51 protein-coding genes and 1 pseudogene (2 of these 52 only partly in view) are annotated in these 57,051 nt (G+C 70.5%); 33 read left to right on the top strand and 19 right to left on the bottom strand.

The features are described 5' to 3' along the window. Positions 1-182 carry the start of a hypothetical protein gene (locus ACH4SP_RS04770; RefSeq protein WP_398409214.1) on the bottom strand. The gene continues 2,455 nt to the left of window position 1, outside the view, so 182 of the gene's 2,637 nt are visible here — the first part of the coding sequence; it begins with the start codon at positions 180-182; the stop codon falls past the left edge of the window. Positions 183-403: 221 nt separating this feature from the next. Between ACH4SP_RS04770 and ACH4SP_RS04765 the strand changes: the two genes are divergently transcribed. After that, entirely contained in the window at positions 404-820 is a 417-nt protein-coding gene (locus ACH4SP_RS04765) for a hypothetical protein (RefSeq protein ID WP_398409212.1), read from the top strand. Then, complete coding sequence (locus tag ACH4SP_RS04760; protein ID WP_398409211.1) at positions 817-4,593, top strand: hypothetical protein; 3,777 nt, start codon at positions 817-819, stop codon at positions 4,591-4,593. Before ACH4SP_RS04765 ends, ACH4SP_RS04760 begins: the two co-directional genes overlap by 4 nt. 43 nt (positions 4,594-4,636) lie before the next feature. Here ACH4SP_RS04760 and ACH4SP_RS04755 read toward each other — a convergent pair whose 3' ends face one another. Beyond that, on the bottom strand, positions 4,637-4,846 hold the full coding sequence (locus ACH4SP_RS04755) for a DUF397 domain-containing protein (protein ID WP_398409209.1): 210 nt from the start codon (positions 4,844-4,846) through the stop codon (positions 4,637-4,639). Further along, complete coding sequence (locus tag ACH4SP_RS04750; RefSeq protein WP_398409206.1) at positions 4,843-5,670, bottom strand: Scr1 family TA system antitoxin-like transcriptional regulator; 828 nt, start codon at positions 5,668-5,670, stop codon at positions 4,843-4,845. The genes ACH4SP_RS04755 and ACH4SP_RS04750 overlap by 4 nt, the downstream gene beginning before the upstream one ends. A 193-nt stretch (positions 5,671-5,863) precedes the next feature. Here ACH4SP_RS04750 and ACH4SP_RS04745 point away from each other — a divergent pair, with 193 nt between their 5' ends. The 3 genes from ACH4SP_RS04745 (at position 5,864) to ACH4SP_RS04735 (ending at position 7,115) form a co-directional block, all read left to right on the top strand. After that, positions 5,864-6,259, top strand: a complete 396-nt coding sequence (locus tag ACH4SP_RS04745) for a hypothetical protein (protein WP_398409204.1) — start codon at positions 5,864-5,866, stop codon at positions 6,257-6,259. A gap of 218 nt (positions 6,260-6,477) precedes the next feature. Beyond that, positions 6,478-6,690, top strand: a complete 213-nt coding sequence (locus ACH4SP_RS04740) for a hypothetical protein (protein ID WP_398409202.1) — start codon at positions 6,478-6,480, stop codon at positions 6,688-6,690. Between the two features lie 5 nt (positions 6,691-6,695). Beyond that, positions 6,696-7,115, top strand: a complete 420-nt coding sequence (locus ACH4SP_RS04735) for a hypothetical protein (RefSeq protein WP_398409200.1) — start codon at positions 6,696-6,698, stop codon at positions 7,113-7,115. Between the two features lie 102 nt (positions 7,116-7,217). Here ACH4SP_RS04735 and ACH4SP_RS04730 read toward each other — a convergent pair whose 3' ends face one another. Next, complete coding sequence (locus ACH4SP_RS04730) at positions 7,218-7,781, bottom strand: DinB family protein (RefSeq protein ID WP_398409198.1); 564 nt, start codon at positions 7,779-7,781, stop codon at positions 7,218-7,220. A gap of 279 nt (positions 7,782-8,060) precedes the next feature. On the opposite strand from ACH4SP_RS04730, the gene ACH4SP_RS04725 reads away from it, so the two are divergent. After that, positions 8,061-8,195, top strand: coding sequence for a hypothetical protein (locus ACH4SP_RS04725; protein WP_398409196.1), 135 nt, complete (start codon positions 8,061-8,063; stop codon positions 8,193-8,195). Between the two features lie 242 nt (positions 8,196-8,437). On the opposite strand, the gene ACH4SP_RS04720 is transcribed toward ACH4SP_RS04725, so the two are convergent. After that, positions 8,438-8,776 carry a transposase gene (locus ACH4SP_RS04720; protein WP_398409194.1) on the bottom strand — a complete coding sequence of 113 codons (339 nt, stop codon included), beginning with the start codon at positions 8,774-8,776 and terminating at the stop codon, positions 8,438-8,440. 129 nt (positions 8,777-8,905) lie between these two features. Here ACH4SP_RS04720 and ACH4SP_RS04715 point away from each other — a divergent pair, with 129 nt between their 5' ends. Beyond that, entirely contained in the window at positions 8,906-9,778 is an 873-nt protein-coding gene (locus tag ACH4SP_RS04715; RefSeq protein WP_398409192.1) for an SDR family oxidoreductase, read from the top strand. A 460-nt stretch (positions 9,779-10,238) separates the two neighbouring features. Further along, positions 10,239-11,735 (top strand): MFS transporter, encoded by a 1,497-nt coding sequence (locus ACH4SP_RS04710; protein WP_398409190.1) that lies wholly within the window; start codon positions 10,239-10,241, stop codon positions 11,733-11,735. 78 nt (positions 11,736-11,813) lie between these two features. Here the strand turns inward: ACH4SP_RS04710 and ACH4SP_RS04705 are convergent, their stop codons facing one another. Further along, on the bottom strand, positions 11,814-12,704 hold the full coding sequence (locus ACH4SP_RS04705; RefSeq protein WP_398409188.1) for a MurR/RpiR family transcriptional regulator: 891 nt from the start codon (positions 12,702-12,704) through the stop codon (positions 11,814-11,816). Between the two features lie 141 nt (positions 12,705-12,845). Between ACH4SP_RS04705 and ACH4SP_RS04700 the strand changes: the two genes are divergently transcribed. Genes ACH4SP_RS04700 through ACH4SP_RS04675 form a run of 6 tightly spaced genes read left to right on the top strand, consistent with a single transcriptional unit; the run spans position 12,846 to position 19,415 of the window. Next, positions 12,846-14,081 (top strand): C45 family autoproteolytic acyltransferase/hydolase, encoded by a 1,236-nt coding sequence (locus tag ACH4SP_RS04700; RefSeq protein WP_398409185.1) that lies wholly within the window; start codon positions 12,846-12,848, stop codon positions 14,079-14,081. A 13-nt stretch (positions 14,082-14,094) separates the two neighbouring features. Next, the gene (locus ACH4SP_RS04695) at positions 14,095-15,744 is read left to right on the top strand and encodes an ABC transporter substrate-binding protein (RefSeq protein WP_398409183.1); all 1,650 of its coding nucleotides are present in this window, start codon (positions 14,095-14,097) and stop codon (positions 15,742-15,744) included. 6 nt (positions 15,745-15,750) lie between these two features. Further along, the gene (locus tag ACH4SP_RS04690; protein WP_398409181.1) at positions 15,751-16,698 is read left to right on the top strand and encodes an ABC transporter permease; all 948 of its coding nucleotides are present in this window, start codon (positions 15,751-15,753) and stop codon (positions 16,696-16,698) included. Then, on the top strand, positions 16,695-17,543 hold the full coding sequence (locus tag ACH4SP_RS04685) for an ABC transporter permease (RefSeq protein WP_398409180.1): 849 nt from the start codon (positions 16,695-16,697) through the stop codon (positions 17,541-17,543). Before ACH4SP_RS04690 ends, ACH4SP_RS04685 begins: the two co-directional genes overlap by 4 nt. A gap of 4 nt (positions 17,544-17,547) precedes the next feature. Next, complete coding sequence (locus ACH4SP_RS04680) at positions 17,548-18,573, top strand: ABC transporter ATP-binding protein (protein ID WP_398409178.1); 1,026 nt, start codon at positions 17,548-17,550, stop codon at positions 18,571-18,573. Continuing rightward, on the top strand, positions 18,573-19,415 hold the full coding sequence (locus ACH4SP_RS04675; RefSeq protein ID WP_398409177.1) for an ABC transporter ATP-binding protein: 843 nt from the start codon (positions 18,573-18,575) through the stop codon (positions 19,413-19,415). The genes ACH4SP_RS04680 and ACH4SP_RS04675 overlap by 1 nt, the downstream gene beginning before the upstream one ends. A 136-nt stretch (positions 19,416-19,551) precedes the next feature. On the opposite strand, the gene ACH4SP_RS04670 is transcribed toward ACH4SP_RS04675, so the two are convergent. Both ACH4SP_RS04670 and ACH4SP_RS04665 read right to left on the bottom strand, forming a co-directional pair. Continuing rightward, positions 19,552-20,103, bottom strand: coding sequence for a sugar O-acetyltransferase (locus ACH4SP_RS04670; protein WP_398409540.1), 552 nt, complete (start codon positions 20,101-20,103; stop codon positions 19,552-19,554). 212 nt (positions 20,104-20,315) lie between these two features. Further along, positions 20,316-20,948, bottom strand: a complete 633-nt coding sequence (locus tag ACH4SP_RS04665) for a TetR family transcriptional regulator (RefSeq protein WP_398409175.1) — start codon at positions 20,946-20,948, stop codon at positions 20,316-20,318. A gap of 108 nt (positions 20,949-21,056) precedes the next feature. Here ACH4SP_RS04665 and ACH4SP_RS04660 point away from each other — a divergent pair, with 108 nt between their 5' ends. Then, the gene (locus ACH4SP_RS04660; RefSeq protein WP_398409174.1) at positions 21,057-21,833 is read left to right on the top strand and encodes an SDR family oxidoreductase; all 777 of its coding nucleotides are present in this window, start codon (positions 21,057-21,059) and stop codon (positions 21,831-21,833) included. A gap of 71 nt (positions 21,834-21,904) precedes the next feature. Then, complete coding sequence (locus ACH4SP_RS04655) at positions 21,905-22,342, top strand: SRPBCC family protein (protein WP_398409172.1); 438 nt, start codon at positions 21,905-21,907, stop codon at positions 22,340-22,342. A 106-nt stretch (positions 22,343-22,448) separates the two neighbouring features. On the opposite strand, the gene ACH4SP_RS04650 is transcribed toward ACH4SP_RS04655, so the two are convergent. The 3 genes from ACH4SP_RS04650 to ACH4SP_RS04640 all read right to left on the bottom strand — a co-directional run bounded on the left by ACH4SP_RS04650 (position 22,449) and on the right by ACH4SP_RS04640 (position 26,640). After that, positions 22,449-23,051: a peptidase inhibitor family I36 protein gene (locus ACH4SP_RS04650; protein WP_398409170.1), complete on the bottom strand. Its 603-nt coding sequence runs from the start codon at positions 23,049-23,051 to the stop codon at positions 22,449-22,451. A 104-nt stretch (positions 23,052-23,155) separates the two neighbouring features. Further along, positions 23,156-26,122, bottom strand: a complete 2,967-nt coding sequence (locus ACH4SP_RS04645; protein ID WP_398409168.1) for a BTAD domain-containing putative transcriptional regulator — start codon at positions 26,120-26,122, stop codon at positions 23,156-23,158. Further along, entirely contained in the window at positions 26,119-26,640 is a 522-nt protein-coding gene (locus ACH4SP_RS04640; protein WP_398409166.1) for a hypothetical protein, read from the bottom strand. The genes ACH4SP_RS04645 and ACH4SP_RS04640 overlap by 4 nt, the downstream gene beginning before the upstream one ends. Positions 26,641-27,100: 460 nt before the next feature. Here ACH4SP_RS04640 and ACH4SP_RS04635 point away from each other — a divergent pair, with 460 nt between their 5' ends. The 6 genes from ACH4SP_RS04635 (at position 27,101) to ACH4SP_RS04610 (ending at position 39,430) form a co-directional block, all read left to right on the top strand. Then, a complete protein-coding gene (locus ACH4SP_RS04635) occupies positions 27,101-27,874 on the top strand; it encodes a hypothetical protein (protein ID WP_398409164.1) in 774 nt (257 codons plus the stop codon). Between the two features lie 212 nt (positions 27,875-28,086). Further along, positions 28,087-28,497, top strand: a complete 411-nt coding sequence (locus ACH4SP_RS04630) for a VOC family protein (protein WP_398409162.1) — start codon at positions 28,087-28,089, stop codon at positions 28,495-28,497. A 333-nt stretch (positions 28,498-28,830) separates the two neighbouring features. Beyond that, on the top strand, positions 28,831-28,956 hold the full coding sequence (locus ACH4SP_RS04625; RefSeq protein WP_398409158.1) for a hypothetical protein: 126 nt from the start codon (positions 28,831-28,833) through the stop codon (positions 28,954-28,956). A gap of 267 nt (positions 28,957-29,223) precedes the next feature. Beyond that, positions 29,224-35,952: an SDR family NAD(P)-dependent oxidoreductase gene (locus ACH4SP_RS04620; protein WP_398409157.1), complete on the top strand. Its 6,729-nt coding sequence runs from the start codon at positions 29,224-29,226 to the stop codon at positions 35,950-35,952. Beyond that, entirely contained in the window at positions 35,949-38,273 is a 2,325-nt protein-coding gene (locus tag ACH4SP_RS04615; RefSeq protein WP_398409155.1) for a TIGR03617 family F420-dependent LLM class oxidoreductase, read from the top strand. The genes ACH4SP_RS04620 and ACH4SP_RS04615 overlap by 4 nt, the downstream gene beginning before the upstream one ends. Continuing rightward, positions 38,270-39,430, top strand: coding sequence for an acyl-CoA dehydrogenase family protein (locus tag ACH4SP_RS04610; RefSeq protein ID WP_398409154.1), 1,161 nt, complete (start codon positions 38,270-38,272; stop codon positions 39,428-39,430). Before ACH4SP_RS04615 ends, ACH4SP_RS04610 begins: the two co-directional genes overlap by 4 nt. An 89-nt stretch (positions 39,431-39,519) precedes the next feature. On the opposite strand, the gene ACH4SP_RS04605 is transcribed toward ACH4SP_RS04610, so the two are convergent. Both ACH4SP_RS04605 and ACH4SP_RS04600 read right to left on the bottom strand, forming a co-directional pair. After that, entirely contained in the window at positions 39,520-40,464 is a 945-nt protein-coding gene (locus ACH4SP_RS04605; RefSeq protein ID WP_398409153.1) for an esterase/lipase family protein, read from the bottom strand. 177 nt (positions 40,465-40,641) lie between these two features. Further along, positions 40,642-41,517: a glycoside hydrolase family 19 protein gene (locus ACH4SP_RS04600; protein ID WP_398409537.1), complete on the bottom strand. Its 876-nt coding sequence runs from the start codon at positions 41,515-41,517 to the stop codon at positions 40,642-40,644. A gap of 629 nt (positions 41,518-42,146) precedes the next feature. Between ACH4SP_RS04600 and ACH4SP_RS04595 the strand changes: the two are divergent. Further along, positions 42,147-42,275: pseudogene (locus ACH4SP_RS04595) on the top strand (IS5/IS1182 family transposase); the annotation flags it as partial. 64 nt (positions 42,276-42,339) lie between these two features. On the opposite strand, the gene ACH4SP_RS04590 reads toward ACH4SP_RS04595, so the two are convergent. Next, entirely contained in the window at positions 42,340-43,149 is an 810-nt protein-coding gene (locus ACH4SP_RS04590; RefSeq protein WP_398409152.1) for a class I SAM-dependent methyltransferase, read from the bottom strand. Continuing rightward, the gene (locus ACH4SP_RS04585) at positions 43,146-43,574 is read right to left on the bottom strand and encodes a GbsR/MarR family transcriptional regulator (RefSeq protein WP_398409151.1); all 429 of its coding nucleotides are present in this window, start codon (positions 43,572-43,574) and stop codon (positions 43,146-43,148) included. The genes ACH4SP_RS04590 and ACH4SP_RS04585 overlap by 4 nt, the downstream gene beginning before the upstream one ends. A gap of 224 nt (positions 43,575-43,798) precedes the next feature. On the opposite strand from ACH4SP_RS04585, the gene ACH4SP_RS04580 reads away from it, so the two are divergent. Then, entirely contained in the window at positions 43,799-43,921 is a 123-nt protein-coding gene (locus ACH4SP_RS04580; RefSeq protein WP_398409150.1) for a hypothetical protein, read from the top strand. A gap of 639 nt (positions 43,922-44,560) precedes the next feature. On the opposite strand, the gene ACH4SP_RS04575 is transcribed toward ACH4SP_RS04580, so the two are convergent. The 4 genes from ACH4SP_RS04575 to ACH4SP_RS04560 form a co-directional block, all read right to left on the bottom strand. Further along, the gene (locus tag ACH4SP_RS04575) at positions 44,561-45,910 is read right to left on the bottom strand and encodes an RICIN domain-containing protein (RefSeq protein ID WP_398409149.1); all 1,350 of its coding nucleotides are present in this window, start codon (positions 45,908-45,910) and stop codon (positions 44,561-44,563) included. Positions 45,911-46,098: 188 nt separating this feature from the next. Further along, positions 46,099-46,839 carry an MSMEG_1061 family FMN-dependent PPOX-type flavoprotein gene (locus ACH4SP_RS04570; RefSeq protein WP_398409148.1) on the bottom strand — a complete coding sequence of 247 codons (741 nt, stop codon included), beginning with the start codon at positions 46,837-46,839 and terminating at the stop codon, positions 46,099-46,101. Positions 46,840-46,887: 48 nt separating this feature from the next. Continuing rightward, complete coding sequence (locus tag ACH4SP_RS04565) at positions 46,888-47,826, bottom strand: PDR/VanB family oxidoreductase (RefSeq protein WP_398409147.1); 939 nt, start codon at positions 47,824-47,826, stop codon at positions 46,888-46,890. A gap of 46 nt (positions 47,827-47,872) precedes the next feature. Continuing rightward, positions 47,873-48,652 carry an alpha/beta hydrolase fold domain-containing protein gene (locus ACH4SP_RS04560; protein ID WP_398409146.1) on the bottom strand — a complete coding sequence of 260 codons (780 nt, stop codon included), beginning with the start codon at positions 48,650-48,652 and terminating at the stop codon, positions 47,873-47,875. A 108-nt stretch (positions 48,653-48,760) separates the two neighbouring features. Here ACH4SP_RS04560 and ACH4SP_RS04555 point away from each other — a divergent pair, with 108 nt between their 5' ends. The 9 genes from ACH4SP_RS04555 to ACH4SP_RS04515 all read left to right on the top strand — a co-directional run. Continuing rightward, the gene (locus ACH4SP_RS04555; RefSeq protein WP_398409144.1) at positions 48,761-49,381 is read left to right on the top strand and encodes a TetR/AcrR family transcriptional regulator C-terminal domain-containing protein; all 621 of its coding nucleotides are present in this window, start codon (positions 48,761-48,763) and stop codon (positions 49,379-49,381) included. Positions 49,382-49,403: 22 nt separating this feature from the next. Continuing rightward, positions 49,404-49,919: a hypothetical protein gene (locus ACH4SP_RS04550; protein ID WP_398409142.1), complete on the top strand. Its 516-nt coding sequence runs from the start codon at positions 49,404-49,406 to the stop codon at positions 49,917-49,919. A 386-nt stretch (positions 49,920-50,305) separates the two neighbouring features. Further along, positions 50,306-51,148, top strand: coding sequence for an SAM-dependent methyltransferase (locus ACH4SP_RS04545; protein ID WP_398409141.1), 843 nt, complete (start codon positions 50,306-50,308; stop codon positions 51,146-51,148). A gap of 679 nt (positions 51,149-51,827) precedes the next feature. After that, positions 51,828-52,301: an NUDIX hydrolase gene (locus tag ACH4SP_RS04540; protein WP_398409139.1), complete on the top strand. Its 474-nt coding sequence runs from the start codon at positions 51,828-51,830 to the stop codon at positions 52,299-52,301. A 92-nt stretch (positions 52,302-52,393) separates the two neighbouring features. Then, positions 52,394-53,416, top strand: a complete 1,023-nt coding sequence (locus ACH4SP_RS04535; protein ID WP_398409137.1) for a Gfo/Idh/MocA family protein — start codon at positions 52,394-52,396, stop codon at positions 53,414-53,416. Positions 53,417-53,490: 74 nt separating this feature from the next. Next, positions 53,491-54,780 carry a DegT/DnrJ/EryC1/StrS family aminotransferase gene (locus tag ACH4SP_RS04530; protein ID WP_398409135.1) on the top strand — a complete coding sequence of 430 codons (1,290 nt, stop codon included), beginning with the start codon at positions 53,491-53,493 and terminating at the stop codon, positions 54,778-54,780. Next, the gene (locus ACH4SP_RS04525) at positions 54,777-55,499 is read left to right on the top strand and encodes a methyltransferase (RefSeq protein ID WP_398409133.1); all 723 of its coding nucleotides are present in this window, start codon (positions 54,777-54,779) and stop codon (positions 55,497-55,499) included. The genes ACH4SP_RS04530 and ACH4SP_RS04525 overlap by 4 nt, the downstream gene beginning before the upstream one ends. Positions 55,500-55,503: 4 nt before the next feature. After that, positions 55,504-56,310 (top strand): histidinol-phosphatase, encoded by an 807-nt coding sequence (gene hisN / locus ACH4SP_RS04520; protein WP_398409131.1) that lies wholly within the window; start codon positions 55,504-55,506, stop codon positions 56,308-56,310. 20 nt (positions 56,311-56,330) lie between these two features. Next, on the top strand, positions 56,331-57,051 hold the 5' portion of the coding sequence (locus ACH4SP_RS04515; RefSeq protein ID WP_398409129.1) for a carbamoyltransferase C-terminal domain-containing protein. It continues 845 nt past the right edge of the window; 721 of the gene's 1,566 nt are visible here — the first part of the coding sequence; its start codon is at positions 56,331-56,333; its stop codon lies off the right edge, out of view.

Here is a 57,051-nt window from a genome sequence, read left to right as displayed (position 1 = left end):
GCGAAGAAATCATAGGTGCTGACCGACGTCTTCTCCTCCAGCGCGAAAGGCTGAGGTTTGGCCTCGCTGACACTGCGTCTGAACACCTGGATCCTGAGCGGAAGATTACCGGTGAGCACACAATGCAGATCCAGATGCGGAAATACGGGAAGATCCACGGTAACGAACGTCGTACTGGCCATGATCGCTCCCACCGGTAGATCTTCCGGGCGGCGAAGGAGTCCGATCCTCCCACCGCCCCCAGATCAACTGAAGCGTGGAAACGGCACGGCCCGAAGAACACTACGGAAAGGCCGAAAACCGCCTTCGACATCTTGTCTTCGGGGCGGGTCGCAAAGGGACGCTGATTTGCTTGAACGGGCGTACTGTGAATGGCCCGGAGGCTGCGTGCAGGGGGTGCACCATGGATCCGATCGTGCTGGCGGCGGGTACTGCTCTCGTGGGGGCCATGGCCACCGAGGCGTGGCAGCAGGCGAGGCGGGCGACGGTTGCCCTGTGGCGCAGGGCGCGGCCGGAGCAGGCGGACGGCGTTGATACGTCTCTCGCCGACGCCCGTACGCAGGTCCTGGCGGCGAGGCAGGCACAGGACACCGACGTCGAAGAGGCTCTGGTGACGGACTGGCAGATCCGGCTGCAGTTGCTGTTGCGCGAAGACCCGGCGCTGGCCGACGAGTTGCGGCGACTGCTGGACGAGGAGCTCACTCCCCCGCTGCCTGCCGAGGAGCAGGACCGGATCGGATCCATCGTGCTGAAGGCCCGCGCCACCGGGCACGGGCGGGTGTACCAGGCGGCACGGGACCAGCACATCACCGAGCGATGAATCCGGCCGATCCGCCTCCCGGGGACCAGGGATCGGACCATCTGGAAGCCACGGCATCCGGACATGCCAGGATCTACCAGGCACGCCGGGATCTGTACGTCTCGGAGCACGATCTGCATGTGCACTATGTGGACGGAGTGCGCTCGGCACGCCGCGTGGTCCAGGGGGATGCCGGTCCGCAGGAGTGCCCGTATCCGGGGCTGGAGGCGTTCGGGCCCCAGCAGGCCCAGTGGTTCCGCGGGCGGGACACCTTGATCGCTGACCTGCTGGTACGAGTCGACGAGCGGCTGCGGGACGGCGGAGCGCTCGCCGTGGTCGCCCCGTCGGGTGCGGGAAAGTCCTCACTGCTGAAGGCGGGACTGCTGCCCGCGATCGCACGGGGCGCTCTTCCGGTGGCCGGATCGTCGCAGTGGCCACGGCTGGTGTTCACCCCTGGCTCCGATCCGCAGTCGGCACTGGCCACACATCTCGCACACGCGGTGGGGCTCGACCCGGCACACCTGAGGCGGATGGTGGCGGGCGACGAAGCCGGTGGGGTGCTGCTGCGCCGAGCCCTGGGCGGGCGACGGCTGGTGATGGTCATCGACCAACTGGAGGAGCTGTTCGCCCCCGGCATCGACGAACAGACCCGGCATCGCTTCCTCGACGTACTCGCCGCCCTGGCCGCACCGGGGCCGGCCGGGGAGCCTCCGCTCGCGCTGGTCGTCTACGGACTGCGCTCCGACTTCTATTCCCCGTGCGCCGGATATCCCCAGCTGCGTGCCGCGCTGCAGGGTGGCCAGTTGCTGGTGGGACCCATGTCCGAGGCCGAACTGCGCGAGGCGATCCTCTATCCGGCCAAGGACGTCCAGCTGGAGGTCGAGCCGGGGCTGATCGACGTCCTGCTGCGCGACCTCGGCGCCGGAGCGGACGGCACGTCCACGTACGAGGCGGGCCGACTGCCCCTGCTGGCTCACGCGTTGCGAGTCACTTGGCAGCAGAGGCAGGGCAGTTGGCTCACCACCGAGAGCTACGCGGCCACCCGAGGCATCGCCCATGCCATCGCCACCACCGCCGAGGACCTCTACACGGGCCTGGCCCCGCCCGCTCAGCAAGCGGCTCACACGATGTTCCTGCGCCTGGTTCGGATCGGGGACGGCGCCGACGACACTCGTAGGCGCGTACCGTACGGCGACTTGCTGGCCAAGGGGGACGACTCGGTGGCGGTGGTGGTCGAGAGGTTCACCGGCGGCCGCCTGCTGAGCAGGGAGCAGGACAACGTCGAGATCACCCATGAGGTGCTGCTGCGTGCCTGGCCACGCCTGCGCCGGTGGATCAAGGAGGACCGGGCCGAGAACCTCGTCCGCCAGGAGCTCGAAGAGGCCGCCGCCGGCTGGGAGCGGGGCCGCCGCGACGCGGGCATGCTGTACCGCGGCCAACGGCTGGAGACGGCCCGCGCATGGGCCCGCGCCTCCGACGCGGGCCGGGCCGGCCCTTCGGCCACCGAGTTCCTCACGGCCTCGGTGAGGCTGCGCAACCGCGCGGCCCGGGTTCGCCGCACGGTTCTCGCCGTGCTGTCGGTGCTGGCGTTGATCGCCTCCGGTGCCGCGGTGGTGGCGTTTCAGCAGCGCGCCACCGCGCGCAGCGAACGCGATTCCGCGATCTTCACCCGGCTCACCGCGCAGGCCGACAGCCTGCGGGACACTCAGACCTCGCTGGCGGCCCAACTCGACCTCGCGGCCCATCGCATGCGACCGACCCCGGAGCTCCGCACGCGCTTGATGGCCGATGCACACACCTCACTGTCCACCCCGTTGGCGCCTCGCGGTACCAGTGGCCTCGCCGTGGCGTTCCGGCGCGACGGGCGTGTACTGGCCGACGCCTGGTTCGACGGGACGGTGCGCCTGTGGAGCCTCTCGGACGCAGCCCGCCCCAGGCTCCTCACGAGCTTCCTGGTTGCTCCTGAGGCAGCCATCACTCACTTGGGTTTCAGTCCCGACGGGCGCGTTCTGGTGACGGCCGGGGACCGCGAGGTGCGGTTGTGGAGTGTCTCTGATCCGGCCCACCCTGCTGCCCTGAGCCAGCTTCCCAACGTCCGCGCCGGACCGGTCAAGTCACTGGCGCTGAGCGCGGACGGCCGTACGCTGGCCACCGGTTGGTTCGACGGAACAGTGCGCCTGTGGGACCTGAAGGACCCGGCTCGCCCCGGAGCGCTGGGGGGCCCGTTGGCCGGGCACGCCGACGCCCCCTCCGTGAACACGCTCGCGTTCAGCCCTGACGGCCGGACGCTGGCCGGCGGGAGGGGCAACGGCACGGTGCGGTTGTGGAGTCTCACCGATCCGGCGCACCCCCGGCTGCTGCGGTCGGTCCTGTCGGGCCATTCCCAGTCCGTCCGCTCAGTGGCGTTCCGTCCCGACGGCCGAGTTCTGGCCAGCGCGTCGAGCAGTAGCACGGTACTGCTGTGGAACCTCGACGATCCCGCGCGTCCCAAAGCCATGGGCCAGGCCCTGAACGGGCACACCAGCACGGTCTACGCGGTGGCGTTCAGCCCCGACGGCCGCACGCTGGTCAGTGCGGGGGCCGACAACACCGTACGTCTGTGGAATCTTGCAGACCCGAGTCGCCCCAGGGCGCTGGGCCGGCCCCTCACCGACCACACGGCTCCCGTCTACGCCGTGGCGTTCACTCCCGACGGCCGCACCGTGGCCAGCGCCTCCAACGACGGCACGGTGCGGCTGTGGAGCCTTCCGGGCTCCGTGACTTCCGGCCACAACCGCCAGGTCTATTCGGTGGCGTTCAGCCCTGACGGCCGTACGTTGGCCAGTGGCGGGGCCGATCGCGTGGTGCGGCTGTGGAACGTGGCCGATCCGGCCCACCCGAAGGCGCTGGCAGGGCCCCTGCCCCACACCAACGCTGTCTATTCGGTGGCGTTCAGCCCTGACGGTCGTACGTTGGCCAGTGGCGGGGCCGATCGCGTGGTGCGGCTGTGGAACGTGGCCGATCCGACCCACCCGAAGGCGCTGGCAGAGCCTCTGCCCCACACCAACGCTGTCGACTCCGTGGCGTTCAGTCCGCACGGGCACATGATGGCCTCCGGCGTTGCCGGGGGCACGGTGCGGTTGTGGAGTCTCGCCGATTCCGCGCACCCCACCCCGATCGGCCGTCCCTTCCGTGCCCACAACGGGGTCACCCGCTCCGTGGCGTTCAGCCCCGACGGACGGACGCTGGCCAGTGTCGGCGAAGACAATCACGTGATGCTGTGGAACATCACCGACCCGGCTCACCCCACGCTCCAACGCGTGCTCTTCACTCTGGGTGGTCGCGGCGACTCGGTGGTGTTCAGCCCTGACGGACGCACACTGGCCAGCGCCGGGGACGATCACACCGTGCACCTGTGGGACACGTCCGATCTCGCACGTCGCAAGCCAGCCGATCATCCGCTCACCCGCCACAGCAGCGAGATCTACTCCGTGGCGTTCAGTCCTGACGGGCGCACCCTGGCCAGCGCCGCGACGGACCACACCGTACGACTGTGGGTCGTCACCGATCCCTCGCACCCGACGCCCCTGGGAGATCCGCTCACCGACCCCACCAACTGGGTCTATTCGGTGGCGTTCAGCCCGGACGGGCGCCATCTGGCGGTAGGCGGAGAAGACCAGCGCGTCCAGCTGTGGCCCTTGAGGACGGATCAGGCAATCCGCCAGATCTGTGCCACCAGCGGCACCCTCACCCGCAATCAGTGGCAGCAGTACATCCCCGAACGCCCCTACGCCCCGCCTTGCACCGGAGCCTAGGGGGTGGCGGGGTCTCGGTACGCACGCTTGCTGCGCCGCAGCATCAGATGGGCCCGAGAGCACCTGACTTGACGCCTGCCACGAACGACGAGAAGGCGCCGGCGGGGAAATCCAGCACCGGGCCGCTTGGGATCTTGGAATCACGGACGGGAACCATGCCGGCAGAGTCGGCAAGGTTCGTGGCGACCTCGATGCACTGGCCGCCGTTGTCGCTGTACGAAGACTTGAACCAACGAGGGGTTTCGGTCGTCACGGGTTGCCCTTTCGTACCTGGTTGATCATGGCCACGGACTCCGCTTGGGAGAGCGACTCAGCCTGCAGTTGATGGTAGGCCGTCAGTACGGGCAGTACGAACACGCTTTCCCGTTCGAGATGGCCCCGTTGCGCCGACTCTGCGTACGACATGAGTGATCTGTCGGGCAGCGTCAGCACGGTCACCGGCAAGTTGAACGGTCGACGCGCGCCCATGGCGAACGGAGCGACCTGGAAGACCGTGTTCGGCAGTTCGGCGAACTCCACCAGCCGTGCCAACTGCGCCTCCATGACCGCGGGTTCACCGATGGGGCGTCGGATGCAGCTCTCGTCCAGCACCGTGAGCACCAGCGGCGGAGGGGTGCGGACCAGGGCAGTTTGTCGCTCGGCAACGAGCGAGACACGTTCGCGTGCCTGGTCAGGGGTGATTGCCCCGCGCTTCACCGCACTGTCCGCGAGGACCGTTGCGTACTCCGGAGTCTGGAGGAGACCGGGGATCACGCCGACTTCGTACAGCCGGATCTCAGCTGCGTTGCCTTCGAAGTCGACGAACTCGGGGAAGCCTTCCAGCAGTCCGAGGTGTCTCACCTTCCGGTAGGCACGCTCGAACTTGTCACCCGTCCCCAAGGCGGTATCGGCGCTTCGCGCGAGCCGCAAGGTTGGCAACTTGCGACCAGTTTCAACGGACGAAATATGCGTACTGGAATACCCCATCTTGTCCGCCAGCTCATCCTGCGTCAGGCCCTGCTCCTCACGCGACCTGCGTAGGCGGGCCCCGAAGGCGGCTTGCGGCGATGCGTCGGGGTCCAACTCCTTGCGATTCAAGGGGGTTTCACCAACCTTTCTTCCCTGTCTGACAGGTTGAAGGGTTCCCCACGGTAGGCCACGCTGCAAGCCCCTGGTAGTGGAATCGCTACGGAGAGGAGCGGACGGTGTACCGCAAACACACTCCCCCCAGTCGGACGCTCGGACACATTCCCCAAGTCGCAGGGCTGCCCACACATGTGGGGGCCGGCCGATGAGCACCGGCAGATGTCGCGAGCCGTTCCGTGTGCCCACGATGTTCGTTGAGCTTGCCGTGGCGTTGGCTGCCCGTGTGGCGAATGCGGGCAGTGTTGCCCTGGCCGTGCAGTGTGAGCGCGGCCCGCACGACGGGGGTGAGCACGCCGTCCATGTGCTGTACGTGGACGACGAGTCCGGGCGCGCGGCATGGGTGTTCTGGGATGCCGAAGAAGTACGCGTACAGCTCAAGGATCCCTGCCCCGAAGTGAACGCGGCGTCCGACGTCTGTCTGCTGTTCGCGGAACACTCCGGCGGTCATCTGTGGCCCGGGGGCCCGATGCCCGAGCCGTACAGTGACGGCCGGGCAGGGCGGCAGGATGCCGGGACGGGACCGGCGGGTGAGGCGAGGTGATGCGCCCCCGCTCACCCGTGTCGGCCGGCTCGTTCCGGTGCACCGTTACCGCGCACGGCTCGGTGAACGGTCAGCCGGTTGAAATCGCCCTTGGTGAACACCGGACGCCGTCGCCGGTTCTCGCCTGTCAGTGGCTCCGGGGGCGTGCCCGGTGGATCGCTGACCGGCTGGACCCCGACCCCGAGACGGGCCCGGTGCCTCCGGCGTCGATGTGCGTGGTGGCTCCTCACGTTCCGGACGCGCCCACGGCACTGCGCGAGTGGTGCCGGGACGTCACGCGGCAGGGGGCGGCCGTGCTCCGGCTCGACCAGGGGCAGCGCATCCGGTTCATGACACGCGACGACACCACCGTCTACGAGCTGTCCGCCGTACCGGTGTGCATTCCCTCGCCCGTGTCCTGGCGGCGGGTGGAAACGGTGGGTGCACGGTGACCGGCATGTGCCGGGCGACATCGACCCTGCCGCCGGTACTCGCGGCCCGCGCCCTTGAAATGGCTCCGAGCGGGACGGCGTCGGACCTGGACCCGCATCTGGTCTGCGTCCTCGGGGAGCACGCCGGGCCCGGTCACTGGGCCCACGCGTGCGAGATCGAGGGAGTACGCGACAGAGAGGTGTGGGCCCGGTGGACCGACGAGCGCGCCCCGTACACGGTCCTGGTCAGGCCGGACTGCCCCGGGGAAAGCCCGGACGGCGCCGAAGGCTGCGCCATGTTCGAGGGGCACCCCGGGCCCTGCACGTGGGAACTGGACGACCCCGAGGGCGACGCACTGCAGAAGCTGTTCGCCCTCGGCAGGGACACCGGGTCCGTCCTCGGTCTGATCCTCGCCCTGCACGAGCTCGACCCGCCCGCCCCCTAACGCTTCCGCCCCGGCCTGAGTCCTCGGCCCGGACTCACCCGTGACCGGACGGAGAACCGTCCGGCTGCCCCTGACCCGCCCGTGAAACCGGTCACCGGAAGGTCATATTCGGCGCGGTACGGCTCCGTCCTGCCAGCGGTAGAGGTCGCGCAGCAGGGAAATCTCGGCGCCGTGATGGATCAGCTCCTTGTTGACATGCAGGACGATGCCCTCCAGGGGAAACCGCTCGGGACCCACCGCGGGCGGATTGTCCAGGTCGGCGTCCGAGAGCCCGCGGACCCCCGCGTCCCATCTCCCGTACATCTCATCGAGCTGTTCGAGCGCCTCGTCAGCGGTCCCCGCGTAGGCGAATGTCTCGGAGTCAAAGTCCTGGCCGTCGAAGTGCCATCCGACCCGGTAGCCCAGGCAGGAGGCGATGATGTGCGCCAGCCGCCAGGCAATCGTGGTCACCGGCGCCGGTTCCGGGCCAGGGAACACGTAGTCCATCGTCCACTCCCCCGAGCCTTCCGACATCGTTGCGGGCGACGTACCACGTGGGCGGATACTCCAGCAGTCACGCACCGGCTCCCAGAAGTACTCCTCATCGGTAAGACCATGCAGCCGCGGCCGCAGGTTCTTCTGCCAGTGCAGGTCCAGTTGGTCCGCGATCCGCTCACTTCTTGTCATGTCCGCACACTACCTACACGGGGCTTGTCGCACCGGCAGGTGGCCACTGACCAAGCCGCGGCCAATCTCCGCACCACAGCATGTCAGCCATGCCCGGTGACCGACTGACGGATCACGTCTGGCGGCGCTCGCCGGTAGATCGCCGGGTGGGAGTGGTCCGAGCTGACTCCCCGATGGTCTCGGCGCGACGAGCACCTCGAACCGTTCGTCGGCCAGGAACTGTGCGAGGTCGCCCTCCTTGAGTGGCGGCCAGCAGGCCGTGACTTGGCGGCTGGAACGGTGGCTGTGGAGTTCGCCTTCGCCGGGGACCGTCTGCGGATCGCCAACGGACTCGACGAGAACCGCATCGAGGTGGGCGGGGCCCAGCCGGACTACGTTCGGCACCAGCTGGGCCGGGGGACGGACGTGCCGTGATTCGATCCTCTCAGGGACGCGAGACCTCACAGAGTCAATCAGCGCCCGAACCACCAACTCACCTCCCCTGAACGGGGCTTCTCAGGCACCCACTGACGGGCAGCAACACCACCTTGACCAGGGCCTTCGCCTGCCGACCTCGCCGAGGGTCCTCCTGGCTCCAGCCCACAAGGCTTGATGAACGGCGGCGCCTCCCGTGGCAGGGCGTCGGAAGTGGTGGCATGTCTTGTTTGGTGAGCCGCTCAGCGGTAGAAGCGGCGTGCCGCGCACTCGTGGATCGTCCTGGTCCAGGCGGCGAGCTCCGGCGGGAGGGACGTCACCGCGCTCAGGTTCTGCCACAGATCCGCACTGCTCCAGCGGGTGAACCAGCGGTGGGCCGTGGGCACGCTGACCCCGAACGAGGAGGGCAGTTGCTGCCAGCTGCAGCCGCTGGTGACCACGTAGACGACCGCGACCATGACCCTGCGCGCGTCGGTCGCGGCCCGGCCGCCGCCCTGGGGCCGCGGCGACAGGGCGGGCAGGAGCGGACGGACCGCCGCCCACATCTCATCGGGGACAAGGCGCTGAGCGAGTGGCTCCATTCCGTGATCGTACCCACCCGTGACGGGCCGCCCTGCTGATCCGCCAAATGAGATGTGCGCGCAGGGGGCACCTGGACCTAGCGTCTGCCGCCCACCGACGAGTTCGGTACCAACCACCGAGGGGAATCCATGACCATTCTCGTAACGGGCGCGACAGGAACGACCGGCCGCATTCTGGTCGACCGGCTGCTCGGGGCCGGACAACGGGTGCGTGCCCTGACCAGGAACCCGACGGAAGCTCAACTCCCCCGTGCTGTTGAGGTGTTGGCAGGCGACCTTGGCGAACTCACGGGAGCCGAGGCGGCACTTGAGGGAGTGGACGGCGTCTACTACATGTCCGGAGTGCTCGACCCGGAGCATGCGGTACGACAGGCCCGCGCCTTCCTCGAACTGGCCGCGGGCGCGGGGGTGAGGCGCATCGTCGACCTCTCCGGCCTCGCCGTCACCGTGCGGCGGCCGGGCAGCTACGAGATGCTGCGCGACGTCGAGGAGGTCATCGAAGCCTCGGGGCTGGAATGGACGCACATCCGGCCGGGCGAGTTCGCCATGAACAAGCTGGACATGTGGGGCGCGTCGATCCGCGCGGAGAACACGGTGCGCAGCGCCTTCCCCGGAGCCCTCGGTGTCCCCGTCCACGAGGCGGACATCGCCGAGGTCGCCGCTGCCGCACTCCTTCTCGACGGTCACGCCGGGCACGCGTACTCGCTGAGTGGGCCGCAGCGGCTCACGCAGCGGGAGCAGGCCGCGGCGGTCGCCCAGGGCCTGGGCAGGCCGCTGAGTTTCGAGGAGGTGACGTACGGACAGGCCCGCGCCGCGTACATCACGGCCGGGATGCCGTGGGACATCGCCGAATATCTGCTGGGCTATCAGGCCGAGTACGCGGAAGAGCCGCCCGAGGTCCGGCCCGATGTGGAGCACGTCCTGGGCAGGCCGGGCCGCACGCTGGCACAGTGGGCCGCGGACCACGCGTCCGACCTTTCCCACCGGGCCGCTGTCAGCTGATGTCCCGTTGCGGTGCCTGACCAGCAGGCCGGGGCCGGGCCCGACTCACCCGCGTGAGTCGGGCCCGGCCGGTGCGGTGCTGCTGCCGTAGGCGGCGATGGGGCCGGTCCGGCCCCGGCCGGACGGGGGCGCACTAATTGGTGTGCGGAGGCGGCCGGGGATGTCGTACCGTGGAAAAGTTGCTGCGCCCGAGACATCGGCGGCAGCAGCAGTATTCCTGTTCCTTCTGTGGCGACTTCGAGGTGTTTTTATCCCCCAGGCCCGGTAGCGGTCCGCAGTTCCCTCACGTGCCGAGTCTTCGCATGTGACTGGGGGCGGACTCGCGTTGGCCTGAGTTGCGTCACCCCTCTTTGTGGTTTCCCGGGTGCAGCTCTGCCGTCTGCCCCGGGTTCCGTGTGTTCCGGCCCCGGTGCGGCTGACGGCATGGCTCCCCGATTCCTCTGGATCAGGAGTCCCACCAGTGTCTTCCCACGCGCTCGACAACGAGCCGCAGCACACCACCGAATCCCCGTCTCACACTCCGTCGGACCGGCCGCCGAAGACGGCCCTGGCCGCCCGGATCGCCCTCGTGGTGCTCCTGGTCGCCGAACTCATGGACATCCTCGACCAGTCGGTCGTCCTCACCGCCCTGCCCGCGATCCAGTCGTCGACCGGCGCAGGACCGGCCGCGGTGCAGTGGCTGACCGCCGGCTACTCGCTCACGGTCGCCGTCGGGCTGATCACCGGCGGACGCCTCGGCGACATCCACGGCCGACGCAGGATCCTTCTCATCGGCACCGGTGTCTTCACCGCGGCCTCGTTGCTGTGCGGCCTCGCGACCGGGCCGGGTGTGCTGATCGGTGCCCGCGTGCTTCAGGGCGCCGGGGTGGCCCTGATGATCCCGCAGGTCCTGGCCACCCTCCACGTCACCTTCGACGGCGAGAACCGCAGCAGGGCCTTCGGCCTGTACGGTGCCGTCCTCTCCCTCGCCAACGTCCTGGGACCGGTCCTGGGCGGCCTGTTGACCGAGGCCGACCTGCTCGGGCTGTCCTGGCGGCCGATCTTCCTGATCAACGTGCCCGTCGGCCTCGCCGTGATCGTCCTGGGACGCAGGTTCATCCCCGAGTCGACCGTCCGGAAGGCCGACCGGCTCGATCTCCCCGGCATGGCGTTGTCTGCGCTCGCCGTGGTCCTGATCGTCTTCCCGCTCACCGAGGGCCACCTCCACCACTGGCCGCTGTGGTGCTTCGCCATGCTCGCCGCCGGCCTCCTCGTCCTCGGTGTCTTCCTGCGCCACCAGCAGCGCAAGCAGTCCTCCGGGGAACGGTCGGCCCCGCTCGTGACACTGTCGGTCTTCCGGGGCAGGCAGTTCTCCGGCGGGCTGTCCGCGCAGCTCGTGCTCGGCCTGCTGTGCGGATTGTTCTTCATGACCTGGACCCTCTACCTCCAGCACGGCCTGGGCCTGAGCCCCTTCCACGCGGCCGTGGCCTTCGTACTGCTCGCCCTCGGAGAGTTGGCCGGTGCGACGACCGCGGCAAAAAGCGCCGGTCGCTTCGGCCGCCGCCTTCCCCAGACCGGAGCCCTGATCGCGCTCGCCTCGATGGCCGCCTACGGACTTCAGATCAGCAGCCGGCAGGGCGACTTGACCCTCCTCGCGATGACCGCCCCGGTGGTACTGATCGGCTTCGGCCTCGGCATGGTCGGCGGCCCGCTCGCCGACATGTCGCTCGCCGAGGTCCCGCACGAGAACGCCGGTTCCGCCTCGGGCCTGTTCAACACCGCCATGCACCTGGGCATCGCCCTGGGTACCGCGCTGACAGCCCTCGTGTTCTTCGCCGCCACCAACGGCTCACCCCACGCCGGGCTCAACCGCGACGCCTTCATCGATGTGCTCTGGTGGGTCGGCGGCGCCCTCGCCCTGATGTGGGCCTTGATGTTCTGCCTGCCGAGCAGGCGATCAGCCGGGCCGACCGAGTAACTGCCCATGGCGGCGGTGCCTGCTCCTCGGGCATCGCCGCCCCTCGCTCCCTCGGTTCGTCCCGGGGCGAGGACCGGTTCAGCCGCGCCGCCTGGGGTCGAGCAGCTGCTCCCGCAGCGCCGTCAGCTGGTGCGAGGACTCCACTGCCCGGGTCTCGTCCAGCGTGGCCAGCGCCAGGATCAGCGCGTCCGCGACCAGCAGCCCGGTCAGTGACTCGGCGGTGATCCCGGTCGGGGTGTGCGGCGCGGTCAGGACGGCCTCGACGCGGTCGGCGTACGCCTCGCCCAGTTCGTCCGTCACGAGGATCACCTTGGCGCCGACGGCGCGGGCCCGTTCCATCATCACCGTCAGCTCGACCAGCCGGCGGCCGGGCTGGAAGATCACCACGGCGTCGCCCCGGCCGAGGGCGAGCAGCTGGTCCGCGAGGGCGAAGCCCGTCTCGGAGACGAAGCGGGCGCGCCGGCCGATCCGGCCGAGGGCCAGCGCGAGGTGGCGGGCCCCAGGTTCCGATGCGGCGATCGCGTAGCAGAACACCTCGCGCGCCTCGGCGAGCACCGTCACCGAACGCCTCAGTGCCTCCGGCTCGGTGAGCCTGCGGCAGTGGTCGATGCGCTCCCGCGCCTCGTCGAAGACGTCGCCCCAGATGGCGTCGAGGTCCTGGCCCACGTGCGCAATGCGCTGCTTGAGGCGTACCTCGGGGGCGACGGCCGAGGTGAAGTCGTTGGCCAGTTCGCGCTTGAGGGCGGGCAGGCCTGCGTATCCGAGGCGCTGGAGCGCGCGTACGACGGTGGCGTTGCTGGTGGAGCTCGCGGCACCCAGCTCCTGTGCGCTGGCGAAGAGCAACTGCTCGACGGGGGCGCTGGCCAGGTACTGCGCCACGGCCCGCTCCGAAACGGACAGGTCCTCCCATTGATCTCGAATCGTGGCGCGCAACCGCGTCACTCCGGTCTCGCTCTCTGGAATCTCCATTACAACCATTGACTTCCGTGTGACGAGCATTACTGTCCTGGGCAGAACGTTCCAAGAGGAACAGATCCTGAAATCGACGTTACATGATCATGGTGATCCTGTTACCGCCGCTCGCGGGATCGTTCCGTCGCGAGGAGAAGAATGGCACCCCGTCCCACGGCACCCGCCCCCGCCCGGGTCCTCCCGGTCATCGAGATCTCCGGCAGCCCGCTCGCCCGCGGCCGCCAGTACGGCGAAGCCGTGCGCCCCCAGCTGCACGCCGCCCTCGGCTACTACGAGGAGGCCTTCGGCCGCTCCGCAGGTCTGACCTGGGAGCGGGTGACCGCCCGCGCCGCCCGCTGGCTGGAACCCGTACGCGCCTACGCACCCCACCTCGTCGAGGAGATGCAGGGCATCGCGGACGGCGCCGGGGTGCGCCTGCTCGACGTCCTCGCCCTGAACGCCCGCGGCGAGGTCATCTACGACAAGTCCTTCGCGCGGATGGACGCGGACGGCAGCCCCTCGGACAGCGGCCCCGCGGAAGGCCCCACCGCGGGAGGACCTGCCGGAGAACCCGACGAGGAGCCCGCCGAGGGCTGCACCTCCTTCGCCGCCCACGGCGAGGCCAGCGGCGACGGGCACGTCTACGCCGGACAGAACTGGGACTGGCGCGCGGGCGTCGCCGACACCGTCGTCATGATCCGGATCGTCCAGCCCCCCAAGCCCACCCTGATCATGCAGGTCGAGGCCGGACAGGTCGGCCGCCAGGGCGCCAACTCGGCCGGGATCGCCCTCAACGCCAACGGCCTCGGCGGACGCTTCGACGACACCATCGGCCTGCCCCAGACCGTCGTGCGCCGCAGCGTCCTGGACCGGTCCACCATCACCGACGCCCTCGACGTCCTGTGCCGCACCCGGGCGCACATCGCCAGCAACGCCCTGCTGACCTGCCGCGAGGGCTTCGCCATCGACCTGGAGACCACCCCGGCCGGGCACGGCTGGATGTACCCGACCGACGGCCTGCTGGTGCACGGCAACCACTACCAGGCGGGCATCCCCGGCCCGCTGGCCGCTGCCGGGTACCGCCCGATGTCCTCCGACTCGCTCGTGCGCGTGCCCCGCGCCGAGCAGGGGCTCCGGGCGCTGCGCGACTCCACAGGGCCCGACGAGTCGCGCGCGATCGTCCGCCGCGCGATGTCGGACCACCTCGGCCACCCGGAATCCCTGTGCACCCACCCCGATCCGCGGCGGCCCCTCGTCGAGCACTGGACCACGCTCGTCTCCTCCCTGGCCGACCTGACCACCGGTGACTACCACGTGACCGCGGGCACCCCCTGCGACCGCGAGTACCAGCACCTCCCCTGGAACCTCTACGACGGCCCGTACGGCCAGAACTGACGGGAACTCAGTGATGAACCGCATCGCCCCAAGAAGGACGGCTCTGACCGCGGGCCTCGTCGTGACGTCGGTCGCGCTGGCCGCCGGTTGCAGCGGAGCGACCCAGAACGCCGCAGGCACCGCGGGCAACGCCGCCGCCCTCACCCTCACCCCCACGACTCCCGCCGCCAAGGGCGAACTCGCGCACGCGAACTGGCTCCTGGAGGACGAGCCGGACTCCCTCGACCTGGACACCCAGGGCTCCAGCGCGGGCCGCGTCGTCCTCACCAACATCTGCGAGCGGCTCTACCAGCTCCAGCCGGACATGTCGACGAAACCCTTCCTCGCCGAGAAGGCCGAGACGCCGGACGACACCACCCTCGTCCTGACCCTGCGCTCCGGCGTCACCTTCCACGACGGCACCCCGATGACCGCCGACGACGTGCTGTGGAGCCTGAAGCGGCACGCCGACCCTGACATGGAGCAGGGCGACGAGTTCGGCAACGTCGCCGCGATGAAGAAGACCGGCGACCGGCAGATCACGATCACCTTCAAGGCGCCCGACGCCATGTTCTCCAAGGCGCTCGCCGGTGACGCGGGCATCGTCTGGAACAAGGAGCAGGTCGAGAAGGCGGGCAAGGACTTCGGCACACCGGGACAGCCGGACGCCTGCACCGGCCCGTACACGCTGGGCGCATGGAAGTCCGGCGACTCGATCACCCTGCGCCGCCACGAGGGCTACTGGGGTACGAAGCCGCTGACGAAGCAGGTCACCTTCCGCTGGGCGGGCGACAGCGCGCTCGTCAACGCCCTGATGACCGGGGCCGCCGACGGCGCCTACGCCGAGTCCCCCAACACGGCTTCCGCGCTCAACGGCAAGAAGGGCATCGAGCAGCACTACGGCCCGTCCACGGCCTCGCTCGTCCTCATACCGACCGAGCGCGGCGGCCTGAAGGACCCGAAGATCCGCCGGGCCCTCTCGCTGGCCCTCGACCGCAAGGGCATCGCCGCCTCCGGTTACGGCTCCATGGTGCAGCCCTGGAGCACACCGGTCGGCTCCGGCGCCTGGGGTTACGAGAAGAACGTCTTCGCGGCGGCCCAGAAGGACATCGCCCACGCCCCCGCGAGCCCCACGGCGGACGACATCGCCGCGGCGAAGAAGCTGGTCAAGGAGGCGGGCACGGCTCCCACCGAGGCGATCGTGATCGGCACGGACGCCAGCCAGGGCCGCAGCGTCGTCGCCAACGCGGTCCGCGCCGCGCTCCAGCGCATCGGCCTCCAGGGTCGGATCAAGACGGTGCCGACCTCGCAGTTCGAGCAGTACTACAGCGACCCGGACGTCCGCGGCGAGATCGACGTGCTCGTCGCCGACTGGTACATCTCCAAGGCCGACCCGATGGGCTTCTACGACAACGCGCTCTCCGGCTCCTCCAACAACTGGGTCGGCTTCAAGGACCCGGCGTACGACGCCAAGGTCGAGCAGGCGCTCGGCACCCTCGACGACGCGAAGCGCGCGAAGCTCGCCGTCGACGTCCAGAAGACGTTCACCGACGCGGCCGTGTGGATCTCCGTCGCCCAGGTGCCGTCCGTCCTGGTCCTCAACGAGAAGCTGACCGGACCGCCCGCCTCCATGGCGTACCTCTACTACCCGTGGGCCGCCCTGCTCGGCGCGAAGAAGGGCTGACCACCGATGCTCGCCCGGATCTCCCGGCGGCTGGCCGGCCTGCTGGCCACGCTCCTCGCCGCCTCCTTCGTCATCTTCGCCGCCGTGTACGCGGCACCCGGCGACCCGGCCGTCTTCCTGGCCGGGGGCCGCGACAAACTCACCCCCGAGAAGCTGGAACTGGTCAGGGCCCAGTACCACCTCGACGAACCCCTGGTCGTGCAGTACGGCCGCTGGCTCGGCGACTGTCTCCACTTCGACCTCGGCCGGTCCTTCAAGTACAGCGACGAGGTCGCCGAGCTGCTGCTCGCGCGCTTCCCGACGACGTTCGCCCTCGTGGCGTACGCGACGGTGCTCTTCGTCGTCCTGGGCGTCGGCGCCGGGATCCTCGCCGCGGTCCGCCGGGGCACCTGGGTCGACTCGGCCGTCGTCGGCTCCACCACCCTGGCGGCGTCCGTGCCGTCGTTCGTCTCCGCCATCGCGCTGGTCGCGGTGTTCGGCGTCCAGCTCGGCTGGTTCCCGGTGACCGGCAGCGGCGAGGGGTTCGCGGGCACCCTGCACCATCTGACGCTGCCCGCCGTTTCCCTGGCACTCGGCGCGCTCGCACTGATCAGCCGGGTGACCCGGCAGTCCATGGCCGACGCGGGCGCCGCCGACCACGTGGAGGCCGCCCGCGCCTCCGGCATCCCCGAACGCGACATCGTCCGCCGCCACGTCCTGCGCAACGCGCTGGGGCCGATCATCACGATGTGCGGCCTGGTCATGGCGGGCATGCTCGCCGGCACCGTCGTCGTGGAGACGGCCTTCGGGATCAGCGGCATCGGCTCGCTGCTCGTCGGCGCGATCAACACGCACGACTTCCCCGTCGCGCAGGCCGTACTCCTGCTGATGGTCACCGGCTACATCGTCGTCACGACGCTCGTCGACCTGGTCCATCCCCTGCTCGACCCGCGTGTGAAGGAGGTTGCCGGATGAACGCGTCGACCCTCGCCCCGACCGGTATCGATTCCGCCTCGCGCAGGTCCCCGAGCGTCATGATCGCCGGGGCCGTCCTCGCCCTCGTGGTCCTCGCCGCCGTCTTCGCACCGTTCGTCGCCCCGTACGCACCCGACGCCATCGACCTCTCGGCTTCCCTCGTCGGCACCGGCGCCGAGCACCTCCTGGGCACCGACTCCTCGGGGCAGGACCTGCTCTCCCGAGTGCTGCACGGCGCGCGCACCAGCCTGATCGCGCCGATCCTGCTGCTCGCCATCGCCGCGCTCCTCGGCGTCACGCTCGGCACGCTCGCCGCCTGGCGGGGCGGCTGGACCGACACCCTCGTCTCCCGGCTCACCGACGTCATGTACGCCTTCCCCGGGCTGCTGTTCACTGTCCTGATCATCGCCGTCTTCGGCGCCGGGATCACCACGTCGGTGCTCGCGCTCGGTCTCGCGTACACGCCGACGGTCGCCAAGTACACCCGCTCCGTGGCGCTCGCCGAACGCCGCAAGCCCTACATCGACGCCTACCGCGTCCAGGGCATGGGCGGCATCCGGATCTGCGCCCGCCACCTCGTGCCCAACCTGGGCCGCTCGGTCCTCGGTTACCTGGTCGTGCTGTTCGGCGAGGCCCTGATGTCGCTGGCCACGCTCTCCTACCTGGGTTTCGGCACCCAACCGCCCAGCTCGGACTGGGGACTGATGGTCCAGGAGGGCCAGGCGGCCGTCGTGCAGGGCGCGCTGCTGCCCGCCCTGGTGCCCGGTGTCGCCATCGCCCTCGTCGTGGTGTCCTTCAACGTCGTCGGGGTCCGGGCCGCCGACCGACTCGGCAGCAGGAGGTAACCCCATGCTCCTCGACATCGAGAACCTCACCCTTGAACTGCCCGGCACCGCCCGCCCCGTACTCACCGACGTCTCCCTCAAGGTGGCGGCCGGCGAGGTGGTCGGCCTGGTCGGCGAATCCGGTTCCGGCAAGTCGACGACGGCCAGGGCGGCGCTCCGTACGCTGCCCCCGGGCACCGCCGTCTCCGGATCGGTGCGCGTCGACGGCACCGACGTCCTCGCCCTGGGCGGCGAAGCGCTGCGCGTCCACCGGGCCCGTAAGGTCGCGATGGTCCACCAGGACCCGCGCGCCGCCCTCAACCCGGTCCGCCGCATCGGCGACTTCCTGCTGGAACGGCTCGCGGGCACGGGCCTCGACAAGAAGGCCGCCCGCACCCGGACCGTCGAACTCCTCGCCACGGTCGGCCTGCCCGATCCCGAGCGCCGCGTCCGCCAGCGCCCGCACGAACTGTCCGGCGGCATGCTCCAGCGCGTCGTCATCGCGGGCGCGCTGGCCGCCGAACCGGGGCTGCTGCTCGCCGACGAGGCGACCAGCGCCCTGGACGTCACCACGCAGGCCGAGATCCTCGCCCTGCTCCGCACCCTGCGGGCCGAGCGGAACCTCGGACTGCTGTTCATCACGCACGACCTGCATCTGGCCGCCGCCTACTGCGACCGCGTGTACGTCATGTACGCGGGGCGCGTCGTCGAGGAGCAGACCGCCGCGACCCTCTTCGAACGGCCCAGGCACCCGTACACGCGAGGCCTGCTCGCCTGCTCGCCGACGCTCGGCGAGAGCGGCCGGGAGATCCGTCCGATCCCGGGGCGCCCGCCGTCGCTGGCGGAGGCCTTCGGCGGCTGCGAGTTCGCCGACCGCTGCCCGGACGCCGAACCGGAGTGCGCCACCTGGCGGCCGGAGCCGGTCGCGCTGCGCGGCGGCGGCACCGCGACCTGCCGACGCCTGCCCGTCCTCACAAGCGCGGGTACGGGCGCGGACGCGGGTACAGGTACGGACGCGGGCACGGGCAACACCGAGAAGGGGAACCCCTGATGACCACGACGACACCCCGGTCCGCACCGCTGTTGACCGTAGAGGGGCTGCGAAAGACGTACCGGCTACCCGGCGGGGGTGCTCTCACCGCCGCCGACGCCGTCTCCTTCGCCGTGCCGGCCGGCGGTTCGCTGGGAATCGTCGGCGAGTCGGGCTCCGGCAAGACGACGGTGGCCCGGATGCTCATGGGTCTCGTACGCCCCGACGCGGGCACGGTCTCCGTCGCGGGGCGCGCCCGCACCCCGCGCACCCCGCGCGGCAGGGCCGCCCGGCTCGCCAGGGCCCGGGAGATCCAGATGGTCTTCCAGGACCCGTACGTCTCACTGGACCCGCGCCTCACCGCCCGCCGCTGCCTGACGACGGCCCTGCGGCTGCACGGCCGGCCGGAGAGCCTGGCCGACGGGCTGCTCGACCGGGTGGGGCTCGGCGCCCGCGAGGCGCAGGCCCTGCCGCACGGCCTCTCCGGCGGACAACGCCAGCGCCTCGCCATCGCGCGGGCGCTGGCCGTGGACCCCAGGGTGCTGGTCCTCGACGAGGCCGTGGCCGCGCTGGACGTCTCGATCCAGGCGCAGATCCTCGCCCTGCTCGGCGAGATCCGCCGGGACACCGGGGTCGCCCTGGTCTTCGTCAGCCACGATCTGGCGGTCGTCCAGCACCTCACGGACGAGGTGCTGGTGATGCGCCGCGGCACCGTGGTGGAGCAGGGGGCCACCACAGAAGTGCTGGCCGCCCCACAGCACCCGTACACCCGGCTGTTGCTTGCCTCGGTGCCACGGGTGGGCTGGGATCCTGCGGATGCGGTCACGGCGAGGGCGGCGACGGCGGCGGTGCCGAGCGCCTGAGCCGTGTGCCCATCCCCTGCGGGCCGCTGCGAGACCCCAGGGAGCTGCCCGGAGGCGCCGATTCGCACCGGTGGCACAGGGCGCGCGCGTACCGGACCAGCTGCAGGAGTTCGTGGACGACTACCGGGAGGCGGGTTCAGTCGATGGCCTTGATCACCCGGGCGGGGACTCCCGCGACCAGGGTGCGGGCAGGAACATCGCGAGTCACCACCGCGCCGGCAGCGACCACGGCACCGGCACCGATGGTCACTCCCTGCAGGATCACGGCGGACGCCCCGATCCAGACGTCGTCCTCGACGACGATCGGGGCGAAGGAAAGGTACGCGCGACGCTCGGCGAGGGGCAGGGGGTGTCCCCCGGTGATGAGGCTTACTTTCGGGGCGATCATGACACCGTTGCCGATGCGGATCCCGCCCTTGTCCATGAAGGTGCATCCCTGGTTGACGAAGACGTTCTCTCCGAACGTCGTGTTCAGCCCGGACTCGGTGAAGAACGGCGGGTAGATCGTCACCGACTCCGGGAGCGGGCCACCGAACACAACGGAAAGCAGTTCAGCACGACCTTCGCTGTCACTGAACGGCAGCACGTTCAGCCGAGACGTCGCGTCGGTCACTTCCACGATGCGCTCCGCATGGCGCGCGAACTCGGGTGTCTGGACGTAGAGGACTTGCTCTGTGCGAGTAGACATGTGGCGATCCCACCACCCGTAGAAGCGCGCGATCAAACAACCTCACGGCCTACCGGGCACAACCTGTCGTTGTGTCAGCAGGCTGAAGGTGTGGATGCGGAAGCGCTCAGGTTTCCGGGCTGCCCGCAGTCACCACGCCTGTCGTCGCGACAACGGCCAGCTGCTTGGCCCGGGTGGTACGAACGTCGGCCAGGCCTTCGTGGGCGCGCCGATTACTTCTCGGCGGGTGGTGCGGGCGTCGCCCGGAGTTCGTCGAGGCGCAGGAACGCCAGCGCGCGGCGCATCAGGTCGACGAGTTCCCCGGGCTCGTTCTGCCAGGCCCAGTGCTCCATGGTGACGGTGAACGCATCCAGTACCGCGGTGGTCAGCAGACGCACTTCGAGACTGTCGACAGGGGCGTTTGCCCGGGCTGCCAGTGCGGGTGCGAGCCGTTCCTGCATCTCCCGGCCCGCGGCGAGCCAGCGCATCTTCAGCACGGGCACGGTCCCCAGCACCCGGACCAGGCGGCGGGCCCGGTCGGCGTCCTCCAGACGCCGCCCGGCCGTCGCCGTCCCGAAGGACGCCTCGATGGCGGCGCTGAGCGGCTCGTCGGCCGGATGTTCCGCGAGGACGTCCACGAGGTGGCCGACGCTGGAGGCGAAGAGGGGGGTGAGCGCGTCCTCCTTCGTCGGGCAGTAGCGGTAGAAGGTGCGCGGGGAGATGCCCGCGGCCGAGGCGATGTCCTCGACCGTCGTCGTGTCGTATCCGCGGTCGGCGAACAGGGCCGCCGCGGCCTCCGCGATCTCCAGCTGCGTCTGAAGGCGCCGCTGGTCCGTCAGGGACGGACGGCCCCGCGCTGCCGCCATGGTCTGCTCCTTGCCCGCGCTCCGCCGTGGACTTCCATTCTCACAGAGATTTATTGGCACAGTGCGCCAAAAAATGTATGTTGACCACCGACAGCGAAGGAGCCGACCATGTCCCGCACCTACCTCATCACCGGAGCCGCCTCCGGCATCGGCAAGGCCACCGCCACCCGGCTCACGGAGCAGGGCCACACGGTCATCGGCGCCGACCTCAAGGACGCCGACATCGTCGCGGACCTCGCCACCCCCGACGGCCGGGCCCATCTGGTCCGGCGCGCCACCGAGCTGAGCGGCGGGCGGCTCGACGCCGTGATCGCGGGCGCAGGCCTCGCCGGCTTCGAACCGGCCGCCGTCAGCGTCAACTACTTCGGCGCGGTCGCCACCTTGGAAGGGCTGCGCCCCCTGCTGGCCGCCGGTACGGACCCGCGCGCCGTCGTCATCGCCTCGGTCGCCGCCGTCCACCCCCACGACACGGCCATCGCCGACGCGGCACTCGCCGGTGACGAACAAGCCGCGCTGGCCGCCGCCCGGGCAGCCGTCGACCGGGGAGAGGGCTATGCGATCTACGGCTCGACCAAGGCCGCCCTCGCCCGCTGGACACGCCGCACCGCCGTGACCGCCGACTGGGCCGGCGCCGGCATCCCCCTCAACGCCATCGCCCCCGGAACCGTCGTCACCCCGATGACGGAGCCCATGCTGGCCAGCCCCGACCTGCGCAGAATCGTCGACACCACCGTCCCCATGCCGCTCCACGGCCACGCCCGGCCCGCACAGATCACCCCCCTCCTGACCTGGCTCACCTCTCCCGAGAACGAACTGGTCACCGGCCAGGTCGTCTTCATCGACGGCGGCGCCGACGCCGTACTGCGCGGCGACGGCACCTGGTGAACCGACAAGAAGAACAGCCGACCACGGACCACCCGCAGCCACCGCAGACCGCAGCCGCCAAAGGTCCGTCCGTGCACACACTCACCCGCACCACCGTCGTCACCGCCGACCCCGATGCCGTCTGGCAGCTCATCGGCACCTTCGGCGGCCTCGCCGACTGGCACCCCCTGCTGCCACCGTCAGTGATCGAGGACGGCGCCGACCCCGAGACACCCGGGGCGGTGCAGGCGTTCTCCGTCAACGGCCAAGTGGTCATCCGCGAACGGCTCCTGGAGAAGGACGACGCACGCCGGACGATCCGCTACACCATCCAGGAATCCGCCGTCCCCGTCTCCGACTACGTCGCCACCCTCTCCGTGCACCCGCACCACGCGGGCGCCGAGATCCACTGGACCGCAACCTACGAAGCCGCCCCCGCACTCGTCCCCGACATCGAGAAACACTTCGGCGACACCATCTACACCACCGGCCTCAACGCCCTCAAGGAACGCTTCGCCGGGCCCGCCTGATCAGCGCATCCCGGCTGCCGCGGGTGAACGGCTACTGATCCACAGCTAAGGAGCACCGGCACGGCAGCAGGAGGGGCGCTGCCGTGCCGGTCGCTGTGGGCGGTGATCAGCGCTCGAAGCTCACCGAGCTGGCCTGGTCGTTCATGGCATCGCCGACGTAGGGGGCGCCACCGCCGTAGGTCTGGCTGGAGCCGAGGAAGTTGCTGTGCTGGTAGAGGGTTACGTTGCACTGGCCGCCGGCGACGGAGCTGACCACGTCGTTCCAGCCGCTGCCCATGGAGACGAACTCGGGGTAGCGAATGCAGCCGACGCTGCCGGTGTAGGTGAAGGTACCGCCGCCGAAGTCGGCGTCGCTGTAGAGCGTCCCGAGGACCTTTCGCTCGGCGGGCGCCGCGGGCAGGCTGCCTCTGGCCGACTTGAGGCCGCGCTCGTTGCGGGGACCGCTGAGGCGTTCCTGGAGCTTCTGGTCGCGCACTGCTGCCCGTGTGTCGTTCGGGGCGTCGGTGACGCGGCCCTTGGTGCCGAAGGTGATGGCCTCCTTGTAGGTGGAGAAGCAGGACTTGGCGCCGTTGTCGGTGTCGAGCACACAGTGCTGGTTCGCCGTGCTCCGGGCGGACCCGGTCTCCTGGGCGAGGGCGGGCGTGGAGACGGCGGCTACGGTGGCCACGGCACCGAGGCCGAGGGCGACGAAGGTACGTACGGACTTCATGGGGTTTCTCCTTGAGGAAAGCTCCGTTGGGTGACCGATGTGGTCACGTCGCAGAGACTGCCGCCCTCCGTTCACCGAGGGATAACCGCGGGATAAACGACGTCTCACCGAGGGACGGACGACGTCGCGGGCGTCCGTTGACCGGACAGCAGACGAAGGGTCTCCTCGACGTCCTGCTGGGCACGGAGCCGCTCGAAGAGGCCCAGGGCGGCCCGCAGGCAGGCGTCGGCGCGAGCCTGCTGCCCCAGGTGGTGGAGGCTGCGGCCGAGGGTCCTGAGCAGGCCGCCCTCCAGCATCGCGCTGACCCGCCGGGCCAAGGGGAGGAACGTCTCGGCGGTCTGCGCCGCGAGCGCGTGGTGTCCGTCCTCGGCATGGAGTTCGGCGATCAGATTGCCGGACGCGGCCTCGAACGAGGACACGTTCAGGGCGCGGAAGAGCACCAGGCCGTCATGGGCCTTCCGCAGGGCGCTGTCCCGGGCGCCGCACAGCCGCAGGACCCGGGCCAGGTAGTACAGGCCGATGGCATGGGACACCGATTCCCGGCCGCTGACCAGCCGGGCTCCGCGCTCGGCCGCCGCCCGCGCCTCGGACAGGCGGCCCTGCCGGGCGTAGTTGAAGGCCAGCTCGCCCAGGGCCGTGCCCTCGGCGGTCGCGGCTCCCAGAGCACGGAAGAACCGCACCGACGCCTCCCCGTGCGCCACCGCGTCGTCGAAGCGGCCGTGCACCCGGGCGTTGGCGCACAGGGTCAGGTGGGCCGAGGCGCGCAGCCGCAGATCGGCCCCGCCACCGCAGAGCTCCAGGCTGCGAGTGAGCTCGGACTCGGCCTCGGCGAAGGAGTTGATGTGCCACAGGGCGTTCCCCCGCACGTACCGGGCCAGCGCCTCGGACGGCCGGTCGCCGCGCTGCGCGGCGACCTCGGCAACCTGCTGAGCCAGTTCCGCCACCGCCGTGAGATGGGCGATGCCCGAAAGCACGGTGTTCAACCGGTCGATCAGGTCGGCGGCCTGGGACAGCGGCAGACAGTCGTCGGCACAGGCGCGGGCCACCAGTGCCCGCTGCAGGGCGGTTTCCCCGTGCATCCAGTCGGTGGCCTCCTGGGCGGTGTCGAAGATGAGCCCGGTCGAGGTCACCGTGACGTCGATGAGCGTGCGCTCGTCGGGTTCTGCCGAGTGCGCGACCGCGTCGGCGTTGCGGGCGGTGGCCAGACAGAAGTCCAGGAGGCCGGCGACAGCCAGGGCCGACGTGCCGGGGGAGTCCTCCCGGGCGCTCCTCGCTCGTGCGAAGACCCGCACCAGGTCGTGGAAGTGGTAGCGGCCCAGCGAGTGCGACTCCAGCAGGTTGAGTTCGACGAGGGATTCGAGGAGTTCTTCGGCCTCGTCGGTGCCGAGTTCCAGGAGCGCGGCCGCGCACGGCAGGGAGAGGTCGGGTACGTCCACGACGGACAGCAGACGGAACGCGCGCGCCTGCTCGGCGGTGAGGGTGGTGTAGGAGAGCGCGAAGGCGGCCTCCACGGCGGCGTCCTCGGAGCGCAGTTCGTCCAGGCGTCCGCGTGCGCCCGTCAGGCGCCGGACCATGTCCGTGAGTGTCCAGCCGGGTTCCGCCGCCAGGCGGGAGGCGACGATTCGCACGGCGAGGGGCAGGAAACCGCAGGCTGCCACGAGCGCGGCGGCTGCCTCGGGCTCGGTGTCCGTACTGCGGTTGCCGACGGTCTGCCGCAGCAGATCGAGCGCCTCTGCGGGGTTCATGACGTCCAGCCGTAGATGGTGTGCCCCCGGCAGCCCGGTGAGCCAGGCACGGCTGGTCACCAGGACGGCACAGTCGGCGGTGCCGGGTATCAGTGGCTTGAGCTGCTCGCAGGACGCCGCGTTGTCCAGCAGCAGGAGAATCCGGCGGTCGGCCAGCAGCGAACGGTAGAGCGCCCCGCGTTCGTCGGCCCCCTGGGGGATGTCCTCCTCCGCCGTACCCAGCTCTCGCAGGAATGTGTCCAGTACGGCATGTGGCTGCAGGGGCTCGCTGTCGGCGCCGCGAAGGTCGACGTACAGGCGCCCGTCCGGGAAGACGTCGTCGAGCCCGTGGGCGGTGTGAACCGCCAGTGTCGTCTTCCCGACCCCCGCCATGCCGTTGATCGCCGAGACCACCACAGCCACGGTGTCCGGCTGTGTGAGCATCCCGGTGAGCTCCCGGACCTGTTCCTCGCGCCCGGTGAAGCTGCCGATGTCGGCGGGGAACGTGCGACCGCCCGGAACGGGGGACGGGGGGAGCACCTCGGCCTCGGGGAGCCGTAGCGAGGGGTCCGAGCACAGGATCCGTTGGTGCAGCGCGGTCAGTTCCTCGCACGGCGCGCGCTGCGCCGGTACCAGATGCCCGAGCTCGGTGCTCAAGTACCGCCGGGTGTCCTCGTGTACGCCCAGTGCCTCGGCCTGGCGGCCGGCGCGGTACAGCGCCAGCATCTGCACCGCGCGCAGCCGCTGGCTCGCCGGGTGCTCCACGACCAGCGCACTGACCTCCGCCACGATCCCGGGCCGGTCACCGAGCTCGGCGTCGAGCTTCAGCCGGGCCTCCAGCAGCGACAGCCGCACCCGCGCGAACCTCGTGCGCAGCGCTCTGGCGTGGGGGCCGGGCAGACCGGCCAGTGGCTGGCCCGTCCACAGCTCCAGGGCACCGGACAGGACTTCGCGGGCCTGCTCCGCGGGAGCGCCCGCGGCCCGGATCTCCTCGGCCCGTGCCAGTGCGTGCTCGAAGGCCCAGGTGTCCAGGGCCCGGGCCGGCACCCGCAGCGCGTAGCCGTCGCCGACCGTGACGAGTACCGGCTCGGTGGTGTGCCGGGCCAGGGCCCGCCGCAGCCGCCAGACATGGGTACGGACCGAGTGCTCCGCCCGGGCCGGCCGGTCGCCCTCGTCCCATACCCCGTCGACGAGCAGTTCCAGCGACACCGTACGCCCGCCGGCGGCGAGCAGGATCGCAAGGACTTCCTGCGGCTTGGACTGGCCGAGACCGACCGGCGTGCCGTCGTACCAGGCCCGCACCGGGCCCAGCAGGGCGAACTTCAGCCCCGGGGTGGGTGCGTTCATCGGGTTGCAGACCCGCAGGGGAACTGGGTGCCGAACGACGCCGACCAGAGCCTGATCATGTACGGCGCCTCGCTGTGGGGCATCGTCAGGATCGACATCTCACCGCCGGACTGGACGGCCAGCTTGGTGACCGCGAGGTTCGGGCAGTCCTTGCTGCTGGTGCGGCTCTCCCACAGGAGGTTGCCGTCCCGCGCGACGACGACCAGGTTCCCATCGGCCCGCATCATGGCTCGGTTGCCCTCACCGGTGGTGCCGGAGTGCCAACGCAGCTGCGGGTCCGTCCCGTTGGCGCCGGTGGTGTAGAGGGCGAGGTCGCCGTCAAGGCGCATGACGAGGTGGGTGTCGCCACCGTCGAGACGGGCGCCCGGGGACAGGGACTCGCCGTTGGAGAGGGCGGCGGCGCTCTGCTCGGCGTGGGCGGTACCGCTGGTGGCCAGCAGCCCTGTTGCCGCGAGTAATACGGAGGCTGCGACGGATGTGGCGCGGGCGATGACCCGGTGGTTCGCTCTCGTCGTCATGGCTGGCCCTTTCTGGGGGTGTCGTGGTTCCTTTACTTGCTGGGCTCGACCTTCGCGGGCGCCGATGTATAAACGATCAAGAGTTGATAAACGGTGATACGGGTCGGGGCGGGGGTCGCAGTGGGGCTGACCCCGGCTCTGTCCGGGGGGACTTGGTGTTTCCCGGTGCGGCAACATGATCGGCAGACATGCGCCGCTGCCGGTACCGAGGCCGGGACGGGATCCAGCGGCCAACGTCCCGGCGGCCCTGGGCAGTTGACTGCGGCGGAGGCATGCACGGTTCCGGCATGGCAGCAGACGTTCCGTCACCGTCGGACCCGGCAGGTTCCTCGTGCTCTTCCAGCGGGTCCCTCAGTCGTAGCTTGAACCCCGCCCGGAAAACGCGCTCCCCAGCTGCCCGGCTGTGAATACGGTGCCGCCCGGCTGGCATTCCCGTCGCTACGACACCGGAGATCACCCCATGACTGCTCAGCAGCCCCTTGCCTACGACGGATTCGTCGAGCTCGCCGCCTCTGATTCAGCTGTCGTCGGTCTCGTACTCAAGGGTTCCCGGGCTCACGAGGGCATGACCACCGAGCACTCCGACCATGATCTGTACGTCGTCCTCGCCAATGGTGCGACGACGGCGCTCACCCGGTTCACGGGACACCGCACCCCGGAACTCGACCTCGTCGTCCTCTCGCTCGACGAGTTCCGCGCCGCCGGCCTGCCCGGTTTCGAGCGGTACGCCCTCGCCCGCGCCAGGATCGTGCTCGACCGTCTCAACGGGGGCATCGCCCAGATCCTCGCCGACAAGGCACAGCTCGGTGCAGATGAAGCCTTCCGCGAGGCAGACGGTTGGCTCGATGCCTACGCCAACTCCCACTACCGCTCGGTCAAGAACGACCGCGACGGACATGCCCTCGCGGCCCGCCTCGACGCCGCTGACAGCATCGGGTTCCTGCTGGAACTGCTCTTCGCTCTCGACCGTCGTCCCCGCCCCTACAACAAGTACCTGGAATGGGAGCTTGCCCGATTCCCGCTGCCCGGCTGGGACACCGGCATGCTGCTCGACGCCGCGGAACGCATCTCGGGAACTGGCCACGTGTCCACACAGCGCCATCTCTTCGCCCAGGTCGAGGCCGTGGCCAGGCAGGCCGGGCACAGCGCGGTGCTGGACGCATGGGGTGCGGATCTGGACCTGATGCGACCGCAGGAGGAGAAGCGCCGCTCCAGGGCCCGATGCCAGAACTGAAAGGTTCCATGGCCGGAACCCAGACGCCAGACGCCAGCCGCCTCAGTACATCGCCGGCGTGCTCCGCGGCCCCGTTGGCCCCGTTGGCCGCGTACGGGTCCGGCGGCTGCGACGACGAGGGCGCTGCTCCTCGCCACCCGGACAGCGCGCGCCGAAGTCCTCCTGGAAGAAACCTCTCGAAGTCGGGTGTGAGCTTGTGGCAAGATCACGGGATGCTGCGACTCACCGATTTCATTATCGACTGCCCGGACACCATGAAGCTGGCTGCTTTCTACTCCGAGGTGACGGGCCGTCCCATCAAGGACAGCAGCTCCGCGGACTGGGCCGGCATCCAGTTCGGCGAGATCGAGCTGGCATTCATCCGGGTGGACGACTACCGCGCTCCGCAGTGGCCCGACGGCGAGCACCCCAAGCAGTTCCACCTCGACTTCGAAGTGGACGAGATCGAGCCCGAGCAGCGCCGCGTCCTCGACCTCGGCGCGACGCTGAGGCAGGACTTCATCGGCCCCAACGGCTACGGCTGGCAGGTCTTCACCGACCCGATCGGCCACCCCTTCTGCCTGTGCCGCAACAAGGGCGTCGTCTGGACCGACCAGGGCCCGACCTGGCCCAAGCACGACTGACTGAGCGTTGGGGGCTGTTCCCCCGCAATGGGTTGTGTTTGATGCCCCTGAAACGCTGTGCCGAGAGGGTCGGTGGGCAGGCTGGTGGCAATGCGGCAGTAGAGGACTTTCATTCCGGCACCTCCTGCCCCATCCCCACGCGGCCTGCCTCCCAGGCGTTTGCCCCCTGGCCGGCCTGCCGCGGCGCCTGCTCCGCGAACCTCCGTGAGATCGGCCTGCGAGATCCGGCCAACTTCCCTTGATCGCTTGGAAGCCCGTACGTCTCCGCCGCACGATGGGCACGGCCCCGAGTCCGGGCCCGCACAGCGGCATTCTCACTGAGAAGGAGCACCGATGGCGATACCCGGCCAGGTGAGGCAGTTGAGCCCGAGCAGAGGGTCCGGCTCCATCAGCCCGGACGACGGCGGCAAGGACGCCGTCACCGACTGCTGCGGCTCAGACAGGATCTCCCCGGCCTGAGTTCGTCTCGGGGCAAAGGTCGCGCGGTCCGCTCAGCGAGCAGTACCTCACAGCGCGCTGTGGACCGTCCCTGGCTGAAGCGGCACTCGACGCGTGCACGGGTGGTCCCGGCCGATTCGTGTGGCCGAGATGGATGGTCCGGCCGGGACCAGAGTCCGTACTCCCGTCGGCTCCACGGAGCACGAACAGGGCTGGCCGGTTCGCAACCGCCGTGGAGAGCAGCCGTGTTCGCGCCGGACAGCGTCGCAGGAAGGACTGACCCACCGAGTGAAGACGGACATATCTGGTCATCTCTCCCCCGCTGGAGCCCGCGCCGTTCAGCCGATCGCCGTGATGGGCCTCAGCGGGCGTTTCCCGGGAGCCCCCGGCGCCGATGCCCTGTGGGACCTGCTGGTCGAAGGCCGGGACGGCGTCGCCGAAGCGCCCGCCGAACGGCCGTGGATGCGGGAGCTGTACGACGGCGGTGCGCGCGGCGCGGGGAAGGTGCCGACCACGCGGGGCGGGTTCCTGCCCGGACTCGCCATGTTCGACGCGGCGTTCTTCGGAATGTCGCCCCGCGAGGCCCGGCGCACCGATCCTCAGCTGCGGCTGCTCCTGGAGTGCGCCCAGGAAGCGGCCGAGGACGCCGGGGTGCCGACGGGCGGGCTCGCCGGGCCGGGAACGGGCGTGTTCATGGGGGTGCTGAACGCCGACTACTGGCTGCGGCAGGTCGGGGACCTCGCGGGCCTGGATCTGTATGCCGAGATCGGCTGCACGCGCAGCGCGCTCGCCGGGCGCCTGGCGTACGCGTTCGGTCTGCGCGGGCCCGCCCAGACCGTGGACACGGCGTGCGCGTCCTCGCTGACCGCGGTGCACCTGGCCTGTGCGGCGCTGCGTGCCGGGGAGTGCGAGGTCGCTCTCGCGGGCGGCGTCAACGCCGTGCTCGGCCCCTACAACACCGTCACCTTCGCCGGGTCCGGCGTGCTCAGCCCCGACGGGCGGTGCAAGTTCGCGGACGCGGCGGCCGACGGGTACGTACGCAGCGAGGCGGCCGGTGTCGTACTCCTGAAGCCGCTGGAGCGTGCCCTCGCCGACGGCGACCGGGTGCGGGCGGTGATCCTGGGCAGCGCGGTCAACAACGACGGCTTCACCGGGGCCGGGATGGCCGCCCCCACTGTCCAGGGCAAGGTGGAGGTGATGCGGGCGGCCTGCGCGGCGGCCGGCGTCCACCCCCGGAAGCTGGACTTCGTGGAGGCGCACGGCACCGGGACACCCGCCGGTGACCTCGCCGAACTCCAGGCGCTGGCCGAAGTCGTCGGCGCGCGCGACGACGGGGGCCGCTGCGTGGTCGGCTCGGCGAAGGTGTGCCTGGGGCACAGCGAGTCCGCCGCCGGGATCGTCGGCCTGATCAAGGCCGTACTGAGCCTGGAGCGGCGGACCGTACCCCGGCTGCCGTTCCTCAAGGAACCCGCCTCCGGGGTGGACTGGGAGCGCGCGCCCCTGCTGCTGCCGCGCAAGGACGTCCGGCTCGCGCCCACGGGGCGGCTGCTGGCCGCCGTCAACAGCTTCGGGGCGACCGGCACCAACACCCAGGTCGTCCTGGCCGACGCTCCACGGCTGCCGGAGAGCACAGGGCGCGCACCGGACGGCGACTCCTCGCTGCTCCTGCTCTCCGCCCGCTCCCCCGGGGCGCTGCGCGCGCTCGCCGCGGACCACGCCGGACGGCTGCGGGCACCGGGCGGACCGAACCTGCGGGAGCTGTGCGCGGCCGCGGCGACCCGCCGCGAGCACTACGAGTACCGGCTCGCCGTCACCGCGGGCGGGGCGGACTCCATGGCAGAGGCGCTCGACGACCACGTCGAAGGGCGGGAGCGGCCGGGGACGGCCGCCTCGCAGGGCGGGGTCGGACCCCGGCCCCGTATCGTCTTCGTCTTCCCCGGGCAGGGCTCCCAGTGGCCCGGCATGGGCCGTGAACTCCTCGCCCTGGGCGGCCCGTTCAGGGACACCCTCGAACGCTGCGACGCCGTGATCCGCGAGCACGGCGGATTCTCGCTCCTGGACGCCCTCGCGGACGGCGACGAGGGGTGGCTGGAGGACACCGCGAAGGTGCAGCCCGCGCTGTGGGCGATGGGTGCCGCGCTCGCCGCGCAGTGGCGGGCCTGGGGCGTGGTGCCGGACGCCGTGCTCGGGCACAGCCAGGGGGAGATCCCGGCCGCGCACGAGGCCGGGGCGCTCTCCCTGGAGGATGCGGGCAGGATCAGCTGCCTGCGGGCCCGGCTCATCGCCGACCGTGCCGCGCCCGGTGCCATGTGCTGGGTGGAGCTGCCCCGCGACGAGATCCCCGGGCTGCTCGGTGCGCTGGAGGCCGAGGCGTCCGTCGCCGTCGAGGAGGGCCCGGCGTCGACCGTGCTCGGCGGTCGCGCCGAGCAGATCGAGAAGATCGTCGAGGGCTGCGCCGAGCTCGGGATCTCCTGCATGGTGGTCCGGGCGACCTACGCGGCGCACAGCCCCGGTGTCGATCCCGTACGTCGCCCCCTGCTCGACGGCCTCGCGGACCTCGTGCCGCGCGCCGGCACGGTGCCGTTCGTCTCGACGGTGACCGCCTGCGCACTCCCGGGAACCGCGCTGGACGCCGACTACTGGTGGCGCAATCTGCGCGAGCCGGTACGCCTCGACTCCGCACTGGCCGCCCTGTCCGCCGAAGACGACCGCCCCGTCGTCTTCCTCCAGATGTCGCCGCACCCGGTCCTGACCGGCCCGCTCGCGGCCACCGGCGCACCTGCTCTCGCTTCGCTGCGCCGTTTCCGGCCCGAACTGCGCATCCTCCACGAGTCGTTGGCCGCCCTGTACGCGGCCGGGGCGGACCCGGACTGGGCAGCCGTGCTCGGCCGCCCGGCGGGACACGTCCCCCTGCCCCACTACCCCTGGCAGCGCTCCTACCACTGGCAGCAGGCGGACTCCTTCCCGTGGCCGCCCCTGTCCGCCGAATCCACCACCGGACACCCGGACACCCGGCGCTCCCCCACCGCCCGGCCCGCCCCGCGCGACACGACTTCCGTACACACGACTTCCGTACAGGAGGCACAGCCCGCCATGAGCGTCGCCCCCACATCCGCTCCCGCCCCGACGAGCATCGCCCCGGCATCCGCTCGCCTCCCCCTCCCCCATCCTCTGCTCGGCAACCGGCTCGAAGGCCGTGCGGGCGAGGACGGGCGGGAAATCTGGCAAGGTCCGATCCGCGGCGACGCCTGCACGTTCCTGCTCGACCACCGGGTGGCCGGGCGGCCCGTGCTGCCCGGCGCCGCCTACCTCGAACTCGGTCTCGCCGTCGCGGCCCGCACCGGCGGCGAGCTCCGCGACGTCCGCCTGCGCGAGCTGCTCCTCCTCGACGAACAGCTCGCGGATCAGCAGGAGTTGAGGGTTTCCGTCCACGGCTCGCGGCTCACCGTCGAGAGCCGCGAGCACGGCACGGAAGGGTGGCGCGAGCACGCCGACATGCTCCTGGCGGAGGCGACGGAGCACGCGGGCGGCGCAGCGCCGCTCGGTGAGATCCAGGACCGCTGCCCCCGCTGGCAGCCCGGCGCCCGCTTCTACCGCGCCCACGATCAGACCGGCAACTCCTGGCAGGGCGCCTTCCGCGGCATCGCCGAACTGTGGTCGGGGGACGGCGAAGCCCTGGCCCGGCTCCGCACGACCGCGTCCGACGGCTTCCGCTTCCATCCCGCCACCCTCGACAGCTGCCTCCAACTCCTCGCCGCCGTAAAGCCCTTGGACGGCGAACGCGGATTCGTCCTGCTCGGCGCGGACCGCGTGCGGATGCACCGGCCCGTCGCGGAGGGCGAACTGTGGGCGCACGCACGGGCCGGTGCCGGGCTGAGCGCCGACATCACCGTCCTGGACACGACGGGCGCGGTCGTCGCGGAGATCGACGGCGTACGGGCACAGCGCCTGGGCAGCGAGGAACGCGGCGCCGGAGCACGGGAAGAGGTACCGGCCCACACCCGGCCGAGGGGCGGCGCGTACGGCACCGGCGCGGGCAGCGGCGAGGGGCCGGGCACCGACGACGCGCTCGTGCTGCGCTGGCGTCCGCTCCCCGCACCCACGGGCGGAGCCGCCCCCGCACGGTGGCTGCTCCTGTACGGCGGCGGCCCACTGGACCGCGCGCTCACCACGGCACTGGAAGCCGCGGGGCACACGGTGTGCGCCGTACTGCCCGGCAGCCGGTACGCAGCCGAGGGCCGCGACCGCTTCCGCGCGGATCCCGCGTCCGAGGACGACCTGACGCACGTGCTGAAGGAGGTGGCGCGCGAAGGTTCGCCGTATGCGGTGGTGAGCCTGGCGGCACCGGGCTGCGCAGCCGACGGACACGCGTCGGTCCGCGAGACCCAGTGGTCGGCCGCCGATCTGTGCGGCGGTCTGCTCGCCGTGGCCCGTGCTCTGCACAACACCCAACTCGACGTTCCGCCAAGGGTGTTCGCCCTCACACAGGGCGCACAGGACGCCCTGGCGGACGATCCGTGCACGGCACCCTGGCAGGCCGCTCTGTGGGGATTCGCCCCGGCGCTGCGGCGCGAGGTGCCCGCGTTCCCTGCCGTTCTCGTCGACGTCGACGCGGAGCCGGACGCCGGAGCGCTGGCCGCACTCCTCGCCGCTCCCCCGCAGGACGAGGACCGGCTCGCGCTGCGCGGCACCGCGACCCTGGCCCTCCGGCTCGCCCGCGAGACGGCGGCGGAGCGTGCGCTCGCCCTTGAGTCCCGGAACGGTATCGACGGTCTGCGGCTCGCCCCGGCGGGCAGGCCGGCCCCCGGCCCGGGTCAGGTGGAGATCGCCGTCTCGCACACCGGGATCAACTTCCACGACGTACTCGACGCGGTCGGCGGCCTGGGCGAGATGGCGGATCCCCTGGCGCCCGGTTTCGAATGCGCCGGTACCGTCACCAGGGTTGGGCCGGGCGTCGTCCGTCCCGCCGTCGGCCAGGACGTCATGGCCACCGGCCGGGGCACGATGCGTACGCACGTGGTGACCGACGCCCGCTGGGCGGTGCCCCGGCCCGCCGCGCTCGCGCCGGCCGAGGCGGCCGCCGTTCCGGTCGCGTACAGCACCGCGTACTACGCGCTCCACGAACTCGCCCGGCTCCGCAGCGGTGAACGCGTCCTCATCCACAACGGCACCGGCGGCCTCGGCCTCGCCGCCCTCGACATCGCCCTGCGTACGGGTGCCACGGTGTACGCGACCGCGAGCACCGACGAGAAGCGCCGACTGCTCCTGGCACTGGGCGCGAAGGCCGTCGCCGACTCCCGCACCACGGCGTTCGCCGACGAACTGCGGGCCGACGGCGACATGCACGTCGTCCTCAACACCCTGGCGGGTGACGGCGTCGAGGCGAACTTCGACATCCTGGCCCCGTACGGGCGCTACATCGACGTCGCGCAGAACGACGTACTCAAGGGCCGCTCCCTGCCCATGTCGCACTTCGCGCCGGGCCGCACCTACGCGCACCTCGACTGGCTGTCCTGGATGACGCACGACCCGGAGCTCACCGGCACGGTGCTGCGGGAGGTCGCCGCGCGGTACGAACGGGGCGAGGCGGCCGCGCCCCGCGTACGGGTCTTCCCGATGGAAGAGGCGGGCGACGCGTTCCGGCTCATGGCGCGTGCAGGACACCTCGGCAAGCTCGTGCTCCGCCGCCCGGCGACCGAAGCGGAATCGGCGGCAGAGCCGGACGGGGTGCGGCCGCACCCCGGAACGACGGCGCAGGAGCCCGCGGACGTACGGATACGGCCCGACGCGACGTACCTCGTCACCGCCGGACTCAGCGGTGTCGGCGGGCTCGTCGCCGAGTGGCTGGCCGGACAGGGCGCACGCCATCTGCTGCTCACCGGGCGCAGCGCACCCGACGCCGACCCGGAGCGTGCCGCGCTGCTGAAGCGGCTTCGCGCGGGTGGCGCCCACGTGACGTACGCCGCCGTCGACGCGGCCGACGAGCAGGCCATGGCACGGCTTCTGGCGGACCGCGACGCCTCCGGGCTGCCGCACGTCGCCGGGGTCGTGCACTCCGCGGCGGTCCTCGAACCCGCACCGCTCACCGCGCTGTCCGAGGAGGAGATCGACGACGCACTGCGCCCCAAGGTGGCGGGCGGCTGGGCGTTGCACCGGCTCTTCGGCGCCGATGCAGGACTGGACTTCTTCGTCGTGTTCTCGTCGGCGGTGTCCCTGCTCAGTGGTCTGCGCCTGGGCAGCCAGCTCGGTGCGTACGCCGCAGGGAACTCCTTCCTCGACGCCCTCGCCGCCCACCGGCGGGCCGCCGGACTGCCCGCCACCGTCGTCAACTGGGGCTACTGGACGGGAACCGGCCTCGCGCACCGGCTGAGCGGCCGCGACGACCACGACGTACGGCCCGAGGGGATGCGGGCGATCCGGCCCGAGGACGCTCCGGACCTGTTCGCGCGGATGCTGCGCACTCAGGGGCGGATGCTGGCGATCCCCGCCGACTGGCAGGAGTACGCGGCGGCGGCACCGGCCGACGCGGACGCTCCGGTGCTCAGGGAACTCCTGGGCCGGGAGGACCGGCCCGTCCCGCGACCGGGCGGGGCGAGTCCTGCGCACCAGGTTCCCGCCCCGCGGCCGCAGCAGCATCCGGACGGGGCGTCGCAGCCGGACGGGGCGTCGCACCCGGACGGGGCGTCGCACCCGGACGGGGTGTCACAGCCCGACTGGACATCGCAGCCCGCCGGAACCCGCACTCGGGGCGCGGCCCCCAGGACGGAAACGGCCCCGGCTGCCGCCCTGGAGAACTGGCTCGTCGCGCAGGTCGCGCGGCTGCTCGATCTGCCCGAGGGACAGGTCGACAGGGACCGGCCCCCCAACCGGATCGGCGTCGACTCCCTCATGGCAGCCGAACTCGGCACCCTGCTGCGCCGCGACCAGGGTCACGATCTGACCGTGCCCGCCCTCCTGAAGGTCGCGAGTCTGCACGCCCTGGCAGCGGAGTTGGCGGCGAAGGGGGACCGGTCATGAGCGGTACCGCCCCCTGCTCCGTCCTGCTGACCGGCGCGACCGGCAGTCTCGGCGGTCACCTGGCCGCCGAGCTCCTCACCGCCGCCACCGCCTCCGTGCACTGCCTGGTCCGCGCGTCCGGCAACGGACCGGCACACGACCGCGTCACCGCTCGCCTCAAGGAGCTGGAGGACCCGCCGCCCCCGTCCGAACACCGGCTCACCGCGGCCGCCGCCGACCTCACCCGCCCGCGGTTCGGGCTGAGCACCGGGGCGTTCGACGCGCTGGCCGAGAGCGTCACCACCATCGTGCACTGCGCGGCAAGCGTGGATCTGGCCGCCGGTTACGACGCCCTCGCCCCGGCGAACCTCGGCTCCACCCAGCACCTGCTCGCTTTCGCCCGCCGCCGTGCCCGGCTCACCGGACGCCCACCCGCCTTCCACCACGTTTCGACCCTCGGCGTCTTCCTCGACGCCCGCCGCACCGGCCGTACGGTCGTCGACGAACGTGCCGAGGTGTCCGAGGAGACCTCGGGTCCGCTCGGATACCCGCGTTCCAAGGCGGCTGCCGAAATGCTCCTGCGGCGGGCCCACGAGGAGGACGGCCTGCCGTTGAGCGTGTACCGTCCGGCGGTGGTCACCGGCCACTCGCGCACCGGCCGCACCTCCACAGCCGATCTGCTCACCCCGCTGCTCTGGGCGGCCGTCGCGCTGGGAGCCGCTCCCGAAGAGGACCTTGAGGTGCCCGCCGAGCGGGTCGACGTGGTGGCGCGCGCCGTCACCGCCCTGCTGACCGGGGGCTCCAAGGGCACCGGAAGCCCCGGAAGCTCCGGAAGCCCCGGAAGCCCCGGAAGCCCCGGAAGCCCCGGAAGCTCCGGAAGCTCCGGAAGCTCCGGAAGCTCCGGAAGCTCCGGGGCCGCCTACCACCTCGTACACCCCCAACCCCTGCGGTTCTCCGCCCTCTTCGACGCGCTCCGGCGGGCCGGGCACGCCCTGGAGCCGGTACCGGCCGCCGAGTGGTGGCGGCGGGTGACGAGACACGCGGACCACCCCGCCGTACACCCCATGGCGTCGATGAGCGAGGTCGGCCGGTTCATCCTGTCCGTGGACGCCGACCACACCCCGCCCCGCTTCCGGAGCGAGGAGACCTGGCGGGCGCTGGACGGGCTCGGGGTGCGGCCCGAACCACTGGACGCCGCGTTCCTGGACCGGCTGGTGTCCCGCCTCGCCCCGCCGGGCCCCCTGCCCACACCGCGCCGTCCGGCCGCGCCGAAGCCTCCGGCGCCGGTTCGGATCGACGGTATCCTCGCCCCGCTCCGGTTCGGCCACGCGGGTGCCGGGCTCCCGGACGCGGCGGCGGCATCGGCGGCCTGCGAAGCGGCGGGCTACGGAACGTTCTGGGCGCAGGAGCAGGGCCACGACCCGGTTCCCGCGCTGGCCGTCGCCTCCACCGCCACCCGCACCATCGGCCTGGGCACCGCCGTACTGGTCGCGCTGGCCCGCTCCCCCATGACGGTGGCGCACTCCGCGCACGACCTGCGCCTCATGTCCCGCGGCCGGTTCGTCCTCGGACTCGGCCCGCAGTTCCGCGCCAACCTCGTCCACCGCTTCTCGATGCCGGGCGACCGTCGGCTCGCCCGGCTCCGCGAGCACGTCGCCGCGCTGCGCGCCATCTGGGCACACTGGAACGAGGGCCAACCACTCGACTTCCGGGGCGAGTTCACCACCCACACGCTCTCCAGTCCGTTCTTCTCGCCACCCCCCAGCCCCTACGGCCCGCCCCCGGTCATGCTCGCCGCGACGGGAGCGCGCGCCGCCGAACTCGCCGGTGAGATCGCCGACGGCCTGATCGCCCCGCCGTACGCCAACCGGGACCACCTCATGGACATCCTGCTGCCCGGACTCGAACGCGGCCTGGAGCGCTCCGGGCGCTCTCGCGCCGACGTACCGATCGTCTTCACCCCCCTGCTCACCGTGACCCCCGAAGACGCCGACCACGCACGGCAGTTGATCGCCCTGTGGTGCGGCACCCGCGCCTACCGCTTCCTCTTCGAGCGGTACGGCCTCGGTGGCCTAGCCGACGAACTGGCCGAGTTGAGCCTCGCCGAGGGCCCCGACACGTGGCGGCGCATGGCCGACCGCATCGACGACGACGTGCTCGACCTGTTCACGACGCGGGCCGAACGCCCCGGGCTGCTCGGCGCGGAGTTGCGTGCCCGCTTCGGCGGTCTCGCCGACCGCATCACCCTCCCGGCCCCCGTCGATCCCGCCGGCCCCTACACGGCGGCGGCGCTCGGCCTCGGCGCCGCCGATCCCGGCCTGCGCCCGGGAGCAACGTCATGACGCACCGCGTGCTCACCGGTGCGAGGAAGTTCGCGGAACACGAACTCCTCCCCCGTACTGACGAGTTCGACACCCTCGCCGACGAGCCCCCCTTCGCCCTCTACCGACGTTTCCACCAGGCAGGGCTGGCGCACTGGTGGCTGCCCGAACACCACGGCGGCCCCGGCCTCGGTCTCGAACAGAGCGTGGACGTGGTCTCCGAACTCGCCTACGGCGACGCGGGCACCGCCTTCACCCTCCTCGTCCCGTACACCGGCTCGCTGATGGTCCAGCTCTTCGGCACCGACGAGCTCCACCGGCGGTACGTGCTGCCGATGGCGGCGTCCGGCGGCTTCTGCGCACTGGCGGGGAGCGAACACGAGGCCGGCAGCGAACTGGGCCGCACCGCGACCACCGCCGCACTCGACGGCGACCACATCGTCCTGAACGGGGTCAAGGCGTTCTCCACCTGCGCCGACTTCGCCGACTACCTCCTCGTCCTCGCCCGCGACGCCACCGAACCCGGTGTCTTCCACACGGTGCTGCTGCCACGCCGCACACCGGGCGTGCGCATCGTCAAACGCTGGCCGGTGATCGGCCTCAGGTCGTCCTGGACGTACGAGGTCGCCCTCACCGAATGCCGGGTACCGGCGGACCACCTGCTGCGCGGCAACGGTCTGCGCATCCTGGAGTCCGGCATCAACGCCCTGCGCATCCTGATCGGCGCCACCACCGTCGGCGTCGCCCGCCGCATCAGAGACCTGTGCATGGACTACGCGGCCGACAAGCGACTCGGCGACGGCACCCTTCTGGACAACGCGGTCTTCGCGGCCCGGCTCGGTCAGATGGAGATCCAGATCGACGTCATGCGCAACCAGTGTCTGAGCGCTGCCCGCACCCTGGACACCGTTCTCGCCCGCCCCGACGCCGCCGCGGAGCTCCTGCGCCAGGGCACGCTGCGCTCGGCCGTCGCGACCAAGATGTTCTGCGGGCAGACCGGGTGGGACATCGCCTCGACCGCCTCGGAGATGTTCGGGGGCCTCGGCTACACCGAGGAGCTTCCCCTCGGGAAACTGATGCGCGACATCCGTTACGCGTCGATCCTCGACGGCGGCGACGACGTCCTGCGGCAACTCGTCTACAACCGGTACGTCCTGCCCGCCTTCCGTCGCATCTGAATCTGCCTTCAACTGATCGAACTCGCGGACGCGTGCTCGGCGGAGCGGCTGACGGTCGAGATCGGCCAAGGCGGGCCTTCGGGCCGGCATCAGAAGGCGGGTGCCCTCGGCACACAGGGAGCCGCCGGGGCCGAGGGGTCCAGGGCCCGTTTGACCAGTCCGATCGCACGCGGGCTGTACGACATGCTCAGATGGGCGGAGAAGTCGACGAAGCAGCCCTCCTGCAGGGTGATGTTCTGCACCGTTGCTCCGGGGCCCGCCGTCATGAACGTGCTCTGCCAGGGGGTGGTGATCTCGTCGTACTTCGTGCCGATGACCGTGTAATCGACCCCGGGAACGGTGTCGCCGTCGGCGTTGAGCTCCTTGATGAAGTCGGACTTCACGTACTGCTGGATGCCCGCCTTCCCGAGGGGCTTCTCCCCGGATTCCAGCATGCCGAGCAGGTCGGCGAGCGTCTCGATGCCGCTCATGGTGGTGCCGTGGTTGGTCGCGCCGAGCTGGACGACCTTCTTGACCTTGTTCTTCGAGGGGTCGGCCGGGTTCGCGCCGCCGTCGGCCTTGAGATACCAGCGGGACAGGGTCCCGCCCTGGGAGTGGCCGACCAGGTCCACCTGGCCGGCGCCGCTGGCTGCGAGCACCTTGTCCACGAAGGCGGCCAGCTCCTTGGAGGACTTCTTGATGTCTCCGTAACCCTTGACGGTGGGAGCGACACTCACTCCGGCGTCGTCGGTGTCGCCGTAGTCGAGGGCGTAGACGCAGTGGCCCTGGGCCTTCAACTCGGGGGCCATCCGGGCCCAGTTGTTGTAGCGGTTCTCGTAGGTCCCGTGCACCAGGACGACCGGACGCGGGTGGGCGGCGCTGGGGCGGCAGTTCCAGTCGTTGGCGCCCAGCGGATCGATGTCGAGGTGGAGGATGGAATGGCCGAGGGCGGGAAGGAAGTTGTCCTGCTCGGGGCCGGTCTCCGCTGCCGCGGACGTGGAGGTGGCCAAGACCGTCGCTGCGGCGGCACAGACGGCGGTGACGTATTTGATCATGTGCAAGACGGCTCCTGACTGAGCGTTGGGGGCTGTTCCATGGCAATGGGTTGTGTGGGGCACCCCTGAAATGCTGTGCCGAGAGGGGTCGGTGGGCGGGCTGATGACTCACCCCTGACTGGCGCGGAACCTGACCCGGAACCACACACCGACCACAGCCCCGAACGCTCAGCGTGCTCAGCAGCTCAGGCGGGAGCCCGGGGCGACGCCCAGGATCTGAGTGAAGTTCTGGTAGCTGTTGATACGGCTCTGCACCTGCGCCGGATTGCGCCCGTCGCACTCCAGGGAGCCGTTGATGGAGCGGATGGTCTCACCGAAGCCGCGCTCGTTGACCATCGCGTCGTGCGGCGTCATGGTGCCGGGCCCGTTCTGGGTGTTCCAGTACCAGAGGCCGGTCCGCCAGGCGACGGACGGGTTCTGCTCGACCAGGTAGGGGTTGCGCAGCAGGTCGAGCCCGAGGGCGTCACCGGCGGCCTTGTAGTTGAAGTTCCAGCTCAGCTGGATCGGGCCGCGCCCGTAGTAGGCGGCCTGTCCGGCCGGACAGCCGTAGGGCTGCTGGGCGTCGCAGTAGTGCGGGTAGTTCGCGGTGTTCTGTTCGACGACGTACCGCAGTCCGCCGGTCTCGTGGTTGACGTTGGCGAGGAAGGCCGCGGCCTCCTGGCGCTTGACGGTGTCACTGCCGGTCTTGGCGAAGGCCGGGAAGGCCTTCAGGGCGTCGACCAGGCCGGCGTAGGTGTAGAAGCTGTTCCGGCTCGGGAACATCTGGTTGAACTGACTCTCGGAGACGACGAATCCCGACGGATCCGGGTCCTGGCCGCCTCCGCCGCAGGTGCCCTGGTCAGCCCAGACACCCCACTGGCCGGTGGTGCCCGGGGTCTCGTTCTGGGTCCACCACTTGGCCTGGTAGTTGCGTCCGCCGTGCGAGGCGGTCATGCCCTGGGTGTAGACCGCGCCGGAGCTCCAGGCGGTAGCGCAGGAGGCTGCCGCGGCGGTGCCTGCGGTGAAGAGGGGGAACAGGACCGCGAGCAGGGCCGCGGCGAGGAGAGAAGCGATGAGCCGGGAGAGTTTCCCGGCGGAGGTACGCGTACGTAACACGACACCACATCCTCGGTGGGGGAGATTGGGCCAGAGCCAACCTCATTGATCTGGACCCGTCAAGGTCCAGACCAATGTTCGCCATGCGGATGCGAGGCTCAAGACGGCGACGAGGGCAGCACGAAGGCGCCGATCGGGCTGGTCACGACCCTCGAAGTGGCCTGTTCAGGGCCGTGGACTCCTGCTGTGTGAGTGCGGGCGGGGCACGGCCGTGCTGGTGGGGCGAGACGGCGAACTGCGGTTGCCGCTGAGGACGGGGGACACTCGGCAGGAGGCTCACCGTCATACCCGTCGAGGGAGAGGGCGGGAACGGCGGTGCCCTGTGTGTGGACATCACCCCGCGCCAGATCCGCGGCGTACGGGACATCACGGGCGTCACCGTCGACCGGGGCAGTCCGACCGCATTCTCGACCGTGAGTTGTCGGAACCATCTCCGCCAGGACGCTGTCCGTAAGTTCTACCTGCAGCAGCCCCTGCATTGCGGGGCCACCGTCCTGGGCCGGTGGCCCGTGCTGCTGCACGCCGTCCAGAACAGCGACGACAGGTCCCTGTCCTGGACGGCGTCCGCCACCAGCGTCACCGAAACGAAGGCCCGGGTCGAGCACGCCTGCGTCCGGATGAAGAACTGGAAGATCCTCCGCGACTGCCGCCGAGTGGGCCCAGGCCTCCACCACGCCGTCCAGGCCGTCGCCACCCTGCACAACCTCGCCCTCACCGCATGCAAACCGCATGCCCGAGCAGCCCAATGGCCTGCTCGCTCCCGCCCTTCTGCGACAACTTCTAGAAGCCGTACCGAAGTATGCGAGTGCCCTGCCGGGACAGCGTCGCCGACCCGGCCAGCAGCCGGGTGAGCGCGCGCACCGGCTGAGGAAAGCGGGCGACCTCCGGCGCGCGGGTCAGCAGCTGTTCCTCCACGAGGGTGAGCCCGGCGCCCCAGCCCTCCGGCTCACGCGCGTCGTCGAACCCCTGCGCGGCCGTGATGCCGAGCGCCCTGACCGACGGGTGGTAGCGCATCGCCCATGCCGCGAACCGGGTGTACCCGTTGAATACCAGCTCGCCGCTCGGCAGGTGGGCGGCGAGCGCACGGGCCAGCGAGGCGAACGAGCCGCCCGGCAGGAACGGCAGGAACCCGTCCGCGACCACGATCGTCGGCCGCCCGGTCGGCACCTCGGCCAGCCAGCCGTGCGCGGTCGCGTCCGTGCCGACGAGGTGCGTGCGACCGGGCAGCAACTCCCGTCGCAGGTCGACGACTTCGGGGAAGTCGACGTCGAACCAGTCGACGCCCGCTGGCGGGTCGCACCGCAACGCCCGCGTGTCCAGACCGGCGCCCAGGTCGAGCACGACGGCGTCCTGGTGCACCAAGGTGAACCGGCGGACCGCGTCGTCGAGCCTGCGGTTCCGCAGGGCGGTCCCCACGACGAGGCTGGGCTTCATCTTGAGCTTGGCGAAGTCGTACGTGCCCGTAAGCCGGTCGGCGACCTCGGCGGCGTGCCGGTCGTCGAGGATCCTGGTGGTCCTGGCGTCCACCGCCCGCGCATGGAGCGTGAGCAGCAGGGTCTCCTGCACGGGGGTGAGTCCGAGACGGTTCATGACGCTCCGTCCGCGATGTCGCGCAGCCAGGCGAAGGAGTCACGGGCGGACCGGATGCGGGCCTCGGCGGCCGGGCCGGCGATGGCGAGCCCGTCGTCGGCGATCGCGCCGAATGCCCCGAGGCTGTCGAGCTTGCGGCGGATGACCTTCTGCCAGGCATCGTCCTCGATGCGGTAGTACGCGGTCCGGTCTCCCGGTCGGCGTACCTTGCGCACCAGGCCGACCGTGGTGAGGATCCGCATGTTTCCGGTCAGAGAGGCGCGACTGGCCTGGATGGCGTCGGCGATGGCGGCCGCGGACTGCTCCGCCGGGTCACAGATCAGCAGCAGGCCGAGGATCCGGCCCGTGATGGGCGGCAGCCCCCACTCGTCGACGCAGAAGGTGGCCACTCGCTCCACCCATTGCTCATGCTGGTTGTTATCCACATTTCAATCGTGACTGAAACAACTGAATGCGTCAAGCAGGCGTGACCACGCGGGTACGTGCGCATGCTGAAGCGACCTCTGAACTTGTCGCTCATCGTCCCGGAGGACGTCCACCGGGAGGCGTTCGCGGAAGTCGCACGGTTCCGGTGCTGTGCTCTGACGGGCCGGTGCGAACCCCGGGCGATCTGGCGTTGCCGCCTGAACACCGGCGTGGACACGGTGCGTTGTACGGCGGGCTCCACCGCGGCCGCGTCGACGTCGCGGCGCTGGAAGTGGGTCGCACCTCGTGGACCACGCCGCTGGACGCGGTCCGGCTGGAGCCGGGTGCACGCGTCGCGGCCGGGTGATGTGCCGGCCCACACCATCGAGGGTCCACGACCCGCAGGGGGGCGTCCGCCCAAGCGCACGGCGTCGAGTTCGCGACCCCGAGGCCGCCGAACGATGGACCTGGCGGACCATCGCTGTTCACACGCAACTCCGCCTCGTGCGTGGCCCGGTCACCGGTTGTTGCCGCCACCCCTGGGAACGGCCGTCTCTGCCGAACAGGCCCACCCCGGCCCGGGTCAGACGGGGATTCAGAAACCCTCCGCATGGTGTGCCCTCTGCCAGTCCGTGCACCGCGCCCCGACCCACCAAGCCCGGCTCAGGCCGCAGCTCCTCAGTGGCCGTCGCGCCCACGCCCCGCCCGGGCCCCCAGCTCTCGTTCTCCAAAGCGGCCGGGCAGCCAACCCCGCCGTTGAGCCTGCTGCCCCAACTTCCGCAAGGCAGCCGGCAAGAACAGCGGAATCACGATGATCAGCGCAACGAAAGGACTTGTCAGTAGGCGCAGTATGCGCAGACAACGCACGGCGAGACCTGCACGTTCCATCCGCCAGATCGCCCTCTGGGGTGCAACTGCCCCTTCTCGGCGAACGTGCAGGTCATCGTCGACGCCGACACCCGCCAGGTGGTCGCCCCCGCTCGCACCCACCCTTGTGCAACAACTTTCAGTCCACGACGGGGTGCAGGTAGAAGGTCTCGTTCGGGGCGGGGAAGGGGCCGAACTGGTCGGGCCACTGGATGACCCAGGCGCCGTCGCCGGTCTGGTTGCGGTTGATGTTTGCGTAGAGGCCGGTGGCGTTGTTGCGCAGGAGGGTGAGGTTGGGGCGGGCGGCGTTGGGGTGTTCGAGGGTGAAGTTCTGGGTGTCGCGGGGGTATCCGCCACTGCCCGGTTCGCCGTCGCGGGGGTGGCAGTCCCAGACGTTGAGGTAGTCCCCTGGGCGGGAGCTCTGCCCGTTGGCGACGTCTAGGCATTTGTTGCTGGCCTTGCTGACGATGCGGTAAAGGGGCTTGCCAGAGGGGGAGTTGTAGCCGAGGGCTGCCAGGTACCACTGCTGGTTGGCGGCGCCGTTGGCGTGGTACTGGATGACGTGCGTGCCGTTGCTGGTCTGTCCGTTGTAGACGTCGAGCAGACGGTCGCTGTTGTCAGCGTGGATGGTCAGGTCGACGGGTTCGGCGGCGGCCTGGAGGGCGCCGAAGCGGATCGGCCAGTGGTCGCTGCCGTAGTTGGGGAGCACGGTGGCCTGCCAGCGGTCGGTGTCGACGTCGGAGACCAGGTAGTCGAGCTCGTTGCCGTTCTGCTGGGTGGCCTGGCCGCTGTTGTAGATGCGGGCGTCCGGGGGCAGACCGAGGCCGGGCAGGTTGGCCGGGTTGAAGTTGAAGTCGCCGAGTGCGGCCCACTCCAGGAAGCCGTTCGCGTCGGCGGCGTCCGAGATGCGGCGCAGCAGGGCACCGGCGTCGTTGGGGCGGCCGCCGTTGGAGGCGGCGTGGACGGAGGCGAAGAGGATGCCGTCGGCGCGGTTGACGACACCGAGCGCGGGCCGGTAGACGCCCGCGATGTTCAGTACGTTGTCGGGCTGCCAGGCGGTGATCATGCCGAGGCTGCGGCTGGCGGTGCGCAGGATGTAGAGGTGGCGCAGGGGGCCGTTGTCGCCCTGTACCCACAGGTAGTGCTCGACGCCGTTGATCTGGCCCTGGTAGTGCGAGCCCGCGGGTGCGCCGAGCGGGACTTCCTGGAGGGCGACGAGGTCGTGCGTACCGGCGAGGTTGTACGCACCTGCCCAGCGGGCCGGGCCGGCCTGCATGTTCCAGGACGCGACGACATGGCTGTCGGGGGCGGCGGCCTGCGCCGTGCCGGTGGCGGCGGCCAGGGTCGTGGCGGCGAGCAGCAGCGTCGCGAAACCGGCCAGCAGGGCACGTAATCGGCGGCCGGGGCGGCGCACCCGTCGCCTGTACTGCGGGGTGGACGCGTGCTCCGCCCGGGGTCTTCCCGCATCGCGGGGTCTGAAGGGATTCATGAGGGGACCTTGCCACTCGGAGGGGTCGAGAGGGAGGGCCTGTTAGGCCAACTCCGTTAGTTTGCAGGCCAGTTGACGGCGCATCGGATCGAAGAACGGACACAGGCTCGGCTCAGTCGGAGCGGTCCGAGTCAGTCGGAGCGGTCCGGGTCAGTCGGAGTGGTCCCGGTCAGTCGGAACGGTCCGGGTCAGTACAGGTGGTGCCGGTACTGGTTCTCGGCGAGCGTGGTGAGTTCGCCGAGCTTGTCGCCGAGGCTGTCGGCCATCTTGGCGGCGTTCTCCGCCACGTGCAGGGTGTAGAAGTTGCCGCCGAGCAGAACGGCCTCGGCGAGGTGGCGTGGATCGCCCTCCCACAGCCGTGAGCGGATCACGGCCTTTCCGCACTGGGAGAAGACCTCCCGGACGCGCACGACGGTCGCCAGCACGGCTGGTTTCCCGTCGGCGCTCAGCATGTTCAGCAGTTCGGGGTCGTCGCTGATGAACGCGTCGCCGTTCACCCGTACGACTTCCCGGAGCCCGGGAACGAGGAAGACCAGGCCCACCGCGGGGTTGCGGGCGAGGTTCTCGAAGGTGTCGGCGAGTTTGTTGCCCGGCCGGTCCGGGAGGGCCAGGGTCCACGGGTCCAGCACCCGCACGGCCCCCGGCGGATCGCCCTTGGGGCTGATGTCGAGGTGCCCGGCGTCGTCCGCCGTGGCGAGGCAGAAGAACGTACTGTGCGCGATAAACCTGGTGGTGAACTCGCCGAGGCGGTCTTCCTTCTTCGCCGCGATGAACGGCGACGGGTGCCCGATGATCTCCCGCACCCGCTCCATGCCGATGGGGCGGTAGTCGTCAGCAGCGGTACGGATGCCCTCGGCGGCGTTACGGGCGCACTTGGCAGCAGTAAAGGTGTCCTCGGCAGCGGTACGGGTGTCCTCGTGCAGGCTCATGTCGTCCCTCCGGAAGGTGGCGTGCCGTTCTGGGCGCGGGCGGGTGCCCTACACATCGAGGACGAGACGTTTGCCGCGCGCCCGGGACACACAGAGGTACATGCGGTCCCCGGCAGCGCGGTCCTCGACCGTGAGGATGTCGTCCCGGTGGTCGGGTTCGCCGTCGACCACCCGCGTCTCGCAGGTCCCGCAGACGCCCTCCCGACAGGAGCCGGTCACGGGCAGGCCCTCGTCCTCCAGGACGCTGAGGATGCTCCTGCCTGCGGGGACGGTGACCGTACGGTTCGACCGCGCGCACACCACCTCGACGTCGGTGTCGGGCCGGGTCGGCTTCGGACGCGGCCTGAACCGCTCCAGGCGCACCGAGCCGGGGGCCCAGTGCGCGGCCCGCTCCTCGATCGCGGTCAGCAGTGGCTCCGGCCCGCAGGCGTAGACGGCGGTTCCGGGGCGCGGCCGGTCCAGCCACTCGTCGAGCGGAATCCGGCCCGTCCGGTCCTTCGGGTAGAGCCGCACATTCTCCTGATGACCGCTCAGTTCGTCGAGGAAGGCCATCGAGTCGGCGGTGCGGCCTCCGTAGAGGAGCTGCCAGGGCAGGCCCCAAGCCGCCGCCTGCTTCGCCATCGCCAGGATGGGGGTGATGCCGATGCCGCCCGCGATGAAGAGATAGGCCCTCTCCTTCCTGAAGTGGAAGTTGTCCAACGGTCCGCGCAGCCGTACGGGCTGTCCCGGGCGGAGGAAGGCGTGCACGTACTCCGATCCGCCCCGGCCCGCGCGCTCGCGCAGCACGCCGATGCGGTACGAGTACCGGTCCTGCGGTGACCCGCACAGCGAGTACTGCCGTACGATCCCCGTCGGCAGCGCGAGCTCGACATGGGCGCCCGGCCGCCAGGACGGCAGCGGCTGCCCGTCGGGGGACGAGAACTCGACGGAGACCACACCGGCAGCCTCCCAGCGCACCTGACGCACCATCACCTGCAGCTCACGCACCTGACGTACCTTCACCTGCAGCTCAGGCAGAGCGACTTGGTTCGATTCAGCCATTGCCGCACTCCCGGACATCTCCGCGCTCCCTGCCTGCTCCCCGCTCCCTGCCTGCTCCCCGCTCCCTGCCTGCTCCGCGCCCCCTCCCTGCTCCGATCCCGTCGGCGAACGCCGCCGTCCAGGCGGAGACCGCGCGCCGGGTCACGCGGGCACCGGGGGCCAGCACGTTGAACATGCGCGGCATTCCGGGTGCGCGGGCCGGTACGGCGTATCCCGACCCCGGGTCGCCCCCTTGCAGGTAGCACTGCCAACCCGCCTCGGCAGCCTGGCGGTTGAAGAGCTTGGGGTCCGTGACCGCTCGCGTCGCCGCGGTCACCAGAACGCCCAGGGCCAGGGGCGACGCGTCGAGCCCCAGGGCGTCCGCCTGGTCCACGACCCAGTGCAGCGCGGCGTAGCAGTCGTCGAAGGCGGCGGGGTACGGGTTCTCCGGTGCGAGCCGGTAGTCGGGGGCGACGAAGGGGATGCCCAGTTCGGCGTCCAGCCGTCGGCACGTGGCGCCCTCCGCGTTCGGGCCACCCAGCACGAACCCGCCGCCGTGCAGCCACACCGCGACGGGCAGCGGGTCCGTACCCCTTGCGGCCGGGGTGCAGAGCCGAAGGCTCAAGGGATGCCCGTTCGCGAGGACGGCTCGGTCCTCGACGTCGATCGCGCTGTCCGACGTGCCGTCACCGCTGGCCGCACTCGCGGCCTCGCGCGCCGCCGGCAGGTCGGCGAACACGTCCACTTCGGGCAGCACCTCGCGGACGGGGAGGAACTCAGGATCCAGAAACACTGCGGACTCCTCTCTCTTGTCCACTGGACAATAACCATCCCTTATCCAGTGGACAAGGGATGGCGCCGTATATTGTCCGCCGGACAAGAAGGACCGTGAAGGAGCAGCATGGGCATCAGCCGATCAGCAGTCGTCGACGCCGCGTTGGAAGTGCTCGACGAGCAAGGCCTCGACCTGGTGACCATGCGCGCCGTCGCGGACCGGCTGGGCGTGCAGCACAACACCGTGCGCTGGCACGTGGACAACAAGCGCCGCCTGCTCGTGCTGATGTCGGACGCCGTCCTCGCCGATCTGGACGTCGCCGCCCTGCCCCGCCCGTGGGAGGACCGCGTCCGGGCCCTGGCGCGCTGGTGCCGGGAGGCGATCCTCGCGCGCCGTGACGCGGCCCGCCTGCTCGCCGGACTCGCCACGACGGAGGCGAACACCTACCGGTTCGGCGACACGATGATCCAGACCCTGCTCGACGCGGGCTTCTCGCCCCGCACGGCGGCCTGGGCGAACTGGACCATCTTCTATCTCGTCCTGGGCATCACGCAGGAGCAGCAGGCGTACTCGGCCGAGGCACACGAGCGCATGACGGAGTTCAACGACCCCGAGTACCCGGCCCTGAGCAAGGCCGCCCCGCACGTCGCCGCCGGCACCTTCGAGGAGCGCTTCGAGTTCGCGCTGAACATGCAAGTGGTCGCGCTGCGCGCCGAGTTGGACCGTACCAGCGACGCCCCGTCCTGACCCGACCCGCTTCCGGGACGGCGTGACGGCCGCCACCATCGTGGGAGGCGTCATCGCCGGGCTGGCCTGCGCCCCGAGCCTGCACGCCGCAGGATTTCGACCGCAGGTGCGGGAGGCGGCACGGACCATCGAGGCGGTCGGCGTGGGAATCGACCGCCGCCGCACGCCGTACGCGATCGCCTCGGGGCGGACAGCGTCCGCACCGGCCTGCTGTTCCAGCGTCCGCACCGGCCTGCTGTTCCAGCGCGCCGAGCAGTCGCCGGACGGCGTCCGGGCTCATTTCCTGGTCCGGGCCGGCGGCATGCCGGTGGCCGAGGATGCCGACGTGCTGATCGGCTCCGACGGCATCGACTCCGCCGTACGCGCCCGGTTGTACCCGTCCGAAGGGTCCGCGCACGGGAACGGCATCCTCATGTGGCGCGCGTCCGCCCCGCACCCGCACCTCCTCGACGGCAGTCGGATCCGCAGGTCCGGCGCCTCAGCACGGCGGAGGCCCTTGCGGGCCTGGCGGGCTGGAATCTGCCGTGGGTCGACCTGATGAAGCTGGTCGAGCGGTCGGATCGCAGTCCATCGTCGAGGCCACGGAGATGGCGAACAGTGACAAGGACCTGGCCCAGGCAACAGAACGTTCCGGTGATGGCTGTGAGGCCGTCTTCCGGGGTGGTGGCGCCGCAAGTAGATTCTGCAGAATGACGGCGAATCCGACATCGAACGCCGCGCTCCCAGGGGTTTTCCGTCGTGGCCCGGGCTCGACAGCACGAGGGCCACCACCAGGCAGGCGATGACGAAGCGGCCGTCGACCCGTGTCGCGATGCCGCACAGGGCCACGGCGAAGAACCGCGCGCCGAGTCCTCGGCCTCGGCGGTCATGCGGCAGATCCGGCCTCCTCACCAGCTGACACGCCCTCATGCTCGGGAGACATCGATGACCAACGACCCGTCCGCACACCACACCGTCCCGTCGTCACCGGACGCCGGCCGACTCCATGACGAGCAGACCGAGACCGCGGACGGCACGGCCGTCGACGGGAACATCCACGTCGGTTACTGGGACAGCGCCACGGACGACCGCTCCCTCAACGAAGCCACCGACCGGCTCACCGACCTCGTGGCGGGGCAGCTGGCCGCCGCACCCGGCGGGCGCCTGCTGGACGTCGGCTGCGGAACCGGACGGCCCGCCCTGCACATCGCCCGTGCCACCGGCGCCCGCGTGTCGGGAATCTCGGTCAGCAACGAGGACATCGACCTCGCCCGGACCCGGGCGGACGCCGCCGCCCTCGCCGACCGGGTGGACTTCCGGTACGCGGACGCCTGCACACTGCCCTTCGACGCCGCGTCCTTCGACGGTGCCTGGGCGATCGAGTCCATGATGCACATCCCCGACCGGACCGCCGCCCTCACCGAGATCGCGCGGACCCTGCGCCCCGGCAGTCCGCTGGTCATCACCGATGTGCTGCTCCGCTCGCCGGTGACCGGGGATGCTGCGGAGACGGTCCGCCAGACGTGCCGGGCGTTCGGGTCCCCCGGGTTTCCCCAACCGGCGGAGCTCCGCACGGCCCTCGACCGTGCCGGTCTGGAGGTGGTGGAGTTCACCGACATCGGAGAGCACGTCCGGCCCACCTACCAGGCGTTCGCCGATGCCTTCGCCGATGTCGCACCCTCCGCCGACGACCCCCATTTCGAGTTCTTCAACTCCACGCGCGCCCTTCCCCGGTTCGGTGCGCTCCCACAGATCGGCTACGTCTTCCTGGTCGCCCGCCGCCTGTGAACGAAGCACCCGCCCGGGGCCGGTGGTGACACCACCGGCCTCCGTCCGCACGTGGGCCGGAGTTCGTGGCCGAAGGGCAGTGCCACCGGGACCCGGCGAGTGGCAAATCCGGCCAACATATTCCACCGCGCGACGGCCGGCGGTGGCAGAAAAGAATGATCACTCAACGCGAAGTGCGCTGAAGAAGTCCCTCACCCGCCGAGCGGGCAGATCGGGTCGGCAGCGGCCAAGATTCGGTGCGGACTGCCGGAACGCCTACGTACGATTGGATATGCAACACCTGCCGCATCACGGCCTCAGCATATTACTTGATGTCGTGTCAAGGAGAAGTTGAGGCGTCCGAAGCCTTGTGTGAACCCATGCACAGCACAGGGTTCCAGGTAATACTCAGGACGGAAATCAGGCCCGGCGTCAAGCACGATTCGGCGACAAGTCGGGCTGCCTGAATCTTTCTTCGAACCGTTCGACTCCTTTTCTATTTTACCCGGAGCATGGCGCACGCGAAATCTACGTGCAGGTGAAACGAGGGAAGAATGGGCAGCTTGTTCCGCGAGAGACGGCGTACGGCTGCAGGTGCAGTCGGGGCCCTGATCCTGACTCAGTTCCTCCAGCAGCCCTCGCCGGCAGCTGCCTCGGATTCGCCAGCCGTGCGGTCCCCCGAGCCCGGTGAAAGGCTGACGTGACCGAGGCGAACGAACCCCGACGTGTGGTGGGCGCGCTGATCCGCGACCCGTACGACCGGATCTTCGTCCAGCGCCGCTCGGCCGACCGACGCCTCTTCCCCGGGTGCTGGGACGTCGTCGGCGGAGCGGTCGAGGAGGGGGAGACCCTCCTCGACGCGCTGCGCAGGGAGATCGCGGAGGAGACCGGGTGGCAGCTGCGCCGTGTCCTTGCCCGGGTGGCGCACGAGGAGTGGGCGGCGGACGGACTGCGCCACATCGAGTCGGACTACGTCGTCGAGGTGGACGGGGACCTCTCCTCGCCCGCACTCGAACGGGACAAGCACACCGAGTTCGCCTGGCTCGCGGCCGAGGAGGTCTCGTTGCTCGACGAGAACGCGCAGGGCAGCGGAAGCAACTTCATCAAGGGTGTGGTGACCGCAGCACACACCTGGCTCGCCGATGCTTCCGGGAAGAGCCGAAGAATTCCCTGAACCCCGTGCGGCCAAGAGTCCGATAAGGACATCCACGATCCTTTCCGGCTGCCCGCGTCATCCTCAGATCTTCTGCGAGGGGGATACTCCGCATGTCCAGTGACAGGTCGAAGAACGTGCGTCCGCGACCGCGAGTACTGGTGATCGGATTTGCTGGACATCAAGGAAAGGAGTATCTGCCGGTTGTGCGGCAGAATGCAGATGTCGTCGGCGGGGTCGACCCCGCCGTGGCAGCCTCATCACTCGCCGACGCATGGGGATTCCCGCATTACGACGCCCTCGGTGAGGCAATCGAAAAGGTCGACTTCGACGCCGCAGTGGTCACCGTGCCGCACAGTGAGCACTTCCCGGTCTGTATGAAACTCCTGGCGCACGGCAGTCATGTCATCAAAGAAAAGCCGTTCGCCGTCACCGAATCGGAAGCCCGGCAACTCATACACCTGGCGCAACGGGCCGACCGCAGCGTCTTCACGCTGCTGCAACGGAACTTCAACCCCGTGTTCCGGTTCGCCCAGGAGAACCTCGCGCGGATCGGGCAGCCCTACTGGTTCTCCTACGACTACCACTTCAACCTGGCCCATCCGACGACGGGTTGGCGCGCCTCCAGGGAACAGGCCATGGGCGGGGTGCTCCTCGACATGGGCTACCACCTCATCGATGTGCTCAGCGGAATGTTCCCCGCGCCCGAACCCCCTCGGGTGCACTCCGCCTTCGTGCACCAGTACCAGGAGATGCGGGACCGTCGGCTGGAGGATCTCGTCAGCCTCATGTGCAGCTATCCCTCCACGGGGTTGGCGGGCTCGCTGCGCATCTCCCGCCACAGCCACGAGAAGATCGAGCACCTCTGCGTGCTCGGTACGGAGGGCGCGTTGAACGTCGCTCCCGGGGCCGCCACCCTGCACGCCATCGGGGGGCTGCTGCTGGAGCGCTACACCTGGGAAGGCCCCAAGATCGACGCCGTGCGCTCCATGATCGCCCACTATCTGGGGCACCTGGACGACCACCGCTTCCGCCAGGACCACCTCCAGCGTCAACTCGCCGCCGTGCGCACGATCGACGGGATCTACCGGGACCGGTTGCGCGAGCAGAACGAGCTCGCCGGCCAGTGCGCCTGACCCCGTCCCCGTACGCGCGCCGGCCATGCCCGACGCGCCGGTCCCCAGCCTCACCGCGAAGACAGGAAGGACACATGACCATCGCCGAACAACTCGCCCTCCTCGGAGGCGCACCCGCCGTCGAACAGCCGCTGCCGCACGAGGTCTGGCCGCCTCCCGCCGACGAGGCGGAGCTGTCCGAACTGGCCGAGCAGCGGAACACCGACATCTCCATCAAGGGCAACAGCGGTCCCATCGGCCGACTTGAGGCCGACTTCCTCGCCTTCCTCAACCACGGAGCCCGCTTCGCGGTCACCTTCAACTCCGGTACCAGCGCCCTCTTCGCCGCCTACTTCGCGCTCGGTGTGCGCGAAGGCGTGGACGTCGTGGGCCCGGCGCTCACCTACCACGCGGCGCTGAGTCCCGTCTTCGCGCTCCGCGGTGACGTGGTCCTGGTCGACATCGACCCCGACACCCGAGGTCTGGACCCCGGCGCACTTGAAGCCGCGCTCACCGAGCACACCAAGGTCGTCACCGTCGTCCACCAGTGGGGCCACCCCTGCGACATGGATGCGATCCTGCGGATCGCCGAGCGCCACGGGCTGCGCGTTCTGGAGGACTGCTCCCACGCCCACGGCAGCCGCTACAAGGGCAGGCCCGTCGGTACCTTCGGCGACGCCGCGGTCTTCTCCCTCCAGGCCAACAAGGCCGTCTACGCGGGCGAGGGCGGCATCCTCGTCACGAGCGACCCCCAGGTGCACGACCGCGCCACTCTCCTCGGTCACTACCGGGACCGCTCCCGGGACGCCGTCCTCGACGAGGACCTGCGGGCACACTGGGTCACCGGCTTCGGGCTGAAGCTGCGCATGTCGCCGTTCAACGCCATCGTCGCCCGGCACGCGCTCGCGGCGTTCCCGGCACGCAAGGAGGCCCGGCACCGCTGTCTGCGCCACCTCGGCGGGCAGCTCGGCGACGTGGCCTACCTGGAGCCGGTGCACGTTGCCGACCACGTCGACATGGGCGCCTGGTACGGCTACAAACCGCTCTACCGGCCCGAGGCACTGGGCGGTGTCCCCCGCGCCGTCCTCATCGAGGCGCTGCGCGCCGAGGGCATGGAGGTGGGCGCCCCCTCCGGCCCCCGGCTGTCGACCCTGCCGCTCTACGCCCGCCAGGAGAACCCCCTCTTCCCCGGCACGTCGAAGAAGGGCATCGCACCGGAGACCGGCTCGCACGCCGAGCACGTCGAGAAGCACGCGCTGTCCCTGCCCACCTTCACCAACTGGCCCGAGGACAAGACGCTCATCGACCAGTACGCGGAGGCCTTCCGCAAGATCGGCCGTCACCGCGAGGCGCTCGTACGGTACGCGTCCGGGCCGAACCGATGACCCGTACCACCACCGGAGAGGCGGAGACGATGGTTTTCCAGGAGACCCCCGAGACCGTGGCCCAAGCCCTCCAGCACGCCCTGGCCGGTGACGACCTGCCGGACTCCTTCACCCTGCTGGGGCGGGAATGGAGCCTGCACCGAGGCGTCTTCCCCAGCACCCTGAGCGCCGCCACCGAGGTGCTGGCCTCGATCGTGCCCTATCCCGAGGGCGGCTCCTTCCTGGAGGTCGGCTGCGGTACGGGCGTCATCTCCGTGACCGCCGCCCTCAGCGGCTGTGCCTCCGTCACCGCACTGGACATCAACGACAAGGCAGTGGCCAACACGGCCGCCAACGCCGAACGGCACGGGGTGAGCGACCGGGTGCGCGTCCTCCACAGCGACATGTACGCGGCGCTCGAACCCACGGACCGCTTCGACGCCATCTTCTGGAACGTGCCCTGGACCTATGTGGAGGACGACTTCTCGCTCTCCACCGATCTGCACACCGCCGTCTTCGACCCGGGCTACCAGGGCCAGGCCCGGTACATCGCCGGCGCCCACGAGCACCTTGCCGACGGCGGAAGACTGCTGCTGGGCACGGCCGACCTCGGGGACCGCGAACGGCTCGACACCCTCGCGGAGAAGGCGGGCATGCGGGTCGAACTGCTGCGCCGCGTGCGCCGGATCGAGGAGGTCCGGGTCATGGAGTACCACATGCTCGAACTGCACGAGGAGTGATCCCGTGCCACAACAGGACGATCTCGAACTGGCCCTGCAACTCGGCGACATCGCCGACGGCATCACCGGCCGTCGCTTCCGGGCCCTCGACCTGAGGGTCCGGGAGAAGCCGGACCGTACGCCCGTGACCGACGCGGACACCGCAGTCGAGACGGCCGTACACGAGGCACTGAGATCGGCCCGCCCCGACGACGCCTTCGCCGGGGAGGAGACCGGTGGCTCCGTCACAGCCGGGCGCACCTGGATGGTCGACCCCATCGACGGCACCAAGAACTTCCTGCGCGGGATCCCCGTCTGGGCCACACTGATCGCCCTGCTGGAGGACGGCCGGCCCACCGTCGGTGTGATCAGTGCCCCCGCCCTGCACAGCCGCTGGTGGGCGGCGGCCGAACGGGGCGCCTGGCTGCGGCGCGGACCGGCCGGCAGCACACCCCTGCCCCTGCGGGTCTCCGGCAACGCCAGTCTCGCCCACGCCTACCTCTCCACCACCAGCACACGCACCTGGGACGTCTTCCACTCGCGTGCGGCCTATCTGCGCCTGGCCGAAGAATGCTGGGAGGACCGTGCCTTCGGGGACTTCCTCCAGCACTGCATGGTCGCCGAAGGAACCCTCGACATCGCGGCCGAACCGGTCGTGAACCCCTGGGACATCGCCGCCGTGCAGATCCTCGTGGCGGAAGCCGGCGGTGTCTGCACCGATCTCCTGGGCGCCTCGCCCCACAACGGCACCGGCGCCCTGTCCGCCAACCCGCAGTTGCACCGGCTCGCCCGGAAAGTCCTCGCGGCGGAAGCCGGTTCCGGCACCGTCTGAACGCAGAGAAACGGACCATCATGCTGATTCTTTCCCTCAAGGAAGGCCATGACGGGGCCATCGCGGCCGTCGAGGACGGGAAGCTGCTCTTCTCCCTGGAGGCGGAGAAGGACTCGTTCGTCCGCTACAGCCCCCTGACCGCCGAGGTGTTCGCCGTAGCGGCCGACCGGCTGGACAAACAGCCCGACGTCATCGCCGTGAGCGGCTGGATCAAAGGGACCCAGGCCACCGACCAGCCCTCGCGTGCCGGGTACTTCGGTGTGGGCGAATCCGCGATCTCGGACGAGGCCGGGCGCTTCTTCGGGAAGAACGTGCGCGTCTTCTCCTCCACGCACGAGCGCTCTCACATCATGACGTCCTATGGAATGTCAGCATTCCGTCGGGACCAGCCCTTCTACAGCCTGGTGTGGGAGGGGAACATCGGCTCGTTCTACCGCATCGACGAGCACGGGAGAGTGACCCATCTCCAAGAAGTGCTCAACTACCCGGGCAACAAGTATTCCTACGGCTTCGCGCTCGCCGATCCCAAGTACAGCTCGCACGAGGAATTCGTCCGCTTCCAGGACGCGGGCAAGCAGATGGCACTGGCCGGATTCGCCGAGGACCGGCCGCCCACCCCGGCGGAGCAGGAAGTCATCGACTTCGTACTCGGTCAGAGGGAGGTCATCACCGGCAGCCTGAAGGACCGGATGACCGATTCCCCCTACTACAACATCGGCGTGGAGACGGACGCGTACAAGA

Origin of the sequence: Streptomyces sp. NPDC021093 (genome assembly GCF_044333135.1) — a bacterium.
Taxonomy (GTDB): domain Bacteria; phylum Actinomycetota; class Actinomycetes; order Streptomycetales; family Streptomycetaceae; genus Streptomyces.
The sequence above is the reverse complement of the archived record's forward strand: the minus strand, read 5'-3'. Positions and strand labels throughout refer to the sequence as shown.

Coding starts and splice junctions, on each gene's coding strand:
- ACH4SP_RS04765 (WP_398409212.1), top strand. CDS start 404: ATGGATCCGATCGTGCTGGCGGCGGGTACTGCTCTCGTGGGGGCCATG.
- ACH4SP_RS04760 (WP_398409211.1), top strand. CDS start 817: ATGAATCCGGCCGATCCGCCTCCCGGGGACCAGGGATCGGACCATCTG.
- ACH4SP_RS04745 (WP_398409204.1), top strand. CDS start 5,864: ATGAGCACCGGCAGATGTCGCGAGCCGTTCCGTGTGCCCACGATGTTC.
- ACH4SP_RS04735 (WP_398409200.1), top strand. CDS start 6,696: ATGTGCCGGGCGACATCGACCCTGCCGCCGGTACTCGCGGCCCGCGCC.
- ACH4SP_RS04730 (WP_398409198.1), bottom strand. CDS start 7,781: ATGACAAGAAGTGAGCGGATCGCGGACCAACTGGACCTGCACTGGCAG.
- ACH4SP_RS04720 (WP_398409194.1), bottom strand. CDS start 8,776: ATGGAGCCACTCGCTCAGCGCCTTGTCCCCGATGAGATGTGGGCGGCG.
- ACH4SP_RS04715 (WP_398409192.1), top strand. CDS start 8,906: ATGACCATTCTCGTAACGGGCGCGACAGGAACGACCGGCCGCATTCTG.
- ACH4SP_RS04705 (WP_398409188.1), bottom strand. CDS start 12,704: ATGGAGATTCCAGAGAGCGAGACCGGAGTGACGCGGTTGCGCGCCACG.
- ACH4SP_RS04700 (WP_398409185.1), top strand. CDS start 12,846: ATGGCACCCCGTCCCACGGCACCCGCCCCCGCCCGGGTCCTCCCGGTC.
- ACH4SP_RS04695 (WP_398409183.1), top strand. CDS start 14,095: ATGAACCGCATCGCCCCAAGAAGGACGGCTCTGACCGCGGGCCTCGTC.
- ACH4SP_RS04690 (WP_398409181.1), top strand. CDS start 15,751: ATGCTCGCCCGGATCTCCCGGCGGCTGGCCGGCCTGCTGGCCACGCTC.
- ACH4SP_RS04685 (WP_398409180.1), top strand. CDS start 16,695: ATGAACGCGTCGACCCTCGCCCCGACCGGTATCGATTCCGCCTCGCGC.
- ACH4SP_RS04680 (WP_398409178.1), top strand. CDS start 17,548: ATGCTCCTCGACATCGAGAACCTCACCCTTGAACTGCCCGGCACCGCC.
- ACH4SP_RS04675 (WP_398409177.1), top strand. CDS start 18,573: ATGACCACGACGACACCCCGGTCCGCACCGCTGTTGACCGTAGAGGGG.
- ACH4SP_RS04670 (WP_398409540.1), bottom strand. CDS start 20,103: ATGTCTACTCGCACAGAGCAAGTCCTCTACGTCCAGACACCCGAGTTC.
- ACH4SP_RS04665 (WP_398409175.1), bottom strand. CDS start 20,948: ATGGCGGCAGCGCGGGGCCGTCCGTCCCTGACGGACCAGCGGCGCCTT.
- ACH4SP_RS04660 (WP_398409174.1), top strand. CDS start 21,057: ATGTCCCGCACCTACCTCATCACCGGAGCCGCCTCCGGCATCGGCAAG.
- ACH4SP_RS04650 (WP_398409170.1), bottom strand. CDS start 23,051: ATGAAGTCCGTACGTACCTTCGTCGCCCTCGGCCTCGGTGCCGTGGCC.
- ACH4SP_RS04645 (WP_398409168.1), bottom strand. CDS start 26,122: ATGAACGCACCCACCCCGGGGCTGAAGTTCGCCCTGCTGGGCCCGGTG.
- ACH4SP_RS04640 (WP_398409166.1), bottom strand. CDS start 26,640: ATGACGACGAGAGCGAACCACCGGGTCATCGCCCGCGCCACATCCGTC.
- ACH4SP_RS04635 (WP_398409164.1), top strand. CDS start 27,101: ATGACTGCTCAGCAGCCCCTTGCCTACGACGGATTCGTCGAGCTCGCC.
- ACH4SP_RS04630 (WP_398409162.1), top strand. CDS start 28,087: ATGCTGCGACTCACCGATTTCATTATCGACTGCCCGGACACCATGAAG.
- ACH4SP_RS04625 (WP_398409158.1), top strand. CDS start 28,831: ATGGCGATACCCGGCCAGGTGAGGCAGTTGAGCCCGAGCAGAGGGTCC.
- ACH4SP_RS04615 (WP_398409155.1), top strand. CDS start 35,949: ATGAGCGGTACCGCCCCCTGCTCCGTCCTGCTGACCGGCGCGACCGGC.
- ACH4SP_RS04610 (WP_398409154.1), top strand. CDS start 38,270: ATGACGCACCGCGTGCTCACCGGTGCGAGGAAGTTCGCGGAACACGAA.
- ACH4SP_RS04605 (WP_398409153.1), bottom strand. CDS start 40,464: ATGATCAAATACGTCACCGCCGTCTGTGCCGCCGCAGCGACGGTCTTG.
- ACH4SP_RS04590 (WP_398409152.1), bottom strand. CDS start 43,149: ATGAACCGTCTCGGACTCACCCCCGTGCAGGAGACCCTGCTGCTCACG.
- ACH4SP_RS04575 (WP_398409149.1), bottom strand. CDS start 45,910: ATGAATCCCTTCAGACCCCGCGATGCGGGAAGACCCCGGGCGGAGCAC.
- ACH4SP_RS04570 (WP_398409148.1), bottom strand. CDS start 46,839: ATGAGCCTGCACGAGGACACCCGTACCGCTGCCGAGGACACCTTTACT.
- ACH4SP_RS04555 (WP_398409144.1), top strand. CDS start 48,761: ATGGGCATCAGCCGATCAGCAGTCGTCGACGCCGCGTTGGAAGTGCTC.
- ACH4SP_RS04545 (WP_398409141.1), top strand. CDS start 50,306: ATGACCAACGACCCGTCCGCACACCACACCGTCCCGTCGTCACCGGAC.
- ACH4SP_RS04535 (WP_398409137.1), top strand. CDS start 52,394: ATGTCCAGTGACAGGTCGAAGAACGTGCGTCCGCGACCGCGAGTACTG.
- ACH4SP_RS04530 (WP_398409135.1), top strand. CDS start 53,491: ATGACCATCGCCGAACAACTCGCCCTCCTCGGAGGCGCACCCGCCGTC.
- ACH4SP_RS04525 (WP_398409133.1), top strand. CDS start 54,777: ATGACCCGTACCACCACCGGAGAGGCGGAGACGATGGTTTTCCAGGAG.